At 39.6% G+C, this 57,671-nt stretch carries 50 protein-coding genes (2 of these 50 cut by a window edge); 26 read left to right on the forward strand and 24 right to left on the reverse strand.

Annotated elements, in window-relative coordinates:
* The 5 genes from J5X92_RS10495 to J5X92_RS10515 all read left to right on the forward strand — a co-directional run.
* Nucleotides 1–17: the 3' end of a CDC27 family protein gene (locus tag J5X92_RS10495; protein WP_208805700.1), read on the forward strand. Its footprint begins 2,515 nt before the window's first position; the window shows 17 of its 2,532 coding nt (coding positions 2,516–2,532); its start codon lies beyond the left edge, outside the window; its stop codon occupies nt 15–17.
* Between the two features lie 101 nt (nt 18–118).
* Nucleotides 119–937, forward strand: a complete 819-nt coding sequence (locus J5X92_RS10500) for a PEP-CTERM/exosortase system-associated acyltransferase (RefSeq protein WP_208805701.1) — start codon at nt 119–121, stop codon at nt 935–937.
* Complete coding sequence (locus J5X92_RS10505; protein WP_208805702.1) at nt 934–2,562, forward strand: FAD-binding protein; 1,629 nt, start codon at nt 934–936, stop codon at nt 2,560–2,562. Before J5X92_RS10500 ends, J5X92_RS10505 begins: the two co-directional genes overlap by 4 nt.
* 189 nt (nt 2,563–2,751) lie before the next feature.
* Complete coding sequence (locus J5X92_RS10510; protein ID WP_208805703.1) at nt 2,752–3,798, forward strand: PEP-CTERM sorting domain-containing protein; 1,047 nt, start codon at nt 2,752–2,754, stop codon at nt 3,796–3,798.
* A gap of 217 nt (nt 3,799–4,015) precedes the next feature.
* Nucleotides 4,016–5,077, forward strand: coding sequence for a GNAT family N-acetyltransferase (locus J5X92_RS10515; RefSeq protein WP_208805704.1), 1,062 nt, complete (start codon nt 4,016–4,018; stop codon nt 5,075–5,077).
* Here the strand turns inward: J5X92_RS10515 and J5X92_RS10520 are convergent.
* Entirely contained in the window at nt 5,074–5,655 is a 582-nt protein-coding gene (locus J5X92_RS10520; protein WP_208805705.1) for an acyltransferase, read from the reverse strand. The genes J5X92_RS10515 and J5X92_RS10520 overlap by 4 nt on opposite strands.
* A complete protein-coding gene (locus J5X92_RS10525; RefSeq protein WP_208805706.1) occupies nt 5,652–6,851 on the reverse strand; it encodes a TIGR03087 family PEP-CTERM/XrtA system glycosyltransferase in 1,200 nt (399 codons plus the stop codon). The genes J5X92_RS10520 and J5X92_RS10525 overlap by 4 nt, the downstream gene beginning before the upstream one ends.
* Before the next feature lie 187 nt (nt 6,852–7,038).
* Here J5X92_RS10525 and J5X92_RS10530 point away from each other — a divergent pair, with 187 nt between their 5' ends.
* The 13 genes from J5X92_RS10530 to J5X92_RS10590 all read left to right on the forward strand — a co-directional run bounded on the left by J5X92_RS10530 (nt 7,039) and on the right by J5X92_RS10590 (nt 23,241).
* The gene (locus tag J5X92_RS10530; RefSeq protein ID WP_208805707.1) at nt 7,039–9,600 is read left to right on the forward strand and encodes a hypothetical protein; all 2,562 of its coding nucleotides are present in this window, start codon (nt 7,039–7,041) and stop codon (nt 9,598–9,600) included.
* Nucleotides 9,597–10,562 carry a glycosyltransferase family A protein gene (locus J5X92_RS10535; RefSeq protein WP_208805708.1) on the forward strand — a complete coding sequence of 322 codons (966 nt, stop codon included), beginning with the start codon at nt 9,597–9,599 and terminating at the stop codon, nt 10,560–10,562. Before J5X92_RS10530 ends, J5X92_RS10535 begins: the two co-directional genes overlap by 4 nt.
* Nucleotides 10,563–10,565: 3 nt before the next feature.
* A complete protein-coding gene (locus J5X92_RS10540; RefSeq protein WP_208805709.1) occupies nt 10,566–11,657 on the forward strand; it encodes a glycosyltransferase in 1,092 nt (363 codons plus the stop codon).
* Nucleotides 11,658–11,667: 10 nt separating this feature from the next.
* Nucleotides 11,668–12,687, forward strand: a complete 1,020-nt coding sequence (locus J5X92_RS10545; protein WP_208805710.1) for a polysaccharide deacetylase family protein — start codon at nt 11,668–11,670, stop codon at nt 12,685–12,687.
* On the forward strand, nt 12,687–13,757 hold the full coding sequence (locus J5X92_RS10550; protein WP_208805711.1) for a GNAT family N-acetyltransferase: 1,071 nt from the start codon (nt 12,687–12,689) through the stop codon (nt 13,755–13,757). The genes J5X92_RS10545 and J5X92_RS10550 overlap by 1 nt, the downstream gene beginning before the upstream one ends.
* 11 nt (nt 13,758–13,768) lie before the next feature.
* Entirely contained in the window at nt 13,769–15,649 is a 1,881-nt protein-coding gene (gene asnB, locus J5X92_RS10555) for an asparagine synthase (glutamine-hydrolyzing) (protein WP_208805712.1), read from the forward strand.
* Complete coding sequence (locus J5X92_RS10560) at nt 15,630–16,709, forward strand: acyltransferase (RefSeq protein ID WP_244360613.1); 1,080 nt, start codon at nt 15,630–15,632, stop codon at nt 16,707–16,709. The genes asnB and J5X92_RS10560 overlap by 20 nt, the downstream gene beginning before the upstream one ends.
* Complete coding sequence (locus tag J5X92_RS10565; protein WP_208805713.1) at nt 16,702–17,814, forward strand: glycosyltransferase; 1,113 nt, start codon at nt 16,702–16,704, stop codon at nt 17,812–17,814. The genes J5X92_RS10560 and J5X92_RS10565 overlap by 8 nt, the downstream gene beginning before the upstream one ends.
* Complete coding sequence (locus tag J5X92_RS10570; protein ID WP_208805714.1) at nt 17,807–19,105, forward strand: O-antigen ligase family protein; 1,299 nt, start codon at nt 17,807–17,809, stop codon at nt 19,103–19,105. The genes J5X92_RS10565 and J5X92_RS10570 overlap by 8 nt, the downstream gene beginning before the upstream one ends.
* Nucleotides 19,095–19,955, forward strand: coding sequence for a glycosyltransferase (locus tag J5X92_RS10575; RefSeq protein WP_208805715.1), 861 nt, complete (start codon nt 19,095–19,097; stop codon nt 19,953–19,955). Before J5X92_RS10570 ends, J5X92_RS10575 begins: the two co-directional genes overlap by 11 nt.
* A gap of 7 nt (nt 19,956–19,962) precedes the next feature.
* Nucleotides 19,963–20,805 (forward strand): sulfotransferase, encoded by an 843-nt coding sequence (locus tag J5X92_RS10580; RefSeq protein ID WP_208805716.1) that lies wholly within the window; start codon nt 19,963–19,965, stop codon nt 20,803–20,805.
* On the forward strand, nt 20,805–22,277 hold the full coding sequence (locus J5X92_RS10585) for an oligosaccharide flippase family protein (protein ID WP_208805717.1): 1,473 nt from the start codon (nt 20,805–20,807) through the stop codon (nt 22,275–22,277). The genes J5X92_RS10580 and J5X92_RS10585 overlap by 1 nt, the downstream gene beginning before the upstream one ends.
* 88 nt (nt 22,278–22,365) lie before the next feature.
* Entirely contained in the window at nt 22,366–23,241 is an 876-nt protein-coding gene (locus J5X92_RS10590; protein ID WP_208805718.1) for a hypothetical protein, read from the forward strand.
* An 18-nt stretch (nt 23,242–23,259) separates the two neighbouring features.
* Here J5X92_RS10590 and J5X92_RS10595 read toward each other — a convergent pair whose 3' ends face one another.
* From J5X92_RS10595 to J5X92_RS10605, 3 genes are read right to left on the reverse strand one after another with little or no spacing between them, the layout of a single operon-like run.
* Nucleotides 23,260–24,018 (reverse strand): sulfotransferase family 2 domain-containing protein, encoded by a 759-nt coding sequence (locus J5X92_RS10595; RefSeq protein WP_208805719.1) that lies wholly within the window; start codon nt 24,016–24,018, stop codon nt 23,260–23,262.
* A complete protein-coding gene (locus J5X92_RS10600) occupies nt 24,008–24,712 on the reverse strand; it encodes an SGNH/GDSL hydrolase family protein (protein WP_208805720.1) in 705 nt (234 codons plus the stop codon). The genes J5X92_RS10595 and J5X92_RS10600 overlap by 11 nt, the downstream gene beginning before the upstream one ends.
* Nucleotides 24,709–25,701: a glycosyltransferase family 2 protein gene (locus tag J5X92_RS10605; protein WP_208805721.1), complete on the reverse strand. Its 993-nt coding sequence runs from the start codon at nt 25,699–25,701 to the stop codon at nt 24,709–24,711. The genes J5X92_RS10600 and J5X92_RS10605 overlap by 4 nt, the downstream gene beginning before the upstream one ends.
* A gap of 99 nt (nt 25,702–25,800) precedes the next feature.
* Here J5X92_RS10605 and J5X92_RS10610 point away from each other — a divergent pair, with 99 nt between their 5' ends.
* On the forward strand, nt 25,801–26,922 hold the full coding sequence (locus J5X92_RS10610; protein ID WP_208805722.1) for a glycosyltransferase family 4 protein: 1,122 nt from the start codon (nt 25,801–25,803) through the stop codon (nt 26,920–26,922).
* Between the two features lie 36 nt (nt 26,923–26,958).
* Here the strand turns inward: J5X92_RS10610 and J5X92_RS10615 are convergent, their stop codons facing one another.
* Genes J5X92_RS10615 through J5X92_RS10630 form a run of 4 tightly spaced genes read right to left on the reverse strand, consistent with a single transcriptional unit; the run spans nt 26,959 to nt 30,932 of the window.
* Nucleotides 26,959–27,816: a hypothetical protein gene (locus J5X92_RS10615; protein WP_208805723.1), complete on the reverse strand. Its 858-nt coding sequence runs from the start codon at nt 27,814–27,816 to the stop codon at nt 26,959–26,961.
* Nucleotides 27,806–28,822 carry a glycosyltransferase family 2 protein gene (locus J5X92_RS10620; protein ID WP_208805724.1) on the reverse strand — a complete coding sequence of 339 codons (1,017 nt, stop codon included), beginning with the start codon at nt 28,820–28,822 and terminating at the stop codon, nt 27,806–27,808. The genes J5X92_RS10615 and J5X92_RS10620 overlap by 11 nt, the downstream gene beginning before the upstream one ends.
* On the reverse strand, nt 28,819–30,123 hold the full coding sequence (locus tag J5X92_RS10625) for a right-handed parallel beta-helix repeat-containing protein (RefSeq protein WP_208805725.1): 1,305 nt from the start codon (nt 30,121–30,123) through the stop codon (nt 28,819–28,821). Before J5X92_RS10625 ends, J5X92_RS10620 begins: the two co-directional genes overlap by 4 nt.
* On the reverse strand, nt 30,123–30,932 hold the full coding sequence (locus tag J5X92_RS10630; protein ID WP_208805726.1) for a hypothetical protein: 810 nt from the start codon (nt 30,930–30,932) through the stop codon (nt 30,123–30,125). Before J5X92_RS10630 ends, J5X92_RS10625 begins: the two co-directional genes overlap by 1 nt.
* Before the next feature lie 303 nt (nt 30,933–31,235).
* On the opposite strand from J5X92_RS10630, the gene J5X92_RS10635 reads away from it, so the two are divergent.
* Nucleotides 31,236–33,107, forward strand: a complete 1,872-nt coding sequence (locus J5X92_RS10635; RefSeq protein ID WP_208805727.1) for an acyltransferase family protein — start codon at nt 31,236–31,238, stop codon at nt 33,105–33,107.
* Here the strand turns inward: J5X92_RS10635 and J5X92_RS10640 are convergent.
* From J5X92_RS10640 to J5X92_RS10660, 5 genes are read right to left on the reverse strand one after another with little or no spacing between them, the layout of a single operon-like run.
* Nucleotides 33,104–33,694 carry a hypothetical protein gene (locus tag J5X92_RS10640; RefSeq protein WP_208805728.1) on the reverse strand — a complete coding sequence of 197 codons (591 nt, stop codon included), beginning with the start codon at nt 33,692–33,694 and terminating at the stop codon, nt 33,104–33,106. The two genes, J5X92_RS10635 and J5X92_RS10640, sit on opposite strands and share 4 nt — an antisense overlap.
* Before the next feature lie 4 nt (nt 33,695–33,698).
* Nucleotides 33,699–34,847, reverse strand: a complete 1,149-nt coding sequence (locus tag J5X92_RS10645) for a glycosyltransferase family 4 protein (protein WP_208805729.1) — start codon at nt 34,845–34,847, stop codon at nt 33,699–33,701.
* A gap of 10 nt (nt 34,848–34,857) precedes the next feature.
* Nucleotides 34,858–36,318, reverse strand: coding sequence for an exosortase A (gene xrtA / locus J5X92_RS10650; RefSeq protein WP_208805730.1), 1,461 nt, complete (start codon nt 36,316–36,318; stop codon nt 34,858–34,860).
* Between the two features lie 9 nt (nt 36,319–36,327).
* Nucleotides 36,328–37,182 carry an XrtA system polysaccharide deacetylase gene (locus J5X92_RS10655; RefSeq protein WP_208805731.1) on the reverse strand — a complete coding sequence of 285 codons (855 nt, stop codon included), beginning with the start codon at nt 37,180–37,182 and terminating at the stop codon, nt 36,328–36,330.
* 2 nt (nt 37,183–37,184) lie between these two features.
* Nucleotides 37,185–38,597 (reverse strand): TIGR03013 family XrtA/PEP-CTERM system glycosyltransferase, encoded by a 1,413-nt coding sequence (locus tag J5X92_RS10660; RefSeq protein ID WP_208805732.1) that lies wholly within the window; start codon nt 38,595–38,597, stop codon nt 37,185–37,187.
* Nucleotides 38,598–38,749: 152 nt separating this feature from the next.
* Here J5X92_RS10660 and J5X92_RS10665 point away from each other — a divergent pair, with 152 nt between their 5' ends.
* Genes J5X92_RS10665 through J5X92_RS10680 form a run of 4 tightly spaced genes read left to right on the forward strand, consistent with a single transcriptional unit; the run spans nt 38,750 to nt 43,530 of the window.
* Nucleotides 38,750–39,382 carry an XrtA/PEP-CTERM system exopolysaccharide export protein gene (locus J5X92_RS10665; protein WP_208805733.1) on the forward strand — a complete coding sequence of 211 codons (633 nt, stop codon included), beginning with the start codon at nt 38,750–38,752 and terminating at the stop codon, nt 39,380–39,382.
* A 29-nt stretch (nt 39,383–39,411) separates the two neighbouring features.
* Entirely contained in the window at nt 39,412–40,980 is a 1,569-nt protein-coding gene (locus tag J5X92_RS10670; RefSeq protein ID WP_208805734.1) for an XrtA system polysaccharide chain length determinant, read from the forward strand.
* On the forward strand, nt 40,980–41,885 hold the full coding sequence (locus J5X92_RS10675) for an XrtA-associated tyrosine autokinase (protein ID WP_208805735.1): 906 nt from the start codon (nt 40,980–40,982) through the stop codon (nt 41,883–41,885). The genes J5X92_RS10670 and J5X92_RS10675 overlap by 1 nt, the downstream gene beginning before the upstream one ends.
* The gene (locus tag J5X92_RS10680; protein ID WP_208805736.1) at nt 41,854–43,530 is read left to right on the forward strand and encodes a TIGR03016 family PEP-CTERM system-associated outer membrane protein; all 1,677 of its coding nucleotides are present in this window, start codon (nt 41,854–41,856) and stop codon (nt 43,528–43,530) included. Before J5X92_RS10675 ends, J5X92_RS10680 begins: the two co-directional genes overlap by 32 nt.
* 28 nt (nt 43,531–43,558) lie before the next feature.
* Here the strand turns inward: J5X92_RS10680 and J5X92_RS10685 are convergent, their stop codons facing one another.
* Nucleotides 43,559–44,632 carry an XrtA/PEP-CTERM system-associated ATPase gene (locus J5X92_RS10685; RefSeq protein ID WP_208805737.1) on the reverse strand — a complete coding sequence of 358 codons (1,074 nt, stop codon included), beginning with the start codon at nt 44,630–44,632 and terminating at the stop codon, nt 43,559–43,561.
* Between the two features lie 117 nt (nt 44,633–44,749).
* Entirely contained in the window at nt 44,750–46,180 is a 1,431-nt protein-coding gene (gene hldE / locus J5X92_RS10690; RefSeq protein ID WP_208805738.1) for a bifunctional D-glycero-beta-D-manno-heptose-7-phosphate kinase/D-glycero-beta-D-manno-heptose 1-phosphate adenylyltransferase HldE, read from the reverse strand.
* A gap of 58 nt (nt 46,181–46,238) precedes the next feature.
* On the opposite strand from hldE, the gene J5X92_RS10695 reads away from it, so the two are divergent.
* Nucleotides 46,239–46,580 (forward strand): GIY-YIG nuclease family protein, encoded by a 342-nt coding sequence (locus J5X92_RS10695; protein WP_348272394.1) that lies wholly within the window; start codon nt 46,239–46,241, stop codon nt 46,578–46,580.
* Nucleotides 46,581–46,632: 52 nt separating this feature from the next.
* Here J5X92_RS10695 and J5X92_RS10700 read toward each other — a convergent pair whose 3' ends face one another.
* Entirely contained in the window at nt 46,633–47,538 is a 906-nt protein-coding gene (locus J5X92_RS10700; protein ID WP_208805740.1) for a DUF350 domain-containing protein, read from the reverse strand.
* A 115-nt stretch (nt 47,539–47,653) separates the two neighbouring features.
* On the opposite strand from J5X92_RS10700, the gene glnE reads away from it, so the two are divergent.
* Nucleotides 47,654–50,545 (forward strand): bifunctional [glutamate--ammonia ligase]-adenylyl-L-tyrosine phosphorylase/[glutamate--ammonia-ligase] adenylyltransferase, encoded by a 2,892-nt coding sequence (gene glnE, locus J5X92_RS10705; protein WP_208805741.1) that lies wholly within the window; start codon nt 47,654–47,656, stop codon nt 50,543–50,545.
* Nucleotides 50,546–50,622: 77 nt separating this feature from the next.
* Here the strand turns inward: glnE and J5X92_RS10710 are convergent, their stop codons facing one another.
* The 7 genes from J5X92_RS10710 to J5X92_RS10740 all read right to left on the reverse strand — a co-directional run.
* Nucleotides 50,623–51,237, reverse strand: a complete 615-nt coding sequence (locus J5X92_RS10710) for a TcpQ domain-containing protein (RefSeq protein WP_013783196.1) — start codon at nt 51,235–51,237, stop codon at nt 50,623–50,625.
* 123 nt (nt 51,238–51,360) lie between these two features.
* Nucleotides 51,361–52,287, reverse strand: a complete 927-nt coding sequence (gene lpxL, locus J5X92_RS10715) for an LpxL/LpxP family Kdo(2)-lipid IV(A) lauroyl/palmitoleoyl acyltransferase (RefSeq protein ID WP_208805742.1) — start codon at nt 52,285–52,287, stop codon at nt 51,361–51,363.
* A gap of 186 nt (nt 52,288–52,473) precedes the next feature.
* Nucleotides 52,474–52,740 (reverse strand): DUF3081 family protein, encoded by a 267-nt coding sequence (locus tag J5X92_RS10720; RefSeq protein ID WP_013783194.1) that lies wholly within the window; start codon nt 52,738–52,740, stop codon nt 52,474–52,476.
* A 106-nt stretch (nt 52,741–52,846) separates the two neighbouring features.
* The gene (locus J5X92_RS10725) at nt 52,847–53,374 is read right to left on the reverse strand and encodes a hypothetical protein (RefSeq protein ID WP_244360615.1); all 528 of its coding nucleotides are present in this window, start codon (nt 53,372–53,374) and stop codon (nt 52,847–52,849) included.
* A 98-nt stretch (nt 53,375–53,472) separates the two neighbouring features.
* Complete coding sequence (locus tag J5X92_RS10730) at nt 53,473–54,660, reverse strand: hypothetical protein (RefSeq protein WP_208805743.1); 1,188 nt, start codon at nt 54,658–54,660, stop codon at nt 53,473–53,475.
* A gap of 3 nt (nt 54,661–54,663) precedes the next feature.
* On the reverse strand, nt 54,664–55,458 hold the full coding sequence (locus J5X92_RS10735; protein WP_208805744.1) for an outer membrane lipoprotein-sorting protein: 795 nt from the start codon (nt 55,456–55,458) through the stop codon (nt 54,664–54,666).
* A protein-coding gene (locus J5X92_RS10740; protein WP_208805745.1) for an MMPL family transporter crosses the window boundary here: on the reverse strand, nt 55,445–57,671 show its 3' portion. Its footprint extends 83 nt past the window's final position; only the last 2,227 of its 2,310 coding nucleotides appear in the window; its start codon lies beyond the right edge, outside the window; it ends in the stop codon at nt 55,445–55,447. Before J5X92_RS10740 ends, J5X92_RS10735 begins: the two co-directional genes overlap by 14 nt.

Below are 57,671 nucleotides of genomic sequence, written 5' to 3' on the forward strand. Positions count from 1 at the left end.
AAGTGACAACAAAATAAATCTAATAAGTGAGCCTTTGCCTCGCACATTATCAGTGTAGGTAAAAGCCTTTAATTTGTACTACGCTGATAAAAGCGAATGCCTAAAACAAGAGATTAAAATGCTCAAGCAATTGTTTAAGCGGATGGATAGAAACCCGCTCTTAAAAAATGTTTCAAAAGCAATACAGAATCGACTAGCTAACCGTGAAGTGGGCCGAATAGCGACACACTTCAAACAATATTTTCATACCACTATAGCTGTAACCGACGAAACCAGGAATAGATCATTTAATATTCGTCATGATGTTTATTGCAGAGAACTTAATTTCGAACCCGTCAGAAAAGATAGCTTAGAAAAAGACGAATTTGATAGCCATTCTATTCACTGCCTCGTGCAGCACAAACAGTCTAACCAATTCGCCGGTACAGTCCGGATGGTAATGTCTAACTCAAAATTGCAGAAGCTTCCAATAGAACAATTTTGTGACCATGCATTAGAACATGAGTATCTGCATCCGAAAAATTTTTCCCGAGATGAAATTTGTGAAATCTCCCGGCTTGCAGTTCCAGCTAAGTTTCGAAAACGTAAATCCGATAACTTTGCCGGTGCCGAAACTGGTGGTATAGACCAATCAGTCTTCTCAGACAAAGAACTTCGATGTTTTCCATTCATTGCCATAAGTCTATATTTTATGGCTGCGACAGTGACACAGCAACGGGGGATTAACCATATTTTCGTAATGATGGAGCCTAGGCTTGCTAGAAGCTTACGCTTTGTTGGTATACCTTTTACTCAAATAGGTAAAGTGACCGATTATCATGGAAAACGAGCGCCGTATCATATAGATCCCAAAGTTCTTTTCGAAACCCTGAGTCCTGGATTTAGAAAGTTAATGGATGTAATTGGAGATGAAATGAAAGAGCAACTTACTTCATGAAAACCTTGATCGAGCACTTAGAAAATCTAATTAGCAAAGAAAATGTTATAACATCTGGTGAGGTTTTCGAAGAATTTGCAACTAGTACGATGAAGGAAACAACAACCCCCTCTGCGATTTTATTCCCTCGAAATGAATTAGAAGTAACTCAAATCATCGAGCTTTTTAATAAAAAGAATGCCGATACCCCCGATGAAAAAGCAGTTTTATACCCATTAAGCAGCGGTAAAAATTGGGGATATACATCTTCAGAAGCTGGAATGGATAAAGCTTTTATATTGTCTTTAAAGAATTTAAATCAAATCTCCGAGTATAAAAAAGATACTGGCTCTGTTCGAATACAAGCTGGAGTAACCCAAAAGCAGCTCTACTCATTCTTGCAACGTCATGGAGCAAAACATTGGATGGATGCTACAGGTTCGTCTGAAGCATGTAGTGTTCTAGCTAACAGTCTTGAAAGGGGGTTTGGTCACACTCCCGCAGGAAACCATTTTGAGTTTATTAGTGAATTCGATATCGTTCTCGGTTCGGGTGAAAGAATATCCACAGGATTTCGTCAATTTTCAAAACCAGGGCAGACATTTTATAGCGAAAGTATTTATAAATGGGGTCTAGGGCCTTACATTGACGGGCTTTTTTCACAGTCCTCCATGGGTATTGTACTAAGTGCAACTTTGAAATTAATGCGTGCTCCGGAGTGCTATTTACCATTTTTTATATCATCAAAAGAGCCAGAAAGCTTAGGTGAATTAGTAGAATCTCTGAGAGGCTTACGGGAGAAAAGCATTGTTAAAAGTTGTGTTCATATCGCAAATTTTGACAAGTCTATTCAGGCAGCCCTCGATGAAACAGATTGGCCACTTTCGACAACCTTAATGACGGATAAGACGAAAGAGCGACATCGTAAAAAATATTTGTTAAATGAATGGACTGCATCGGGTGCCCTATATGGCACTAAGGAAGAAATAGCTGTATGGAAGCGGATAATTAAACGGTCACTTATTAATGGCAAATTTAAAGTTCGATTTATCAGTGAAAAGAAACTAGCTATGCTGAGATATATTGCTCCTGTTGCATCTAAGATATTTGACTTGAAAATCGATAAAACACTTGAAAAATTAGATGACTTGATAAAACTGAAGCGAGGACAACCTACAAATGCGTTTTTAAAAAGTGTCCACTTCAAAACTACAAGGCTTCCAAATGATAATAACTTTACCCTTTTAGAACGTAATTTTGTCGGGCTAATTTGGTTAGCACCTACCGCACCCGCTACGGGCGAACATGCTAAACAACTTTCCACGATAGTCACTCGATGTCTAAAACAATATAACATAGAAGCAGCTATCTCTATGACAATGCTAACTGACCAAGCTTTGGAGTGTGTTATTTCTCTAATTTATGATAGGCGTATAGATGGTAGTGACTTGACAGCAGAAGCCTGTCATTTAAACCTTCATACTGAACTACTAAACTCAGGGTACCTTACTTACAGAATGAACTCTTTGCAACAAAGGGACTTTGACCTATTTTACACCTCATCACTCACACCCACGCTAACTAAAGTCAAGGCATCGCTAGATCCTAATGGAGTGCTTGCTATCGGAAAGTACGGTATCCATTGAACTTGATGTCAGCTTTTTTAACGCTATTTAAAACCTTAGAGAGAAATTTTTTACAAGTAACTGTATTTGTTAGACAAAAATAACTGGCTCGATATATGCTACTCTTTAAAGTGATACTCGCTTTTACCGATAACTGGCCTTAGTACAAGCGATCAAGAACTTACATCTTCTAAAATGAGGGACATATTGATGAAATTATCTATGATTAAAAAGGGGTTGGCAGCGAGCGTACTGTTAACTGGTGCATCCTTTACTGCTAACGCTGGTGTTGTTGCAACATCGTATTTAGATGTTTCTTTATTTGGAATCGTTGCTTATGCAGATTTAAATAATGACGGTATAGTTTCATTCGACGATGCCGACAGACTTTCTGCTGAGCAGATTGCAGCATCGATTACTATCACTGGGGGAGATCGCTCTGTCTCAACTAGCACGGGCTTCAATGGTTCCGGACTAGCCAATACTGGTGTTTTTGCTGCCCCTAATAATGAGGCTGACGGTGTGTTTGATTGTACCGGGCCATCTTGTGCGACTATCGGCTTTTCTAACAACTCAGTCCAAAACAACTATACTGATGTAGCTCAATTACATAGCGATAGCCTTACCAATGGCTACAGTTACGCTATGGCCGATGCTCTAGTAGATGGAAGCGCCATATCTTCAAATGCCGATGGTTTCACGTATGCGGCTGCTTCTGTTGGTAGTGCTAGCAACCTTGCTTCAGCGAACTCAGATATTGCCGATGCACTTTTGAGCGAGCTTGACATTAGCATCAGTGGTCTTTCTGAACTTTATCTACAATTTGTATCTTTTTATTCGTTAGTTGTTGATGTTGCACAAACTGCTGATGTGGATGCAAATTCAACTCTGATTTCAAACGGTACTGCATCCGCGCTATTAACAACATCTATTGGTGCAGATGCAACTTCAGCGACTCCTGGAACTGTGCAAATTGATTTCGGCAGCGGATTTGGTTACGGCTCGATTCCAGGTCAAGACACCTATTCGAAAGATTTAGTAAGTGTCAGCGATAACTTTACAGGTAGTGATACGGGCGAATCTACATCTTCTGCATTTAGTGAAACAGGTTTTTTCCTTCTAAGTGAAGGGGACTATCAGGTTGATATTAATCAGATCTCTACTGCACGTGTTTCTCTAGTCTCTGCGCCAGCTCCTTTGGCTCTTTTCGGTCTAGGATTGATCGGCGCAGCATTTGCACGCCGTAGACGTAGCTAAGTTGCTTTAGCAACCCTATGCTATAAAGAGATAACGCCTTTCAATTATTTGAAAGGCGTTTTTTATGAAATCAATTAAATCCCCTTATTCCCTACCTTACTTGACTGCTAATTTTAGCCTTCTCTCTTTTTTATCTTAACTAATGAAGTAGTATACTTTAACTGCGAAATGAGCAAGCCGTTCTACGAACTTCTATTATTCTGTTGGAATATAACTATTGATTAAAATAAAAAAAATATCTCTAAGCACATTTAAAGAAGCTGAAACTTTATTGCTAGAGTGTTATCAGAACATAGAATATCAGACAATATTCTTAAGTATGCAATGGCAATTGTCTTGGCTCAAGAGTCTTGCTGTACTCCCAACTATTTGCCTTTTTGAGAACGAAAATAAGATTATCGGCTTTGCTTGGTTATCCGATAACCCCTTAAAAATCGTTAGTCGTTTTCATTACACATTATTGAACCAAACAGGTATTAAAGAAGCTGACCAAGTCTGGATAGAGTTCAACAATATTATTTGTTCAGAAGAGTACCTAGAAGGTTGTGTTCAGGCTTTGATGGAAACTCAGTTTACCGATACTAGCAATTTAAAGTTTTATATATCTATGTGTAAAGAGACCAGCCCATGGTTGAATTTTGCATCCAAATCTGGTTGCCCAATTGTAGTAGACAGAGTTGTAGGTTATAAAACCAAACTTGATTTTGACAGTTATACAGATGAAATAATAGATCGTTTTTCGAAAAATACGCGAAGTCAAATAAGGCGTTCAAACAAGGCAATTTTAAAAAATCATGGGAAGTTATTAATATCACAAGCTAATCAAAAAAACACAATGGCATTCTTTAGTAGTTTGGGTAATTTACATATTAAACGTTGGAATGAGTCCCCCGAAGGCAGTGGCTTTACTAATGAACAATTCTTGTCTCATCACACACACTTTCTTTCGCATTTTCCGGGCAAGGCTAACGTATTGAAAATTTCTGCTGGAGACCTAACTTTAGGGTATTGCTATACGTTTTTGGATAAAGAAACCGTTTACTTTTACTGCTCAGGAATAAATTACGATATTGAAACGAAACCAATAAAACCAGGTTACTCTATTCATTTCGAATTAATGAAGTATTATGCCAATAAAGGATTCAAATGGTACGACTTCATGGGAGGAGATAGTCGCTATAAACAGAGCCTCAGCACAAACAAATACTTTTTCAGTAATATATCGATTTATAAAAAGTCACTTTTAGGGAAGCTTCTCTATTTTTATAACTCTCGCTAACGTCTTTCGGAAATTACTTTAGCCGGATTACCACCTACAATAACGCCATCAGGTACATCATTTATAACTACTGCACCGGCTGCAACTACACTCCCTGCCCCCACGTTAGCCATAATAAGTGCGCAGTTACCAATCCAACAATTTTGACCAATAATTACTTTTGTAAATGAGCCGCCTTGATCCTTAATCGGTACATCCGGATCACTGAAATTATGTTGACCTTTGCCACTCATAATATGGACACCACTACCCACTAATGTGTTCTTGCCAATACAACATTTGCCAATGTTACACTGTGGACCAATATATACTCCCTCTCCTATTTCAGTATCTTGCTGAGAAAGTAATGTTCCAAAACTTATCATCGCATCAGGTGAGCAATAGGTAAGTGCTACGCGATAAAAGCCTGCTCTTAAATAACTTCCTGTTTTACCTGGCAGAATTGAAAGAAATTGACTAAAAGAAGACGTTAATTGGTCTTGATTTAAAGCGTGAGCTAATATTTTAAATGTGACTGAAAAAGGCAGCATCGCTAGAAAACAACATACAAAAAAAAGGGTTTTAATTATAGTTTTCATAGCGAACTCAGCGTTGTTTCTAGCGGCTTCAATTGTTGGTCCCAACTGTATTCAGCCCTTATAGCCTCAAAGGCTAATGTTGCTTTGCCTGCCGCTTCCGTTTTATTTTCGATAGTGTCGATACACGCTTTTGCAAATGCATCTTCATTATTTTCTATCCACATGGACAATGGGCTAGCGAAAGCAATTCCTTCAGCCCCCATTGCAGTGGTAACGATAGGTAACCTACAAGCAGCAGCCTGAAGTACTTTATTCTGTACACCTCTGGCTAACCGAAATGGTGCTACAAATGTATCAGCTTTGTGAAAGAATGGCAGAATATTGTCTACAAACCCTGTCACATCAACACCGTCAAAACTAGTTAAAGCATTTACCTCAGCGATAGGGTTCATACCAGCAATGGTAAAAGTGGCATTCGGAAAGTGAGAAATAATTTTAGGCCAGCATGATTTAACAAACCACACAACGGCGTCGACATTGGGCTTGTAATCCATAACGCCAGTAAACAAAAAATTCGGATTGGCGTTATTAGGAGGGACAGGAGCTGGATAGAAAGCATCAAAATCTAGCCCATTACCAAGTACCTTAACAGGATTGACATCACTCACTTGCCGACGAAATAGTGAAACCTCTTCGTCTGCTATTAAATAAGTTTGTAGGAACTCAGCGCATGCTTGTTTCTCTAATTGTTGTATCTTGTTACTTTCTCGCTGATATATGAACCGCATAGGCCATTTAGTAGAAGTGGTGTACTGTCTCCACTTATCAGAATCAACATCCATAAAATCCATTAAAATATGGCAATTTGTAGTGCCATATTCTGTCGATTCAAAAATGTAATAACCCAAACTCGAGGCAGTTAATAAAACCACATCGCAGTGACTTGCTAAACGTTGATTTAATGCGTTCTGCAACGATTTACTGTAAAAAGCGCCAACACTTATCGATTGGCCTTTTAATAATGCCCATGCATAGCGGCGCGCTTTAGAAGCTAATTTACATGCGGTGACATGAATATTTAGATGCGACTTGAGCGCGCTTACATGTTTTTCATCTTCTTCCGATTCAATTAATGTTAGTACTTCTACCTGATAGCCAAGCTGAATCAGCCGTTCTATTTGGTGGTATGTTCTTAACTTTTCGCCTTTATTAGGGGGGAAAGGGACACGCTGCGCTACCACGCAAATTTTCAACATCTATGCCATCCAAGCTTATTTAAGAGATTTAATCCTAACTCCATATTACGTTGTACACTTTTCATCGTCAAAGGGAGTTAATATAGATTAGGGCTACCCAATACCGTCATAGATTGGCATACTAAGTACAATATTGTGGAGTAATGCTGCGCTTACCCATTCATGGAAGAAGTAAAAGAAAGAAGTAATGACGCAAACCGTATTTTCAATTCATTTCCCTAAAAATAACCAAGCATCTGTAGGGCATTTTGTTACAGGTATTCCTTGTCCAAAAGGGAGATGGCCTGCTACTGCGCCTTTAAAACTACACTGCAATACGAACAATTTAGAAAATACGACTATCCGAGCCACTTCTTTGTGGCCCGATGGGTCGATGAAGTGGCTACATGTAGAAGGACTTGTGGGCAAACCGTATGCCAACGACGATATAAATGATGACTTAGCAGCTAATATAGATGTGCAGTTAACGCTTGCTGAACAGCCTCCCACTACCTTAACCAATCCGGTTTTAAAAGAAAAAAATAAACTTTCAATCAGAACCAATAATGGCAAGTGTATTGAAGTAGACAGCAGCCAGTTGTTAGCATTTCATGAAACTTCTTTGGGAGATACGCAATTTTATCTCTTAGAAGAGGATGTGTCTCATTGTCATATACAGAGCTTTTCGTACACTTTAAATAGTAATCATCTAGGGTATCAAGCAGTTAAAATAACCCAAACTGCACACCTTGAACTTGCATGCGACAAAAACCTAGATGTAGAAATATCGGCTACCGTTTTTCTAAATAATGGATATATCACAGGGGAAGTCACGATTAAAAACCCCAGTGCCGCATCACATCCAAATGGCCAATGGGATTTAGGTGACCCTAACTCTATCCATATTAAAGAACTTGGGTTAGCAGTTAATGCCGCTGGCTCATCAGTATCTTTTTTAGTTGATAATATTACTTACTCGGTTGAAGCTGACAAACCACTGTCAATTTATCAAGCATCAAGCGGCCATGAGAATTGGCAAAGTCTTGTCCACGTTAATGCGGACAATAAACTACCCTCTTCTTTTAAAGGGTTTAAGTTAATGTCGGGTGAAAAGGTTCTTACCAACGGCGCGCAAGCGCAGCCGGTTTTGCACCTTGAAAATGAGCAAAGCTCTTACTACCTCGAAGTCAGTCGATTTTGGGAGAACTTCCCATCGTCTTTCACTGCGATTAGCAGTAAATCAGAAATAAGTTTATTAGCTTCTCGCTATGGTGACCCCGAAGAGCTTCAACCCGGAGAGCAAAAAACACGTCATTTTTCACTGGCCGATGAAATGGTGGCTCAAGCTAGTATCGTTATGTGTCCCGAGTGGATAAGAAGTACACGCACCCTACCTTTCCTAACGGATAACAGTTCGTCATTGAACAACATGATCCAAAGTGGTGTTCAAGGCCCTTCATCATTCTTTCAAAAAAGGCTGGATATTGACGAATTTGGCTGGCGTCACATTGGCGAACTCTATGCCGATCACGAAAAAGCAGAATCTCCTGACGTTGAGTTTTTTGTGTCTCATTACAATAACCAGTACGATCCAATTTATGGCATGCTTTGCCAATGGCTAGTAACCGGAAACAAAAAGTGGTTTGAATTAGCCGATGATTTAGCTAAGCACGTTGCTGATATCGATGTTTACCATACTCATGATGATAAGCCAGAATACAGTGGCGGGTTGTTTTGGCATACTGACCATTATGTTCAAGCTTACACCGCGACTCATCGAACCTATTCAAAACACCAACCTACTGGTGTATATGACGATCATGCTGGTGGTGGTGGCCCTGGAGGACAGCATTGCTATACCAATGGATTAACACTCCACTACTTAATGACGGGGTACTTACCTTCAAAAAGTGCCGTGTTATCTATTACAAATTGGGTAAGAAATTACTATGAAGGTGACGGCACCCTACTAAGCGCTTTACTAGCACTGAAAAACAGTGCGGTGCCTGGGGTAAAAAATGTCAAAACTGGAAAATACCCGCTAGACCGGGGTACCGGAAACTATATTCAAGCGTTAATGGATAGATATGAATTACTAGCCGATATTAGTGACATTCACCGAGTATCAACCATCATTCAAAATACCGTATCTCCATCCGATAGTTTATCCGAACGAAACTTTGAAGATGTTGAAAATACATGGTTTTATACCGTTTTCTTACAAGCAGTTTGCCGGTTTATCTCGATAAAAGAAAGTTTATGTCAGCTCGATGAAGACCACTATTTTGCCGTTGCATCGTTATCCCACTACGCCAAGTGGATGATGCAAAATGAGTATGCGTATTTAGATAAGCCGGATATTTTAGAATTCCCCAACCAAACCTGGAGCGGACAAGATTTACGAAAGCTTTGTGTCTTAAATTTTGCATCTAATTACCTGCCTGATTCTCAAGCCCAACAAGCGTTAAAAAAAGTAACCGAATTAGAGCAGCAAATAACTGAACGACTATCTAACAGTAGCGAGTCATCAACGACCCGTTTGTTATGCTTGATGATGCAAAACTCAAACTATGCGAGCTACCTCAGTGCTGCTGCTCCTATGCGCAGCGCTAATAATATACCGACAACTGATAAGATAAAATTCGATGCCAGCAATAATGGCATTTTGTCTCACATTCTTTCACATATAAAAAGCTTCTCAGTTTCAAATGAGCGAAGACAATTTGTTAGGCGCTTTCCGCAGTTCCAAAAATGGTTAGGTAGGCCATGAGTATTCTTACTAGCTTTATCATTCCACACAAGGGCCGTGAAGCTATGCTTATTGATACTATCAATAGTATCGCTAAACAAACGGTTTTCAGAGACAGTTATGAGGTTATCGTTGTCAGTCAAAATACATCAGCTTCCCAAAGGCTCTCTGCTCTTGGGGAGAAGTTAAATTTATCTATAATTTACAACGCTGAAAATAAAACCATCTCACATTCAAGAAACTTGGGTGCCAAACACGCAAAAGGAAATTTTCTAGCATTTTTAGACGCTGATGTAGCACTATCCCCAAATTGGCTTGAAACTGTGAAGGCAAAGCTAGAATCTGATGGTTCCTCAGCCTTAGTTAGCGCTATGCAGATAAACAGTAACGATGCGCCGCCTTTAGAGCGTATTCGAACGGCGTTGAGTAATGCTGATTTAGATACCGAAGTCAGCTTTCTTCCAGGCCGAAACCTGTTTTTATCAAAAGAAACCTTTTACGAAGCGGGACAATTTCCAGAACATCTATTAACGTGCGAGGATTACTACTTTACCGACAAGGTAAATCAAATAGGTAATTTGTATTACACTTCAAAAGCTCATTACGTTCATTTAGGTGAAGACAAAGCCTTTATTCCTATGTGGAAAAAAGAAATTTGGCGAGGGCAGTCAAATTTAGCATCACTTAAAGGCAGAGATATCCCACTACGAGAACTCCCTAGTTTTATTGTGCCGTTTGCCGTTACTGGCGGCGTTATATTATTTTTCTTAACGTTAATTTTTTCACAAACCGCATTTGCGACTCTATTTGCTTTAGGTTCGTTCATTCCATTATTAGCCTATACAGCAAGACTAAAAAAACTAACTGGCAAACAAGTGAGTGTGGGATATTGCTTACTATTTTACAGCCTTTACTTTCCTGCAAGGGCTATTGGAACATTATTAGGAGTACGCGGCACGGTTAATACCAGTTCGCATAAGTAGATTATGAAAATATTGCAGTTTATATGCTCCACAGGTTTCTACGGTGCAGAGCGTTGGGTATTGGCGCTGTCAAAGCACTTACCAGACAATGTAACAAGTGAATTGGCCGTTACGCTTGAACCCGGAACCGAAGAGCTTGAACTTGTGAAGCAGTTTGCACCTATCGGTAACACTCACTATATCCCAATGAAAGGGCGTTTCGATTTCTCTGCCGTCACTAAATTAGCTGAGTTAATTAAACAGCAAGGTATCGATGTCATCCACACACATGGTTATAAGTCAGATATTCTGGGTGTTTTAGCGGCAAGGAAAGCAGGTATCCCCTGCGTTGTAACGCCTCATGGCTTCGAAAACGCCGCAGATTTCAAGCTTCGCCTCTTCATCTGGTTAGGCTGCCAGTCGATGCGTTTTGCAGATAAAGTCGTTCCCTTGTCGAAGCAGCTAATGGTAGATGTTCAAAAATTCAATATTAAGCAAGATAGGTTAGCTTATATTCAAAATGGAGTAGACCTTTCTGAAGTAGAGGAAGTTCGCCTTACCAAAGCGCCAAAATCAAGCAATGTTAAAACCATTGGCTTTGTTGGGCAAATGATTAGCCGAAAGAACATGAAAGCCATTCTTGATTGTTTTGATACCTTGTATAAGAAACGACAAGATATAGAATTAGTTTTGCTAGGGGACGGTGAAGATCGACCTGAATTAGAACGCTATACTGCCACTTTGAACAGTAAAGACGCAGTTAAATTTTTAGGCTTTAGAAACGACCGATTACAGTTATTACGTGATTTTGATTTATTTGTGATGACATCAACGCTAGAGGGTATTCCTCGCTGCTTGATGGAAGCATGCGCGATGGAAATCCCAGTGTCTGCTTATGATATTGCTGGTATTGACCAACTAATCACGCATAATAAGTCAGGACTACTAGCACCATTGCACGATAGTCAACAATTGCAGCAAGATTGGGAAAAGCTATTAGACGACGTTGACTACGCAAAAGCGCTTGCCGCTAATGCAAAAACCTTCGTTGAAGAAAACTTTTCAGCGAAGCGAATGGCCGATGAATACCTGCATTTATTTAAGCAATTAGTGTAAGAGAAAGCGAATGCCTAAACAGGATGTTTTATTTGTTTTAACTATCGACACAGAAGAAGAGTGGCTGTGGGATGACGAGTTTCCTCAGCACGATTGCTCGGTTAAGAATGTAGCTAAACTTCCTGACTTTCAAACATTTTGTGCATCGCTAGGCATTCGTCCCACTTATTTTGTAGATTACGCTGTTGCTAATGACACTACTGGCAGCAAGATTTTAAGCCAATTCGCAAAAGAAAATGCTGCAGAGATAGGGGCCCACTTGCATCCTTGGTGCAACCCGCCCTATTTTGGTAAAACAACTGAAGCAGAATCTCATGTTATCAACCTTCCGATAGAACAAGTTGAACAAAAGCTAGATGCATTGACAGATATTATCTACCACAATATTGGTGTCCATCCTCAATCCTTTAGAAGTGGGCGGTGGGGAATCAATGGACAAACCCTTTCGCTGTTAGCATCTAAGGGCTATAAGGTTGATTCAAGTGTTTACCCCTTTTATAAAAACGACTTTTTTAGTTGTTTAGGTGCGCCAGGCTCCCCCTACTTTCCTAGTTTTGAAAATGCACTGTCCCCAAGTAGTCAACGTTCGCTGTTAGAGCTACCAGTAAGCGCCGGTTTCAATATTAAAAACTTTAAACTGGGTGAAAACATTCACGATACCCTATCCCAGCCTCCGTTTAGTTGGATTAAATCTATCGGCGTTCTTTGGCACAGCAAACTCTTGAGGAAGATTTATTTAAGCCCTGAATTAACTAAAAGTGAAGATATGACCACACTTGTAGACCAGTGTTTAGCTAAACAACATCCGGTTATACACATGTACCTTCATAGCTCTAGTTTAATAGATGGTGCGACTGGGCTTTTAAATGTTGAAGATGCATTCACTCGTATTTGCAAGCGAATAGAAAACCTAGTCAGCCATTTAGAAACAAAAGCAAACGTTCGGTTTTGCACAATTTCAGAGGCCAAAGTGTTACTAAGTAATTTGCCGACAAAAGATTCAGTTATCAAGTTAAAGGAGGTGAGTTAATGACTCCCCCCCCAACACTTTCTTTTCAGCTTGCTACTATTAGTCAGCAAGATGAATGGGACAGATATGTAAGTACTCACGAACAAGCGACTGCTTACCATAAATTTGCTTGGCTACTTGCGGTTAAAAACGCATATGGGCACGCTATAAGTGGTGTAATTGCTCGAGAAACTCAAACTAATGAAGTTGTAGGGGTTTTTCCTGCAATTTTGATGAAAACCCCAATTATTGGTCGTCAACTTTGTAGCCTTCCCTATTGCGATGTAGGCTACCCAGTTGCCGATAGCTCTGAAGTTGTTAGTGAAATGCAGCGCTTTTTAGAAAGTCAGCAAATTAAGCACAACAGCCAAAACTTCGAAATTCGTGATGTAGCAGAAACGCCGTCTGAGAAAACACATTTACAACACAAAAAAGTAAGAATGTTGCTGCCGTTACCACAAAGCAGCGAGGTTTTACTAGCGAGCTTTAAATCAAAATTAAGAAGCCAAGTTCGTAAAGCTGAAAAAAACGGTTTAGAAGTTAAACTTGGTTGTAGTCAACAGCTAGTAGCTGATTTTTATGGCGTTTACACTCGTAATATGCGAGACCTAGGCTCGCCAGTACACGCAAAAAAATGGTTTGAACAGATAGTGGAGGCATATGCCGATTCATCTATTATTTCTGTTATTTATAAGGGTGATACGCCAATTGGGGCTGGCTTAGTTATAAAAAATGGTAAACACGCCTCTATTCCTTGGGCTTCTACCCTAAGGGAGTTTAACCCCCTAGCACCGAACATGATGCTTTACTGGTCGCTATTGGCGCACTGTGCTGATAGCGGTATCACTGAGTTTGATTTTGGGCGCTCTACCTTCGAAGAAGGTACATACCGATTTAAAAAGCAATGGGGCGCTACGCCACAGTTATTAAATTGGAAAAAGCTCGATAAGAATAATCAATACGTCAGAGAAAAAGAACATAATCAAGCCCCTTCAAAATTACGGCCATTAATAGAAAATATTTGGAGAAAATTACCACTGGGGTTAACCATAACAACTGGGTCGGTAATTCGCCCTTATATTAGCTTGTAGGAAATACATTAATGTGCGGCATTGCAGGATTTAGCCTATTTGATTATCAAGAAGGCAATACAACCACGTTGGAAGCGATGGGGCAGGCTATTTATCATAGAGGACCGGATGCTAGCGGTACCTACTTAGATGAAAAAATAGGGCTATGCCATCGACGCCTCAGTATCCTGGATTTAACGGAAGCAGGCAATCAGCCTATGTATTCTGCCGATGGTAATCTTGTTATTGTATTTAACGGCGAAATTTACAATTTTCTAGAGCTTAGAGCCGAGCTTGAACAACAAGGTGTTAGTTTTAAAAGCCATACCGATACAGAAGTTATACTTGCACTGTATGCGCGCGAAGGCGTTCAGTGTTTAGAAAAACTTAATGGCATGTTTGCTTTTGCACTTTGGGATATCACTAAGCAAGAGCTTTTTATCGCTCGTGATCGGTTAGGCAAAAAACCCCTTTATTACTATTCACAAGACGGACGATTCGCTTTTGGCTCAGAAATAAAAGCAATTTTAGCACTGGATAATATTCCCAGAGAAGTAAGACTAGATGCGGCTTACGATTTCTTTGCTTATCAATACGTTCCCGACCCAAAGAGTATATTTAAACATATTCACAAGCTTCCCCCAGCCCATTATATGTTGTTGAATAAAGATGGGTTTACAGTACATGAATATTGGGATTTGAGTTTCAAAAATACTTCGCATCAAAGTGAAGAAGCCCATAAGACCCAGCTTAAATCTTTATTGGAAAAAGTGACTAAGCAGCGCATGGTAAGTGACGTACCATTGGGTGCGTTTTTAAGTGGCGGCGTAGATAGCTCTGGTGTTGTCGCTATGATGGCTGAAGCAAGCGACAGCCCAGTGAAAACTTGTACCATCGGCTTTGATGATAAAGCGTTTAACGAGGCCGATTTTGCTCGAGAGATAGCCGAAAAATACAAAACAGAGCATCATGAGTACACGGTTCACCAAAATGTAGCCGAACGCTTAGAGCACATTGTTAGCTTTTTCGACGAACCTTTTGCAGACCCTTCATTAGTACCTACTTTTTTCGTTTCTGAACTAGCCCGAAAAGCGGTAACGGTAGCATTAGCTGGTGATGGCGGTGATGAGATGTTTGCCGGATACGAAAAATACACTACCGACGATATAGAGAATAAGTTAAGAAGTAAATTTCCTGAGGCTTTAAGAAAGAATCTTTTCCCTACCCTAGCACATGTAGCAGGCATACTGCCTGGCTCTGTAGGCAGAAAAGGTAAGTCTTTACTTAACAGTTTGGCACACGACCCTGCTATGGGTTTTTACATTACCAATAGCATGATGACTGACGAGATGTGGAGCAATTTAGTAAAACCAGATGTTGCAGCGCAACTGAAAAACTATCACCCAAGCCAATATACTATCGATGCCTATAACAAGGCTGATGGCCCTGACCACTTAAGTAAGATTTTATATACCGATATTAAAACTTACATGACAGGCGATATATTAGTTAAAGTAGATAGAATGAGCATGGCGCATTCCCTCGAGGTTCGTGCCCCTATTCTTGACTACCAAGTAGCGGAATTTGCTGCATCCGTTCCATCTAATCAAAAATTCCGAGATGGCGAAAAGAAATACTTACTAAAGGAAGTGTTTAAGCCCTTTATTCCTGATTCCCTACTATACAGAAAAAAAATGGGCTTTAGCACGCCGCTTGATGAATGGTTCAGGGGTGAGTTAAAAACAACTACTGAAGTCAAGCTTTTGAAGTCAAATGCCGGGCTGCATTCAGTGTTTGATGAAACTAAAATATTAAGCATTTGGAATGAACATCAATCTAATACAAAAGACCATGGCATAGTGCTGTGGAGCATGTTGATGTTCGAAATGTGGTATGAAAAATATGCAGCGTAACTTCGCCCTCGATTGTTTTCGGGCCCTAGCAATAATGATGGTGTTTACAGGCCACACTATAAATAGCTTGGGTTCTCCATTAGCCTTAGCCCCATTACAATTTGGTGGAACGGGTGTTGACTTGTTTTTTGTACTCTCTGGTTGGCTTATCGGTAATCAACTATTGATTGAAAAAAAGAAGTACGGTGATATCGATATTAAGCGTTTTTGGAGTCGACGATGGATGCGAACACTACCGGCTTATTACGCGGTATTGAGCGCAACAATTTTACAACAATACCTCACTAAAGAAGATTTTAGCTTTCCATGGGCGCATCTATTTTTTTTACAGAATTATCAAACAGATTTAGATTTGTTCTATGTAAGTTGGTCATTGTCTGTGGAGGAGCAATTTTACTTATTAATTGCCCCGTTAATCGCCATTACATTTAAGTTCAATAAGACGTCACAAACTATCGTGCTCATTTTACTTCTAATAAGTCCTTCTATATTTCGCCTTACAGAATGGTATGACTCTTTAAACGAAACTCATGTGAGGCTTGATTGTTGCGCTATGGGTGTACTACTCGCGTACTGTAAGCACTATCACTTCGAATTATGGGAGAAATTTTCACGGGAAATTCACCTCATTTTTCCAATCGCCATTGCTGCTTATATCTTGTTCTATTTGGCAAGGTATTTTCCCGATTTGGGTATCCGCGACCCTAGTAAGCTTGGCCTAGCTCTAATTTTTGGCGTTTGGATCATATGGGCTGATAGAACCAGCTTTCATAATAAAGGATTGGCCCGGTCCGTCATAATGCACATCTCAACTCGCTCCTATGCTATGTATTTATTGCATGTTGACGCTTTGGTTATTACGAAAAAATTAATTGCAAACAACCATGTTGTTATTTATTACTTCGTCGCTCTAGCTATTACCTTAATACTGTCTGAAGTTCTCTACCGCGCAATAGAAGTTCCGATTATGAGTGCAAGAAAGAATTTCAAGTTTTCTATGTCTAGAAGTAATTTAGATAGAAAAAAAAGCGCCTGTAAGGAAGTCGTAAAGCATGGTTAATATTTTACACGTAACATATGACATGCGCATTGGTGGCACTGAAATGGTTATCAAGAATATCGTTGAAGGATGCGATGATACTCAATACCGCATGTCTATATACTGCATTGAATCTCCGCTAGGTCCGTGGGGAGAAGACATGAAGAAAGCCGGTTTAAAGATCGTAAATGCTAAGCGTAAAGCCGGTTTTGACCTAAGTCTTATAAAATCACTTAGGCAATATATCATCAAACATAAAATTGATATTGTTCATTGCCATCAATACACTCCTTGGGTTTATGGTGCTTTTGGCGCTGCATTTACGAAAGCAAGAGTATTATTTACTGAGCATGGTCGATTTTATCCTGATTCAACTTCGTGGAAAAGAAAGATCATAAACCCAATTTTGACATTGCTTTCATCGAACATCACTGCAATATCGAAAGCCACTAAACAAGCTCTAACTGACTTCGAATATATACCCGAGAAGAAAATACAGGTAATTTACAATGGAATAGCTCCTGTAAATGAAACAGACAAACTGCGAAATGAACTCCGTCAGTCCCTATCTATTGATGAAGGCACTATTTTACTCGGCACCGTCGCGCGTTTTGACCCAATTAAAAATCATACTATGATGATTGAAGCATTTGATTTGGTTAAACAAAAATTTAAGAATGTTAAGCTGGTGATAATTGGAGACGGAGAAGAGCGAGCAAATATTGAAAGTTTAATTGATACATTGAGCTTAAACAATGACGTCATTTTAACTGGATACAAACAAGACGCGGCACGCTATATACAAGCAATGGACTTATTTCTTCTATCGTCACTGAGTGAAGGGACATCAATGACACTTCTTGAATCGTTATCGTTAGGGGTACCGTGCATAGTTACAGATGCTGGGGGAAATGCTGAAATTATAAAACACAAAGAAGTTGGATTAGTTACGTTAAATAATGACAAAAAATCCTTTTCAGAGGCCATATTAGTTATTCTTTCGTCCCCCTCAATGTATCAACTAATGAAAAACAATTGCCGGCCTTATTTTAACGAAAATTTTCATGCAAATAGAATGAATAATCAGTATAGCCTTGCTTACGACAAGCTAAAAAATCATGGTTAAAATACTTACGATATTGGCACTTCTTTTTACAACTACAATGTTAGTTAGTGCCCCTTACCTATCTGCATTAAGTTACACCATGGTTTCAGTGATGCAACCACAGTACATATGGTTCTGGAGCTTTGAAGGTATCCCTCTGTTCAAAATCACAGCCGGACTATCTATTTTAGCGTGGATCATTCAGGCTGCTAAGGGAGAAATTAACTGGGCAGTCTATGGCTCAGGCCAATACAAAGCCTTAGCTTTATTAGTACTTGTTATGCACCTTTCAAATTTATTTAGCCCCTTCAATAGCTACTTTGCTGGCACTAGTGCCGAAATAGTGTTGGGGACAATGCGTACAATTTTTATCATGTATACAGTTGTATTAGGGCTTATCCAGAACAAAAAAGCGTTGGTCACCTTTTGCTATACAATGCTTGCTATTGCTGCGTATTACACTTATTGGACAAATAAAGCTTATTTTGAACAAGACTGGAATATGTTTAAAGGAGGGCGTTTTTCAGGGTTACCCAGCGGTCCCTATCGAGACGAAAATGCTTTTTCTATTCTTTTAGTCATACTAATGCACTTTATACTTTTTGGAATTCTCTATTTCAAAGATAAAAGAATAAAAGTCGGTTTAATTATCCTTATCCCCTTTTTATGGCATGCTCTGATCCTTTGTGCATCGCGCGGCGCGCTGCTAAGCGCTGGGGTATCAACGTTATTTGCGACAACCATTATTCGTTCTAAACAACTAAACATCATCCTTTTGATTGCTTTCGCTGGTGCTATTATTTGGCAGGGGGGTAACTTACTCAATAGAACTACAGCAACGGTAAGCAAGGCTGAGCATAGTGAAGAGCCTATTAATCCGAGGTTAGCCTCATGGAAAGTAGGAGCGAAGCTTACGCAGCAGTATCCTCTCTTAGGTGTGGGTCCTCAGAGGTTCCAAATTGCATCTCGGGTAAATTTCCCTGGAGAGTCTCCCCATGTTGCCCACAACACGCTGTTAAATTTTTCAGCAAACACGGGCGTTATTGCTGGCTTCATTTATCTTTACTTTTTCTTCAAGTCCTTCGCTAATTTTCGTTACGTAAAAGCACACACCAAACCGGATAGTATTTATGCCTATATCAACAATGCGAGTATGTGCGGGTTAATGGGTTTTTATGTGGGAGCAATATTTCTTGACCTTATTATATTTGAACCCTTTTACTTTATTATTCTTCTGATTAGCGTAAATTACTTTCAAGTGAAAAATCTAAATAAGGTTGCTGATAAAAAGGCGAGATCCAATGAAATATAATATAACGATGTTTGCCTATAACGAATCTAGCAATATAATAGATTCCATTAAATCAGTATGGGCCAATACAGACTCTCAGCTTGGTACGTTTCATTTAATTGCGAATGGCTGCACAGACGATACCGTTTCACAGTCTCAACGAATAAAAAAAGAACTATCATTCGAGAAGCTAAATATCACAGAATTAACTATTGGCGACAAATGTAACGCGTGGAATTATTACATGCATGAATTAGCAGATGATTCCGACGTTCACTTTTTTGTTGATGCGGACGTTTCTTTTTCAGAGCACTGCTTCCCAAATATGTCAGCGCACCTTTTAAAAACTCAGGAAGAAACTGTAGCAATAGCAGGCCTGCCATTGTCAGGTAGAAATATTAATTTCTACAGAAGCTTAGTGGTAGACAGAAGTTGTTTTTTTGGGAATTTATACGGACTAAAACTCTCGTTTATATCTAGAATCAGAAACTCTTCGTTTAAATTACCTACTGGACTAAACTGGATTGATAGCTTCCTTACTAAGGCGGTTAACACTAACTTAGATTTTAAACCTCGAAACTTGCCTAACCGCGTCACATATTTAGAGGACACGGGATATAGGTTTGAAAGCCTTTCTCCTTTCAAAATTGGTGACCTCAAGTTATATAAAAACAGAATCGCACGGTATGAGCTTGGAAAAATGCAGGAGTATTATTTAGATAGTACTGATGTATTATATTGGCCAAAAGACATGAACGAAATTAATTTGAAAATTCAAGCCAACTTTCAGTCGCTTGCAAGCTCGTTACCTCTACATAAGAGAATATTGGCTAAACAACGTCTTCAAAAACTTTTAGCAAAAATGAAATGAAATTACTATGAAAGAGAATCTCCAGCCCCCTTCCTTCATTGGAATTGGCGCTCAAAGAGCCGGCACTAGCTGGCTATATAATTGTCTTAGAGATCATCCCGAAATCTATATGCCTCAAAAGGAAGTTCACTTTTTTGATATTCACTATGAAAAGGGTATTGAATGGTACTTTGACCTTTTCTACCCCCTAAGCAAGGGTATTCGGTCTGGGGAAATTACTCCTGACTACATGTTTGATGAACAAGCGATATTGCGTCTCAAAAAACATGCCCCAGATACAAAGCTAATTGTAATTTTGCGTTCTCCACTTGATCGTGCTTATTCAGCCTACAATCTTTTTCGATCTCACGGTCGATATTCAGATATTGATTTTGACCAAGCCGTCACTAAAGACCCATTTATTCTTGAGCAAAGCCTTTATTCACCTCAAATTGAGCGAATATTTAACTTATTTCCTCGAGAAAATATACATATATGCTTTTATGAAGACATCGCAAGTTCACCCAATTTGTTTTTTAAAAACGTTTGCAATTTTCTAAACATTGACGGTAATTTCGTTCCTGACACCCTCAAAGTAAGAAAGAACAGTTCAGCATTTTCGAGTCAACAACGTGTATTTAACATTCCCAAAATACAAAAAAATATTGAGGACTCAATTTTAGGCCGGCCATTTAAAAAGCTAAAAAAAACTAAGGCCTTTTCTGTCTTGAAAGAAAAAATCATATCATTCGATAATAAAAAGAAAACAATACCAACACTCTCCAAAGATAAGCTATTACTCATTGAAAATGATATAGCCCGTTTGGAAACTATACTAAACATATCTTTAAATAGATGGCGCCAACTTTAATGAGCACAGTGAAAAAAGGCTTATTTAGCAGCGCATTACTTGTAGCAGAGTCTATTTCCAAAAAGATGATTGGCGTTATAAGTACGTTAATACTCGCCCGTGTGCTTGTACCAGAAGACTTTGGCCTAGTCGCTATAGCGACACTTTATTTGGGTTTGTTAGATGTTTTGACAAACACCGGGTCAATGCAATATCTACTTCGCTCAGATAAACTTGACGAAGAGACTGTGAATACATCTTGGACAATCAACCTTATCTTAAAAGGTATACTCTCAGTTGTTATGGTGGTCAGCGCCCCATTTGTCTCACAATACTATGAAGATAGTCGCCTAACCCCGATATTGTATGTCTTATCTTGCCTAATCATTGTCCGCTGTTTAAATAACCCTGGCGTTGCATTTTTAAGAAGGGAACAAAATTATAAATCACTTGTCAAGCTAAGTATTATTGCCAAGTTTTTTTCTGTCGGCGTTGCTGTAAGCATTGCGTTGACCTTTGAATCTTATTGGGCGTTAATTCTGGGTCAATGCGCAAATGGGCTTATGATGGTCATCGGTTCATACTTCATACATGATCATAGACCGAGCCTAACACTCGCTAACGCAAAGGAACAATGGAGCTTTTCAGGTTGGATGATACCTCAATCTGTTCTTGGCTACTTTCGAACACAGTTAGATACCATCATGGTAAGTAGCACATTTGGAAAAGAAGCATTAGGCTCTTATCATATAATGAAGTACCTAGCTTTTATTCCAAGCTCGCAAATATTACTCCCCGCCACACAACCTTTGTTAGTTGAATTAAATAAAACAAAGAACGACGCTAACGCATTTTCTAGGCAATTTAATATAAGTTTTGTCGTTACTATGATACTTGCATTACCCATAACGGGTTTAATGGTTAGCCAACATGAACTTATTACTTTAGTTTTTCTCGGGAATAAATGGATAGATTACTCTCAGTTACTAGCTTACTTTAGCTTACTTATTCCAGCAGTAGCGATGCTGAATCAAGGACGAAGAGTCTTAGTCGTTTATGGCAAGACAAAGCAAATGCTGTATTATGAAATTCTCTCATTTACTTTACTCTATGGTAGTCTTTTTTCTATTGGAATGGACGATCTTTTGTTTTTTAGTCTTATAAGGGTTGGAATAGAAAATGCCCTATGTCTTTTGTTTTTAGCATTCATTGCGCTAACCTATACTGGATTTAAGAACACTCTAATACTTTTATTTGTGTGCATTCCGTTGATTCTAGCAACTATACTCGCGTCTTTAGCGACTAGTTACCTCAATGTGGGCTCTGGCTTCATTTTATTTGACTTAATAGTGACTGGTTTAATTTTCGTTATTGTCTTCTTCGCCTTATTGTTAGTTTTTCATTACAGCTTTATGAGGCGAACTGTAGAGTGGAAATACATTGAATCGCTTGCCAACCGTAGTTTAGGAGTAATACTCCAGCGGTTTCAATAACAGTACGAGTCACAATTTTTTTGCTCTTTGTTCTCGATCTTGATAGCTCTCGGGAAACATAATATCTATATACATTTGGTGAACAATAATGATTTCAGGTACATGGATAATTTTTTGCGTATACTCTAGAGAGCGAATATTAAACAATAAAACAGCGCTAATTTCTCTTTTACAGAGCTTTAAAGACGCTGGAGTTACTAAGATTTTATTTGTTGATAATGCGCAGAATAAAGAGGAATTGAGGTTTCGTGAACTAGTTTCTACTCAAGATGCTTACTTAATCATGGGCTCTAACAAAAATGCAGAGTTTTCTGCATGGTTGGAGGGAATGAGTTTCATAAAGAATAAGTGTCCCAAAGATGAAATCAATTTTATCCTGATGAACGATACAATCTATAGTAACTATAAATTGTATGACTTGAAAAAATTAAACTTTATAAACCATATTATTCAGCATCAGCAGAAAGGTTCAAGGCTTTCTATCATTGGTGATGAAACACGACTAGCATTCGCTTCAAAATGCTTGAACTATGAGTACAATAGTTTCATATGCACAGCATTATTTTACATAACTTATGAAGCGAGTAATTACTTCGAGTCATCTTGTAACACTGCTTTCGAAAATTGGCCAAACAAATTACACACAGATTTTGAATCTTTTGAAATTTTAAGAAATTATTTTAATGAACCTGCGGCCTACGGAGTAGGTAGATGGTTATTTACCACCGGATGGCATTCGGCCTCGCCTTATGAAGATTTTGACAAAAACTTGTTGCGTCTTAAAATTACTGCGATCGTTTGCGAACACTATTTTTCCGCTTCTATCACAAATAATGGAGGAACATTAGTAGATAGTAATATTAAACGTAAGTTATCATTAATCGAAACGTTAAAGTTATATATAGCCCTTCCTCAGGCGCTTAGAGTCCGACTCCTAAAGAAAAAGCTTAAACTCAGTTCATAATTGCAATCCCGATTGCCCTTATAACTCCAAAGACCTGACCATAGTTTTAGGTCCGTTGAAGTCGTAATTAAATAACTCAATATCCCTTTTATATACCTCATTCACAATAGCCATGGTTTTCTCATCATAATAACTACGGTAATTCGATCTTGATACAGAGTTTCTTTTCTCTAATTTAGCTTCGACTCCCATTCTTTTCGCTATCGTTGCGAAGTCTTCCTCAATGTTTTCGAAATATCCGATAAAGTCTACAGATACTCGTTCGAACTTATCTATTATATAGGTATGCTGTGATTTAAAATGATGGTGTTTATTGATGTTTTCCGTACATAACCAATTGCAAACAAAATCATGAAAATCACGATAACCTGATAGTTCTTTATCGTAAAACTCTTGATCCCACTTATTAAAACCACCTTTTTCTAAAAAGGTATAAGCTGAAACTACTCTATCCCATGGGTTTCTAACAAAAGTAAATTTAAAGTACGTGCTAAACAACTTTGGCTCGAAAACATTTATATATTCATCCAAGGAGGTATGACCTCCAGCAAGGTTACCAAATAATGCCTTATTAACGGCAATTCCTGCGCACTTTGGTATATGGACAAAAATACTTTTAGTTTCGTCAAACGGTTTATATGACGACCATTCGCTTGTTTCTCTCTTTCTTAGCGCTTGAATGTTATCAAAGTGTACTCTTCTATTTAATTTAAAATCCCACCAACGTAGATTTAAGTAAATCCAAGTTGGGATGTATTGTATTAGTTTATTTCTCATGAAAAATCTCGGCTAAATGAGGCACTAATAAACTAACATATTGTTTTTCTTCATAATGATGATCATTAGGATCCGAATTCAATAATACTTTATTAACCACACCATCACTTCCAAGTGATTCAGGATCTAAGTCAATAAAATGATAGTTGTTTTCAAAGCAATACCGTTTAATCGCGCTATTAAATTTTAATGTTAATAAGGTACGTTCAATTTGAGAAGTCGTAACCTCTTTTCTTGCGGAGGCAACATCGCCCCAATCTTGTTCATCAGTGATAGTTGGAAGGGGGGCACTTACTACCACCGTTTTCTCTTTACCTTCATGTTTCTGTATAAAGGTTCTATAGTTTTCTATACAAGTTGAAAGCATTTCGTCTATAGATATTTGGTACTTTTCTGCGCGATACCAAAGCACAAAGCCGGTGTCGACTTCACCTAGTTGGATAATAGTGGCCTCGGGATGAACCTTCTTATATGAACGTTCAAATATAGGCAACGCCTGGGTTTGTGAGTTCGGGTTTGTCAGGCCTGATATTGTTGCACCTCCAACCGTTTCGACTAACAGTAGGTGTTTTGGTGAAAAAAACCTTTGCAGCTCTGGCTTAGAAAAAACCTCTGTATGAGAGTCTCCTAAAACAAGCACTTTTTTTTTGCTAAGCAAAACAGCCTTTAGTTTTTCTATTCGACCATATTTCATTTTGACATTGCTCCCTTAATTATGGTTATCAAGAGAGTCTTCCAGTATTTAAATCGATATGGCCAATACTTAATTCCTGTCAGCATCGATTTAATAGCCGCGGTATGTTGGCTATTCTCACGTTGCAAGCTATAACCTAACTTCCAAACATAGTCTTCCGATAGGCGCATTTTTAAGGCATTTCGTTCTCGTCGAGTAAGAGTTAGATAATCAAACGTCGATTCGTAACTGTCAATCAACATTTGCATCGCTCGTATTCGCTTTTCAATATTTTTCTCGTTTAGATTCGTATCTGAAGTATTACCATCATGAACGCAATAGTTTACGGTAACTTCATCAATGAATGCCGCAGTAAATTTAGCTTTAAGCAGTTGCAAAATAAATAGGCGATCTTCACCTACCCTAAAATTAGGTAGCATAATTTCATCAAAAATATGCCTTCTAAAAATTGCATTTTGTAAGCCACTATCTATACCTTCTTTAATCTGACATATAGCAGCTTTGTCATTTTGCAAAAAAAACACATTACCAACACACTCTGAAACACAGGAAAAAAGCGGGTTTTGCAAACCATCTGTGTAGAAAGTGGAAGGCCATAAAACATCGCCGGTACTTAAATCTATACGTCGACAAGAAAAATATAACCAATCGAGTTGTTCATGCATTTCAAAAGTATCAATAGCTAAACTTAAATGGTTACTTTCCCATACATCATCACTATCGAAAAATGCTATAAATTTGCCCTTAGCTAATTTTATACCTTCATTGCGTGCTTGTGCTGGGCCTGAATTTTGTTGTTTGATATAAGTTACCAAAAAGGAATATTTCGACTGTAATTCAACAACTAATTTATCTGTATCGTCAGTACTACCATCGTCAACGATAATTAACTCCCAATCTTTAAAGGTCTGTGACGATAAGGATTTAAATGCATCAGGAAGAAAGTGAGCTCGGTTATAGGTAGGAAGGATGATACTTACAGCTTTCATTTTTTTGTTTCTCTTGCATAGTCCATATGCATGAACTTCCCAATTGAGTAATTAAGTGTTGATGTGTTCATACTTTACTGTAATCCTATGAAAAACTAAATGAATATTAAACAGTCAACAAGTATGAAAACCATTTTTTTCGCTCATAGCGTCAATGTAATCGGCGGAGCAGAACGCGTTACTTTGTCCGTACTTAACTGTTTGAAAGAAAAGTATCACTGCGTTTTTCTTTCGCCTGAGGGTAATAACTTAGGAAAAGAAGCAAGTACGTCGGGCGCAACTTTTGAGCCAATTAAAGCTCTTCAGCCCGAGTTAAGTAAGCCTATCCAAAGTGCTTTACAGTTAATCCAGTATTATCGTATTTTTAAGCGCCATAAACCATCACTAGTGTACACTGGTGATCTTCTTGCTCTTAGAAGCTTACAACCGATATGCAAATTTCTTTCTATACCATTGGTTTGTCATGTTCACTACCCATATGAAGAAGGCTTCATGAAGTGGGCATTAAAGAAACGATACTCTCCAGCGGCTTTTATATTTTGTAGTCATGAACTAAAAGAGAAACTTTCAGTTACTCTCAATAAATTATGCCCTACATCACACATGCATGTTATACACAATGGGGTTAATACTACACAATTCCCTGCACTACCCGCTCCAAAAAACCTTATTCCACATATTGGCATTATAGCTAATCTTCAATTTAGAAAAGGTCATGACGACTTTCTGAAAATGGCTCAAATATTGACTCAAAAAGGGGTTGATGCACACTATGACATTATCGGTGGAGATATATTGCAAGAGCCTAGAGAGACGTACTTGAAAGAGTTGGCTGATGATTTAGAGGTTTCAGATAGAGTTACATTTCATGGACAACTATCTAACGTTAAATCGGCACTTACAAAATTAGATATTTATGTGTGCGCATCGCACGAAGAAGCATTCCCAATATCGCTATTAGAGGCAATGTCAGCTCAAAAAAGCATTGTATCTACAAATGTAAACGGTATTCCAGAAATGCTCAAACATGGCTATACCGCCTTACTAAGTGATAAAGAAGACCCACTAACCTTATCTAAAAACGTAGAACTTTTATTAAATGATTCTGAGCTCAGCGCTCGGTTAAGAAATAATTGTAGGAAAGAAGCGGTAACTAGATTTGATATTTCTCTGTTTGAAGCAAATATCAGTCAAATTTTAGAAGAACTAGTTATCGATTAGAAATTAAACTTCAGGGCCCTAAAGGCTTTTCAAACGTTATTTATGTTTTAAACCTTTGTAGGGATTACCATAAACCAATACTTGTAACTTCCACATCACGTTAACTAAAAGTTTGTTGTTAAAGCTGCAACTAAGTGTCTGAGCAATGAAATTGTGCAATGTAAGGATCCGATGGTGATGAAATGGTTCTTTGGCAACCCCACCGTTTGATCGCACCCGTGATGCTCTGATGTTTATCATTTTCACTTTCTGAGATTTGAGAGCATATTTAAGTAATTTTTCACTATGTAAACAACTTTGAGTTTCAGAACAATATTGCGATATAGCTCTGTACCTCTGACCATATGCTTTAATGGCGCCTGTATCTACTGCGACAGCAAATCTATCATTCAAACCATCCCAGTGTTGCCAATTCGGTACGTAAATAACATTTTTATTATCGATAGCGTCCTTGTAAGTGCGTGAGAAGCTATCGTGATATTTCAAATCGGGTCGGGCAAATACTACTATGTTCGGATCCCATTCTAATGCTTTCGCCGTAACCGAGTTTAGTGAATACAACTGGTGGTATAAATTTCTTAGCGAATTAAAGCCATCGCCGAAACCATCACCATATCTAGAAACTTGAACAAAATCAGAATGGGCTAAAAATTCATCGGGTTGATCAATGGTTACTTGGTCAAGATTAAGTAACTTATATTCATTTTCATCAAGCTTACAACACTCACCGCTCCGAGGATTTACAATACACCTCTGATCGAAGAAATGAGCATAAAGCCTTACTTCACCAAGCTTTCTAGCCGGATTAACAACATGCGTATTAATATTTTGTAGAGTATGCTTCAGTGAGCGAGTAATACCAAAAAAACATACAGCAATTCGTTTATTTTCCATAATAGAGTCCAAATTTGCTTAAGAAGAGTTTTAGCTTCGCTTTACGTAATGCTTTCAGAATGTGAGCATCATTTGGCAACAGCTTCAATGCCTTCTTGTAATACTCTATAGCAACTAAAAATTTATTTTGAGGTTCAAAAGTTTCATATCCTAAGTGCCAAGCATAGCATTTAGCCAAATTACTCTTAACGTACTCTTCTTGCTTATACGTTAACTTTAATTCAGCTAGAACAAGCTCCCAATAGAGCGCAAAAGCCCCATGCACGCGTTCCATTCTATTAGGACTATGTACACCTGATACATTTGTCAGGTTATCATCATGGGCCCAATAAATAGCGTGGTACTCACTGATGTGACAAACACCTATATTCTTAGCACACAGTTCTAAATTATGCATAATATCGACAGCAGCATTGAGTTTTTCATTCCAGCGTACTGATTTCATCAACTCTGCTTTCCCTACCATACATTGAGTCGTAACCACTCTACCTCTTAACTGCTTATCGAAAATTTCTTCCTCCGCAAAGAGGTAGCCTTCATCAAGTTTGCTATAGGAAATTTTAGTCACATCAAGTTTGTCGTAATTAAAAACCTCTTCTGTTCCTTCATACTTCCTTAGAGGATCAGCAGTCATGAGGTCTATCTTGTCAGCGTATTTTTCTAAATAACGTACCATGGTTTCTAAATGAACATTAATCCACTCGTCATCACTGTCTTGATAAGCAATATACTTACCAGTCGCATAATCTAAGCCTGTATTTCTGGCACCACTTGGACCTTTGCAGTGAACGTTATCTATACATTTAACACGAGTATCATCACCGCACAGAGAATCAATTTTAACTTTAGTGTCGTCGGTGCTGGCATCATCGATTAAGAGTAATTCCCAGTGTCGATAAGTTTGATTTAACACTGTATTGAGAACCCGATCTACAAGATTTTCTCGGTTAAAAATAGGAATTATTATAGAAACTAATGGGTTTTCGCCACAATGTAACTCTGTCATTTCTCTTCTTCTTCTATTATAGGCGCTTTTATTTCATCTATACCAAGATTGTTCATAATTTGGTTATATTTTACTATAAATTCTTCTTTCGATAGGGTTTCACTATTATTAGATAGTTCAGCTGTACCACCATTCCTAGAAGTAATCGTCTTGTTTGTTTTATTTCCTCTAATTTTAACTAACTTACTTTCTTTAAAACGATATTCTATTGCGCGAGGATAATCATGCTCTACATAAATAGTATTATCTTTTATAACCGTACCCTCGCTGGCCTCAAGAACAATCCCCACATCTCCGAATGGATCTCCATTTTTTGCATGGAAAATCACGTTATTTTCAATCACGCCGCCTCTACTAGAAAACTCAACCGTTTGAGAATGATTTTTAAGGGGCATTCCAAAACCTATCGCGCGATCGTTATCGATAAAAAGGTTATTGCGAATGATATTATTCTCAGAATTAACCCAAAAATGAACAGCATGCTGAGCAATGTGTTTACTTGGGCTAGCAATATCTCGAAATACGTTGTTCTCTACAATCCACCCTTTCGCACCTAAAGCATCTATACCTCCAGTATAGAAATTGTAAGCGAGCCCTTGGGTATACTGAAAAACCGAATTTGTCACTTTCCCTTCATAAGAGAAATTATCAGCTTTGGACTTACGGTTATAACTAACCTTTAAAAATTGCTCATATGCATCTTCTAAGATCATATTATTGACGGTTGCATAGCTTGCGTTATCTTCTGCAGCAATTTGAATTAAGTGATTTGGCGAGTCTGATAACGTTATGCCATCAATAGTAAAGTTGTTCGCAGACACTCGAATCAATACACCTTCACGCCCAGAGGCAAATACACCTCGGCCTTTTATTCGGACATCGTATGGGGAGCCCGTTTCTGATGTAATGAATATTCCTGGCTGTCGAATATATACCGTTCTATCTATGTCATATGTGCCCGGTGCTAGAATAATAGCTGTATTCCCTCCATTCTCATGAGCATCCTTAACAGCAGCGACGAAGCTAGTTCCAGTTTCATTAACGCGTATGACCTTATAATTACTTGGGATTTTGCTGCTTGGTGCCAAGAATTTTTTTACTACACGGGTTTTGATTGCATCTGGTTGTTGAATGGCTTTTTCCTCAAGCCCACTAACCTCTGAAATTTTGGACGTTATTTGGAATACGGATAAGTCTGTTATGAGTAAAAATAGGACGCCACCCACCCCTCCGTAAAATAAAAGGAAGCCAGTTCCGTACAAAACGCCGTCCGTCATTTTTATTAGTATATACTTCAACATTACTTATAAACCTTTTTATCATTTTTTAAAACAAAGCATACAACTAGTAGAAAAAATATAGGCAGAAACCAAATGGCAACATAGCTTGCTTTTTCAAAGTAATACTTCTTAGTAATAAAATGTTGAGCACCATTCCAATAGGTAATCTTCTCACGTATCCCGGCAATGACCACTCCTTCACCGTTACCATTGAATCCATAAGCATTATAGATTTTTTCAAGTTCATCTGGATTTTCACGATAAAACTGTCCTCCTTTGCTAAGCACAACGCCAAAGTCAGGATCAAGCAACTGTTTATCCCCGTCGAAGTTAGCTTCAACCATAACGTGGCCGGGAACTGTGACAATTTTATTATCAATGTTGTTTTCAGTTAGTTTTTGGGATAGTAGCATTGATGCATCTCCACAAATGCCAATACCTCTTTCAATCGATTTTTCTGTAGAAACAAAGTGATAACGCTCATACTCTGGGATTCCAGACCATTTTCCCATAGCATAAAGAATATAGTTTTCCCATGCAGGAACCGTTTGATTGAATTCCTCAGGAGCATATTTTTCCCAATGTAAATGAGCCATTCCCGACGCAACGACCTTAGTCGCCCTTTCCGCGTAGGATTTATTACTCTCACCCTCGAGCTTAAATAACTGATAAATAAAGTCGCTCTTAGAAATTAATACATCGTTATTTTTAAATCGCAAATTATCAGTGGTTAAATCACCTAGGTCTAAAGTTTGTGTTAACCCATAAATATTAAGACCCAAAAGGAATAATGCAAAAACACTAAGATATAGCAATAAAATATTTTTCATGAAAAAAAGTACGTTAAGTTGTAAGATTATCTTAATGGTTTAAACGCTAACTTTAAAGCTTATCGATTGATATAGCTAACCGGTAAATAGAAAAAGGCTAACAGCGTTATATTAGCCTTGGTTTATTGACTATTGATCAATATACTTTTGCGTGAATTTTTCGCATTAAAGTCATTCGCATTGTATTTGAACTATCAATTACTCCATTGGAAATTTAGCTAGTTTTATGAGTTTTCTAGGTATCAGCTTACTATTAGTATACGACACAATTAAGTGTCAGATAATGAGAAAAAGGACTTCTCGATGAGTTTGAATTTTCGCTATGATATTAATGTGTTGCGCGCGTTTGCTGTTATTTCCGTCGTCCTTTTTCATTTTAATCAACAATGGCTACCCAGTGGCTTTATCGGTGTAGATATTTTTTTCGTCATATCTGGCTACCTCATGACGGCAATTATTTTGGGGAAAATTAAAGAAGGTAACTTTTCTATTTCTGCATTTTACTTAGCCAGGGCCCGCAGAATAATACCCGCCTTAGCAGTACTTTGCATATTTTTACTCGTGATGGGATGGTTCAGTTTTTACAACATAGAATACAAAACTCTCTCTAAACATGTTTATTCTAGTCTAGGTTTTTTTTCAAATATCACTTATTGGCAGGAGTCTGGATATTTCTCAGCACATGCACACGAAAACTGGCTACTGCACACTTGGTCACTTTCCGTTGAATGGCAGTTTTATTTAATTTACCCCTTGATCATCGTGTTATTAGTAAAATTGTCTTCATTACGGTTAACTAAATTATGTATTACGATATCCCTATTAGTTAGCTTTTTATTAAGTGTATACGCCTCTCGGACATGGCCTGACGCAGCATACTTCCTGCTTCCAACTAGAGCATGGCAAATGCTCTTTGGCGCACTGGCATTCATATATCCTATAAATTTAAATAGGAGGTTGAAGCATTGCACTCTGATGACTGGTTTTACATTGATTGGGATTTCGTTATTGGTTATAAACAACGAGCTAGCTTGGCCATCATATTATGCCCTATTGCCTGTGTTGGGCGTATATTTGATTATTTTATCCTCTTGCCAAAATATTATATTTTTCAAAAGCTATATTTTGAACCAAATTGGTAAATGGTCATACTCCATCTACCTTTGGCATTGGCCAATAGTGGTTTACCTTAATAATAGAGAGCATGAAATTGACCACTTACCAATATTGATTGGTATATCCCTATCAATTCTGTTGGGCTTTCTATCGTTTAACCTGATTGAAAAGAATACCCGCTCATATTCATTTTTGCTGCCTACAGGCTTAGCCGTAACATTATCAATTGTGATATATAGCCTCAATGGAATAAGCCACCCAATTAGACCTATCTCGGAACTACCCGCAAATAGTTTTATTGCTAAATATAAGGCAATGAATAAGGAAAAAGATGGGCCTACAAAAGATTGTAATGTTAGTAAAAATATTTCAAGTAGTGGGGTCATTTCTCTTTCACCCTACTGCATAGACCCAGTCAACTCGGGCGGAATATTTTTGTGGGGAGATTCACATTTAGCCGCAATTGCAGTGGGTTTAAGAGAAAAGCTTGAATCAAAAACGACTATTCATCAAGTAACGTCATCTGGTTGCTACCCTAGCTTTACACAAAAGTTAGGAACTGCCAGTAAACTAAGAGCCGCTTGCGATAAGGCAAATGAACTGGCGAAAGCAAGTATTGCAAAGATAAAACCTGATATTGTCTTGATAGCCATGAAAGATAAACATGAAAAAATGGATTGGAAAAATACGCTACAAATATTGAAAGATAATGGTGTAGAGCAAATAATTGTTTTAGGTCCAGTTCCTCAATGGTATCCCTCTCTTCCTATTATTTACGCAAAGAATGGAGAATTTAAGGATACACTGACTTCAAATAAATTGGATGGTTCTATTCTTAAAACAAATATTAAATTGAGTAAATTGATGGAAGGGTATCCTGATATTACCTATATTTCCTTAATTGATAAGTTATGTGAAACAAAGCGTTCTCCTATCAAATGCACAGTGAAATTTAACGGGGAATTAATCAGTTTTGATTATGGACACTTAACCAAACCGGCATCAATAAGTATTTTTGAACAGTATGTAAACCCAGCATTGATAAAAATAAATCTTTAAAACAAGAAGTTATTGCTAAGAAAGCGTTTAAATTTGCTTTTGAAAGACTGAGAATTGACATTGTATTTAATAGATAATTCTTCCAACGCAGCCTCTTTGTCTCCACAAGCACCGATATCATCAAAAAATTGATCAAAACCTTCTTTAATATTATCGACTTCTATCGTTATTGACCTTTTATCGGAAATAAATGAAAGTATTGATTCTTCACAAAACTGTGTATAAGACCTACAAATGTCAATTCGTTCAAGGTGAGAAATTTTAGGCCGCATCAATATTCCATGACCAAAGGCCTTCACAATAGATTCTCTTAACCCCCAGCGCAGTTCATAACTATGAGCAATTTTATCTAAGTCTTTCTTTAGGTAAACAAAATAAGTTTCGCCTTTAGAATAGCTTTCAATAAGAGGTAAAAACCAAACTAACCGATTGTCTACTTCAATGTGATTATTTGGGTAAGTCATGCGCTGAGGAAAAAGCATCTGTGCATTAGATTCATGAGCGCAGCTATAATTATCAATATATACACATGCTCGAGCAAAGGTCGTTGAAGCGGCTCTGCCAGCGGACAAAACAAATATATTCATTTTTTTAGCCTATGATGCGTTTAAACTTAGAAACGTGATGTCCCCAGCCAAATTTCATGTGAATGTCTTCATGTAGTGCAGTGGGGTCTAATATTCGCGAATGCACTTCATTTATGCTTTTTGCCAAACCAATAGCAACATTACTGACCGAACTACAATTGATAATAAAACCCGTCTTGCCTTCTAGTAAGGCCTCTTTTGTTCCTCCTGAATCACCTGCCACTACAAATTTACCACATGCTTGAGCTTCTAATAAAACCATACCAAATCCTTCGATATCGTTACCAATAGTCCTATTAGGTAGCACGAATAAATCACACTGCTGATAACACTTTGTCATAAGGTTATCGTCAGCATCAGTCAGGATATCAACATTTTCTGACAAGTTATTATCACTAACTAAAGTTTTAAGTTCTTCTAGTGCTTCGCCTTTCCCAACAATTGCATAGTGTAAATTTTCGTTGTTTTCTAGCAATTGAGGCAATGCTTTTATAAGCATATCTTGCCCTTTTCGCATTTGAAGTCTACCAACGGTAAGCAGAACAAATTTTCTTTCCCATCCCATCTTTGCTCTAAACGTATTATCTACAGGAGAAGGCTTAAAACGTTCCGTGTCCACACCCGGGTGTAATACGTCACACTTATCTAAGCTACTGAATCCTAGAGATTGGACTAAACTCGCACTATTGTGGCTGTTGCATATTAAGTTTATGGCGTTTTTGCAAACCTGTCGTACGAGCCAGCTTTGCTCCCTACTTGTGGCAGCAGTTTCAACATCTTCGCCGTGTATAAAACACCGGTAAGATATGCCTGAAAACATGTGTAACAACCATGCCGTCACCCCTTCATGAATTACACGTCCACAGTGAATTTCTTCAATATCATGCTTTTTAATAAGCTTCCTAATTGCCCAAAAGCTTTTCCAGTAAAACTTTAAGCCTAAGGAACTTCTTAACCCCCACTCCCGAGATACAAGTGAAAGCCTAATAATGTTTAAATTATGAAGTTTGTCGAAAGACTCACTTCCTTCAACATTATGTGTAGCAATAAAAACCTTATCAGTAGGTAGACGGGAATATAGCTCCCAGAACCAACGGCCGCTACCACCGTTAATTGGAGGAAAATTCTCTGTTAGTAGAAGTGTTTTTTTCATAAGATTCTTATCAGTTACATTTTGAAGGCAATGAACAACTTAACTTTTCAACTTGTGCTGCCATATCCGAATTAACAGGTAAAGATACTACATGAATCACACCAGTATTATTCCCACCTTTCATAACTGTAAATGTTTGGTATAGTTTTGCCTTTACTGGGCTTCCAAATATGAACTCACCTATTTGAAACCAGTAAGCAACTTTTCTCTCTTCTCCCGCTGGAGAAATTATAATTCTAACTGAAACTTCAACTCCAGAAGCTAGTTTAACTGGTGCCTCATTTCTGACTAGTGACCAACTTTTTTCGTCGTAAAGTTTATTTAAGTCTGAAACCAGTTCATTATCTATTTCGTCGAACCAAGCTTGGTAGTATTGAGCGTCACACCTATTGGGATTACCGATATACTGCATTAATGTTGTCGAAGGTTTATTGAAATTAGGTGACCACTCAAACCCGCTATTACAGTCTAATTCGCCTACATCTTGCAAGAAAGGAATACCTTGCTTCATTTCAGTAGGCTTCGTTATGTACACAGAAATCCAATAGAGCCACACCACCGTGGCAATCAAAATAGTATAAATAACCCATAACCGAGTCGCTGAATATTGGCTAGTATTTTCAATAACGTTTGGTTTATGAGCGCTGTCGTTTTCTGACTTCTCTCTTAGCAATTCTCCTAGGCCAAGTAGGCAGCAAATGACAAAAGCAAAAAAGAACCAACCATAAATAATATGATCTGCACCTGCGGCGTGCTCCATATCACTCCAATAGGCCACGAGAATAATCCCATATACTCTGACGATATTTGCCAGAACCGGAAGGAATATTGAAATAAGTGTAAACAGGATTCGCTTTTGAGATGACTTAAAATTTAGATACGCATAGAGGCTTCCAATGACCAAACTAGCAATAAAAAAGCTTACACCTGAGCATGCTTCAGCGACAAGAAACCTTCCTTGGGGAATTTCAATATAAAGTCCAGTTCTAAAAAGTGGAATTCCTGACAATTTTAAAAGATATACAGAGCCATCAGCGGTGATCTGCTGTAGATAAGGGATTAACTGTTCCCCTATTGGAACGCTAAACATGATAAAGCAAAGGGGGAAAAATATTTGCCATGCCGCACGATGCCCTATGACGCTCCAGATTAGAAGCGGGAACAAAGAGAATGTAGCGAGGTGTAATAGAAGTTGAATATCACCAGCAAATCCAGCGACATAGACTAGCAACGCGGGTAAAATTAGTACTACTGGTAATAAAGCAGGGTTAATAGGCTGAGAAAGTAAATCTCTGCGTTTCAAGTATATGAGATAAAGCGATCCAGGTAAAACAAAGAAGCCATGATTGAAGATTTCATTGCTATACCAAATTTTTGCAGCTGTATAAATTCCGGTAAAACAAATCGTTAGCCACAATACAAAAACCAAGAATAGGTTAAGCCACAACTTCCTTCGTTCGTCCCTAAACATCGGAGTACCTCATATCCTCGAACTGCTATCTAAATCGTATGCTTGCAACATAGTGCCCCAATTATAGTCCTTCAACAATTGTTCTACTTTACTTTCCATACGAGAAAGATTTATATAATGTCTAAATTTTGATTTCCATGGAGCTCTCGTCAACCGAGGTTGCTTTTCATCAATTTCCCAAGGGTGGAAATAAAAGCTATACGGCTCGCTCTCATCCTTCATATACTTGAAAATTCGACGTCTAGATAGCCAGTAAGGATAGAGTCTGAAATATCCTCCTCCACCAATCCCTACATTTTCATTATTTTTCCTAATAGTGGGAATAGGAACTTCCACTAGCCCGCTATCATTAATATACTTAAACCTTGGCCAAGAAGGCACACCATATAAATCATGTTTTATAGGGTAAGTACTAGATGAATAGGTAAAGCCCAAATCTCTTATAATCTCATAAGCCCATACATTATTTTCATTTATAGAAAAGCTTGGTGCTCTGTAACCTTTAAGTACAACACCACCTATGTCTTCTAAGATTTGCTTACTTTGTTGAACATCATCTTTAAACTCTTGAGGCGTCATAGTAGTCACTCGCCTATGAGCTAAGCCGTGACTTGCCAATTCATGCCCTTCATTGACAATACGCTTGATTACATCAGGACATCGTTGTGCTACCCAGCCTAAAGTAAAAAATGTTGACTTCACATCATGCTTTGCAAACAAATCAAGTAATCGGTGAGTGTTATCACCAACTCTTAAGCTTATGCCGTCCCAATCCTTTTTATCCACTACACCTTCAAATGCTGACACTTGAAAGTAATCTTCTACATCAACAGTCATCGCATTTAAGCGATTATCGAGTTTCATCGTTAGCGCCCCTTACCAAACAATACAACTTCGACTGTCCGAATGAGAATTAATATATCTAATAATAAACTTTGATGCTTTACGTAATAGAGGTCAAATTTCAGCTTTTCCATTGAATCTTCTACACTCGCACCGTAAGGGTAATTAAGCTGTGCCCAGCCTGCTAAGCCTGGTTTAACATTGTGCCTCTGGTTGTAGTAAGGTACTTCTTTCACAAGCTGCTCAACAAACTGAGGCCGCTCTGGACGAGGCCCAATGAATGACATTTCACCTCTAAAAACATTTAGTAATTGCGGGAGCTCATCAACCCGATATTTTCTGATAAAATGACCAATACGAGTCACTCTGTCATCATTTTTACTCGCCCACTTAGCACCGTCTTTTTCTGCATCAGGTCTCATGCTCCGGAATTTGAGAATCTTAAATAGCTTCCCATTCAATCCAACTCGCTCTTGCTTATATAGTACAGAAACACCTGTACGCTTACCGTCATCGCAATAGATGATTAGTGCTGTAGCCAACATGATAGGCCAAACAAATACAAAAATTATTAACGCTAAAATCATGTTCAAACTGTAGTCTAGGGCGTCCCGCAAATAATTTTGGCTTTGAAAACCATTGGAATATATCACCCAACTGGGATACATGAGATTAACAACAATCTGACCAGTTTCTCTTTCCATAAAATCAAGCAACTCAGTTACTTCAATTCCCCTTAATCGACAATCAAACAGTACTTCTACTGGTAAAGTTCCTCTTCGCTGGTCACAAGCGATAACAATTTCTTCAATATCATTATCGTTGATAAATTGTTGGAAATTTTCATCAATTTTAACATGAACTATATTTTCTCGGCGAATACCTTCTTCGCGATTATCTCCCGGAACTGGAATAAAGCCAATTAAATCAAATCCAATTCTATCGACATCCCTTCTCATTCTTTTTTCAATTATCGAAGCTCTCTCTCCCGCTCCTAGAACCAGTATTCTTACTTTGCCTAAACCCAGCAATCCCAACCTATTGGTAAAATATCTAAATATGACGAGAGTAATAATAATTGAACAAACCGAAGCTGGAAGAAAGTAAGCATCCATGACCAAATCGTCAAACAGAGCTCTACTCAACACTTCCACCAAAAAATAACTGAGCCCAACACTTACAAAGATTCGCCTGATAATCCCCCTAAATGTTTCTCGAAGTTTTGCTTCGTAGAGCCCGACCGACAGAGAGCAAACTAAAATGGCAAATGTTAACAGTCCAATATTAATAACCAGTTTTTCAACGGCAACGCTAGGCGACATACCCACTTGAGTAAGAATAAAATGAGATATATATCCCATATATGCTATGAGAAGCGCTTCTGTAACAACTAATATATTAGAGCGCTTATTTTGCTTTCGACTATTTATTGCCACTCACGGCTCCCTTTAAAAACTAACGCCTTTTGTAACATCATAAATGGATTTTTTCTAATAGACTAGATTTGATGTTGGCATTATAGTGACAATTACCGTAGGGTAAACATAAGAACGCTTAAATTAACCATATGAGTGTAGGATGATCTCTTATGTACCGCTTTAAAAGCTTAATCACAATTTGCACTACATTACTAATACTCTCAATGGCAGGATGTAGTAATCAGCCCTCCTTACCACAGGCTACAACTCGCCCTTCACTAACCACCGATGTCAACGACTATCACTATCTAATAGGTCCTGGAGATTCCTTAACCATCTTTGTATGGAGGAATCCAGAAGTATCGGGACAATTTGTAGTTCGACCTGACGGAAAAGTGACGACATCTTTGGTGGAAGATATTGACGTGGCAGGGAGAACTCCAACTATGCTTGCTAGAGAGATTGAAGAACAACTTTCTAAGTTCATCAATAACCCTCGAGTAACTGTTAGCGTGAATAATTTTTCCGGCCCACTCAGTGAACAAGTTCGAGTCATAGGCGAGGCTACAAATCCAAGTGCTGTTAGTTTCACTGAGCATATGACTCTGCTCGATTTAATGATCGCCGTCGGAGGTTTAACTGAATTTGCTAATGGTAATGATGCTAAGCTAGTTCGAGTTATTGAAGGACAACAAAAAACGTATCGTATTGAGATTGATGATTTAATTAAAGATGGCGATATTTCGAAAAATGTAGACATGCTGCCTGGAGATATAATAATCATTCCAGAAGCTTGGTTCTAGTTCTAGTAGTAAACGGAACAAATAATTATATGCAGGACTTACAACAAACTTTGACACAAGTACTTGATTTCGTTAAAGGTATTTGGATCAAAAAACGTTACGTGATGATTTTCTCGTGGTTAATTTGCCCTATCGGTTTTTTGTATGTGTATTCGCTACCAGATGTTTTTTCATCCAAAGCACAAGTATTTGTTGATACACGCTCTGTTCTTCAACCTCTTTTGCGCGGCTTAGCAATTCAGACAAATCCAGATCAAGAAATAAAGATGATGGCGAGAACTCTGCTAAGCCGAAGTAATGTTGAAAAGATTGCTAGAGAAAGTGACTTAGATCTTATCACTGATAGTGAGTCTTCTTTCGATGCACTCGTTACTGGCTTGTCGAACCAGATAAAGCTTTCCTCGACAGGTCGCGACAATATATACAACATTTCATTTTCTAACAAAGATGCGCTAGTAGCTCAAAGGGTCGTTCAAGAAACCTTAGATCTTTTTGTTGAAGGAGCGCTTGGCAATAATAGAAAAGATACTGATACTGCAGGGCGATTCTTGAGTGAGCAAATTGCCGATTACGAAGCTCGCTTAGGTGAAGCCGAACAAAGAGTAGCCAATTTCAAGATACAGTATAATGATATATTACCGTTAGCAGGTACCTATTTCGCCAACCTTCAAAGCTTTAAAACAGAACTTGAAACAACTCGCCTTCAAATTCGCCAAACTCGTCAGCAATCCGACTCATTGAATAACCAAATGTCTGGGAAAAATTCCTTTGATAGTTTCGGTATTACAAACCAAGACGAGCCAATTCTCCGAACTCGTTATGATGCTCGAATAATTGCTCTCGAGGAAGAACTTGATAGATTAACTCTTCGCTTTACCGAACTTCATCCTGACGTTATAGAAACAAAAAATTTGTTGGATAGCCTTGAAGGCGCGCGTAAAAGAGAAATTGAAGCGTTTTTAAATCAAGAAGGAAACGATAGTAGCCTTCCTTTAAGTGAACTAAACAGAGAGATTAAATTAGAAGTTAGCCGACTTGAAAGCCAAATTGCTTCATTGAAGGTTAAAGAAGGTGACCTTGTAAGTAAAATTGCCGAGTTAGAGTCTAAGGTAGACCTCATACCTCAAATTGAGGCTGAGTCTTCAGCGCTTAACCGCGATTACGATATTACGAAAAGGAAATATGAGGAGTTACTTTCTCGAAGAGAATCAGCGGACTTATCAAGAAGAGCAGATGTTTCTGCCGAGGATTTACAATTTAGAATCATAGAACCTCCTCTCTTGCCTAAAAGGCCATCTGGACCAAATCGTCTCATTCTATATACCGCAGTCCTTATAGTAGGATTTGTTACCGGTATTGGCGTGGCGTTTTTGGTTAGTCAGCTCACCCCAATTTTACTTCGTCCAAAACAGTTACTGCAGATTTCTGACTTTCCAATTTGGGGGACCGTCACACATTTGGATATTTCAAATATAAATAAGAAAAATCGCGTGCGACTAGCCCTATTTTTACTTTCATCTGGAACAATAGTTACTATGTATGCTGCACTTGTTACTGCAGACTTTATGAATATTCAGCTTTTTGAAGGGCTTCTATAATGCGAAACACAATTGAAAAAGCTCTTCAAAAGCAAAAAGAAGCCAAAAATGTATCTCGTACCACAAAATCCGAAAAGCAAGTAGTTGACAACGATAGTTATCATTCCGATGACCCGAAAGGTATGGATAGCACTTTTAATAGAAATCCCTCTCCTCCAAACACCTTGTCGGAATTTACAATTGATTTGCAACGACTGAGTGAAAAAGGTCACATTTCTGTTCTAGGCGAGAGAAAGCAAATTAATGAGGAATATCGGGAAATAAAAAGAAAGTTGCTAGCAAATGCTTTTGGCTCACTAGCAAAAACTTTACACAACCCAAACATCATTATGGTTTCAAGCAGTCGTCCTTCTGAAGGAAAAACTTTTACTGCTACCAATCTTGCGCTAAGTATCGCAGCTGAGCAAGATAAAACAGTTTTACTAGTAGACGCTGACGTATTGAAGCCCAATGTTCTCAATACCCTCGGCTTAGAACGAAGAAAGGGGCTAATGGAATATTTGACGGGCGATGTCGAGGATATATCGGAAGTTTTATATCCAACTAATATTGACAAACTGAAAATAATACCCGCTGGAAAATCGCATCATTTATCGACAGAAATGCTTGCAAGCCAAAAGATGCATGAGACAGTAGACGAATTTGCAAATCGGTACCCCGATCGTGTAGTGATTTTTGATACCCCCCCTCTGATAGGTATCAATGAAAGTGCAATTTTAGCTAATTTCGCTGGCCAAGCCGTTATTGTAGTTGAAGAAGGAAAAGCTAAGCTTGCTGATGTAAAGATGTCAGTAGAACGATTAAACCCCGAAATGGCTATTGGATTTGTGGTAAATAAATCCATACATCATGACACCGACGGAAGCGGATATTATGGATATTACTATTCTGAGCGCAAAGATTAATACATTGCTTTCAGTAAGAAACAAAAGGTCCTTACTTTTTGTACCTATATTTACCGCCGTTTCACCGACTGCATTGGCGCAGTTTGATTTAACTGGCTCCGTCAACGCAGATGTTATCGAACAGAATATCAGGAGTGAAGAAAGTGGCGTGCTATCCCTCACTACACTTACGGTGACACCTTCCGTCTATGCTTCATATCGAAGCAAAACAATCCGGGGGTTATGGGCTGGAACACTAACTCACGTAGATCGCGAAAATGACACCGCTGGTCAAACGCAAAACTATGCAGAATACACTTATTCAGCACAGTGGACTCCATTTGAAAGGCTACTTGATTTTCAAGCATCTGGCGCCCTAACGTATCGAAATACTGATTCTACCAACTATTTATTATCAGATTTTATTACCAATTCAGACAGTTTGGCAAAAACGCGTAGCAATACTTTAAGAGCAAACGTGTTAGTTGAGCAAAATAACTGGGTTAACCTACAAGGTACCGCTTCGTATTCAGATGTATCCTCAGAATCTTCCGTCACAATTGGTGATACCGCGCTTGACAACGACTCCTATCAAATTAATGGTAGTGTAACCAATGGTGAATACGCTCGGTATTTGATTTGGGAACTAGATGGCGCATATCAAAATACTGCTAATAACAATTCAAGTGATAGCGACTTTGTAACGAGAAGCGCTAATGGATTTGCTGATATACGAATGAGCAATAGTTGGGCGATAAGGGTAACTGCAAGACACGAAGCAAATCAAATCGAAGGAAGATTAGACTCCGCTACGGCGAAGCGTGAATACAACTCATATGGCGCGGGTATCACTTATAGACAGAATGAAAATAGATACATTTCTGTTACACTAAACCAGAGCGACTCAGATGAGTCAGAGAATAGTAGTGAGTCTTTTGTTGGGTTAGATCTTAAGTGGGCATTATCATCCAGAACACAAATAAACGGTAACTATGGTAGAAGGTTTTACGGGGAGTCCGCGTCGGCCAGCATTGAGTATAACTCCAAACATTTCAGATCATCGCTTTCATACGGTGAGGAAGTTACGAATACTTCTCGGCTATTAGCCAACCCTGAAAACTTAGGAGTATTTGTATGCCCAGTTGGTTCAACAACTATTTCAAACTGCTTCCAGCCAGACAGTCTCTCTTATACTCCCAGTATTGATGAACAATTTGTTCAATTAAGCTCTTTAAATATTGAATTTGATGATAGCGTTATTCTACAAAAGCGAACTAACCTGCAAGTGGGTTACGACTTTTCGCGAGTCATATGGGCATTTACTTGGCTTTTTTCCGAAAATGATTATTTAGATCAGAATAGATTACAACGGACTCTTTCGCTTGGAAGCTCTCTATCTTATCAAATTGGTTCTTACACTAGTTTAAACTCAGAAATTAACTTCGCAAAAATTGACGGTCAATCAGATGACAATTCACTAGATGGTTCATCGGATAACTGGAATGCATTGATCGGACTATCAAGAACTATTGGGAACAATTTAGAGACCAGCTTATCTATAACCTACTTGGACAAAAGCGGCGACTTGTCGAACGGAAACAGTTTGTTTGGCAGCGATTACACCGATAGGCGAATAACGCTTTCAGTTACCTATACCTATCAATAATATTATGGAGTCTCAGTAAAACAATTTTTTACTGGGACTCTTTTTTATCGTCTGCTTTTAGGCGAACGTAGGTTTTAAATTTTTTCTTCATAAGTTTGTCAATATATTGCGTTAGCTTAACCTTATGGCCAATCGCGTCATCTAAAGCATCAACCAACTCTACGAGCATGTCTAAATAGTATTGCGTATCTTGAACTTCATTCCCTGCAGGCGTCATCAATGGTCTACTAGGGTGATAGCGTCCATCATGTGGCACCTCTAAATTTTCGCTACCCACCCCACTCTCAGGCTCAAACATTTCAGCTTTAACTTCATCTATTACCTCACTTACCGCCTCTTCATCAAAGCTTTTAAGCTCCTCTAAAAAGCCAAACAGCATGATGCGATCCATAAGCGTATTTATTTTACGGGGCACACCACGGGTAAACTGATAAATGCGCTCATAGGCCCCTTCTGAAAATAAATCTTCGCCGTTCCAGCCTGCGTGATGCAAGCGATATTCAATATACTCTTTGCACTCATCTAACGTGAGCGGCGCTAAATGGCATGAAGCCACTATACGCTGCCTGAACTGCTCCATATTGGGTGCTCGTAAAATAGGTTGCAGCTCTTCTTGCCCTAATAAAAAGCTTTGTATTAACGGCTTACCATTAAGCTGAAAGTTAGACAGCATGCGCAGTTCTTCAATAGACTCTAACGGTAAGTTCTGCGCTTCATCAACAAGCAGCAATGCGCGGCGGCCTTGGGTGCTTAGGTCGTATAAGAACACCTCAAGCATCTTTAAAATTTCAGCTTTGCTTCTTCCGTCAGTGTTGATATCAAACTTTGACGCCACCATTTTTACCAACTCATCAGGCGACAGTTTGGGGGTGACTATTTGAGCCGCAAAAATATCGTCTTGAATTTCAGCCAGTAAACTATTCGCGACGGTGGTTTTCCCTGTACCAATATCACCTGTGATAACAATAAACCCTTCCGCCTGCGACAACCCATACTGAAGGTATGACATGGCGCGTTTGTGCCACTTACTGGCAAAAAAGAAGCCTGGGTCTGGTGTTAACTGAAAAGGTTTAGCGTTAAGTCCATAGTAACTTTCGTACATGCTGATATCCGTTTGAAAAAACTGCTCATTTTGCTAGCTCACCGGTTAACGGGTGCGGCTAGCAAACGACTACATTTTACATTTACTGAAACAAAAATTGAGGTAACGACGAAAACCCTAGGTTAACTTGTTTCGTGTTATACGCTCAATGATCCCGGTGGTAGAAACGCCATCTTCAAACGTTAACACTTGCACCTCGCCGCCGTTGGCAATCACTTCTTTTCCACCAGCGATTTCATCAATTTGATAATCACCGCCTTTCACCAATATATCTGGCAATAACGAGGCAATTAATCGCTGTGGCGTATCTTCAGTGAAGGGCACTACCCAATCAACCGCACTTAAGCCTGCTAGTACTGCCATTCGGCGATTAGTGTTGTTCACAGGCCTTCCAGGGCCTTTGAGTTTGGTCACTGATGCATCGGTGTTTACTGCGACAATAAGCCGGTCACCTAACTGCGCGGCTTCTTCTAAATAAGCCACATGGCCAGAATGGAGAATATCGAAACAACCGTTCGTCATTACAATACGTTCGCCCCTAGCTTTCGCCGCAGCCATCGCCATCTCAAGCTGACCTTCGGTCATCACACCGCCATCGAGATGCACAGATTGTTCACCTAAGGCTAGCGCTAACTCGGTATTGGTAACGGTAGACGTACCTAATTTCCCAACCACCACACTGGCCGCTAAGTTGGCCAATACACAAGCCGCTTGCAGGGGGAGTTTGCTTGCGAGCGCCACGGCTAGCGTTGATACCACAGTATCGCCGGCACCCGTTACGTCATAAACTTCTTTGGCCTTTGCAGGTAAATGAAACTCTGCATTGTTTCCTTCGAACAAGGTCATCCCTTGTTCAGAGCGGGTTAGCAGTAGCGCATCCAAATTGAGGTCAGTTTTAACCTGCTGTGCATTTGATACTAATGATTTCTCAGAAGTAGACTCACCTACCACATGGTTTAGTTCTTCCATGTTCGGTGTGATAAGCGTAGCGTTAGCGTACTTTTTAAAGTCACTGCCTTTAGGGTCGACAATAACGCGCTTACCTTTTGCTTTAGCTGCTTGAATTAGCGCTTGGGGGTTGCTTAAGCACCCTTTGGCGTAGTCAGATAATATAACAATATCAACATCATCAAGGGCGCCATCGAACGCGCTTTCTAGTTCAGATTTATCTGAATCAGCAAAGCTCTTTTCAAAATCTAAGCGAAGCAATTGCTGATTACGGCTCATCACCCGAAGTTTGGTTATTGTGTCTTGACCTTCAACGGAGAAAAACTGGCAATTAATATCAAAGGACTCTAAGCGCTCACGTAGAAGTTTGGCATTTTCATCGTTACCGCACATACCGAGTAAGGTGACTTTAGCGCCAAGGGTAGCGACGTTCACAGCCACGTTTGCCGCGCCGCCTGGGCGGTCTTCAGATGACTGAACATTCACTACAGGTACAGGGGCTTCAGGGGAAATACGACCTGTGCCACCACTCCAATAGCGGTCTAACATTAGGTCACCTACAATAAGCACTTTCGCTTTACTAAAATCTGGTAAAATCATTGATGAGACAACTTTATCGAAGTATTTCAAATTGCCAATGAGTATAACAGCCAACAACGTGAATACCCACCAGCAGCCTTCAACTTGGTATCTTTATCTTATAGAAAATAAACTGGGGCAATTATACACGGGCATTACCACTTCGCCGGCCCGAAGAATATCTCAGCATAGAGGTGAAATTGTTGGTGGCGCGCGTGCTTTAAAGGGAAAAGGCCCGCTTCAATTTAGGGCCATTTTCTTAATTGGAGATAGGTCGACAGCCTCGAAAGTTGAATACAAGGTAAAGCAACTTTCTAAAGAGAAAAAACAGGCTATCGTCAAACAGAAGGTTTTGCCTGAAAGCCTATGTATCGCCCTATGCGACAACAGCCAGTACATTTGCCCTTCTAATTATCAGTAGTATTTATTTTGGTCATAGCTGTCAACGTTACGCTGACAGCTTAAAAACTACTTTAACCGCCCAGTACTCCATTTATCACCATGGCAGTACCGATACTTAACGTAAAGCCTAGTGAAGCTACGCCAACATTATGTTGCTGGTCGACTTCTTGTCTAAAGTTCATACCAAACATGATCACTTTTTTATTAATAAGCACTAATATATGCAATGCAATAGCTAACGCTACACTTACCACTAACCAGCCAGTTACGTTACTTACATAACCTGAAGGGTTATAAATTAGTAAGTTTTTCGCTGCTGAAACAATCATAGCGGTGCCTAGTAAATTGCCCGAGTGTTCTATGGCTAACGCCAACTGACCTTTTCGAAGCGCGCCTTGAAAGGAGTCGTTTTGGTTATCTTTTGCATAGCGTACTTCTAAAATACGGGTCATCACCAGTAACATGGTAAGTACGACAGAGAATCCCGTCACGATGGCAATAATGGCATTCATGTCACTACCGTCTACCCATACCATAATATTCTTAAGCACAATGGCACTTGCCACTAAGCTTGCAGCATCTACCAGTGCAACACTTACACTGCGCTCTGAAATCATAGCGTGGGTATCTACACGATTAAGTACTAACTTGTCATGGGCAAAACGACCAAACTTTACTAGCAGAATACCAACAATACCGAATGTCACCATACCTGTAGCAGCTTCACTGTAACCCTGGCCGATATGACGACCTACCACCGAACTAAGCACGATACAAAGCGACAACATGCCACCGGCTATACTAATACCAAAAGCAAAATTATCTTTAATACCAAGCTCTTCGGTCACTGAGTTCTTTCTCATAAGCCCAGTCAACCACTTCATAACCACCAACAGTGCTAGGGCGATACTTACATCGATGGCAAGGTAAATCCATAAGTCAGAACCTAGCGGCACGAGTTTAATTAAAGCATCCACGTAATATTACTCCTTTGACCTAAACACAACCTTAGGGTGGTTACGCCCCAAAAACTGTGACAGACTCTTTTTATCTCAATGTTTTGAAATATTTATTATTGTCGAAGCCAGTATTATGCCAACAGACAACACAATTACCATGAGCAATGCACAACAAGCTAACGAAACCTGGGAAAAGCTTTCAGATAATGAGCGCGTTATTAGTGACTTAGCCCATCATCAAAATGATCTCACTACCCTATTCGGCCGCTCGTTATTTTTTGCAGAGACTTGCCTTCAACACCCAGAGTGGGTTGGCGCTATGCTAAATGAATCGATTCCTGAAGAGCCGCATACCTTTTACAATTATGCTGTTGCGCAAAAACTGGAAGATATTCAATCCGAAGACGAGCTGCTTCGTACACTTCGCCACTGTCGCCATTATCATATGGCGGCGATTACGTTACGCGATGGGCTTAATAAGCAAACTATTACACAATCGTTAAGGCAGGTTTCGGCGTTAGCCGATGTGTTAATTACGTCAGCTTACCAATGGCTTTACACCATGCTAAGTGACAAACATGGTGTGCCTTGTGGTGAAAATGGCCCTATTCACATGTACATATTGGGCATGGGGAAATTAGGCGGCCGCGAACTTAACTTTTCATCAGATATCGATTTGATTTTTGCCTATCCCGAAAAAGGCATGACAAACGGTGAAAAGAAACCGATAGAAAATCAGCAATTTTTTACCCGCCTAGCGCAAAAGTTGATTCAAGCACTCAACAAAGTGACCACCGACGGGCAGGTATACCGGGTTGACATGCGTTTACGACCATTCGGTGAGTCGGGGCCTTTGGTGATGCACTTCGACGCCATGGAAGATTATTACCAAGAGCAAGGCCGTCACTGGGAGCGTTTTGCTATGGTGAAAGCGCGGGTGATCAATAATGATGATTCTACTGATGTAGCTTCGCTAAACGGTATACTTAAGCCCTTTACCTTCAGGCGCTACCTAGACTTCACCACTATTGATGCCCTTAGAAGCATGAAGCACCTTATTGCTACGGAAATTAGACGTAGGCGTTTGAGTAATAATATTAAGCTTGGTGCTGGTGGTATTCGTGAGGTTGAATTTTTCGCACAAAGCTTTCAGCTTATTCATGGTGGTAGAGAGCCTGAGTTACAAAGTAAGTCGCTACTTAATACCCTTGATAAGCTTGCCGAGTTTGAAGTCGTAGAGCCTGATGTGACTGAGCAACTACGGACAGACTATTTATTTCTTCGTAAGATTGAGCACACGCTTCAGCAATGCCAAGACCGACAAACTCAAACACTGCCTGATAGTGAGTGGGAGAAAAACGCATTAATTGCCGTGCTTGGTTTCAGTTCATATGATGAATTTATGGCAAAACTGCAAAACACCATGTCTAGAATACATGGGCACTTCAATGAATTAGTTGAAGAAGCACAAGATACTCATACTAGCGAAGATACCTTATTTGACGCATGCCGCGATGCTTGGCAACTTTCCCTCGATAAAGAAGAATTTAGCATCACGCTAACCCCTTTTATTAGCGTAGACGAAGCGCAAGGTATTTGTACCCAGTTACAAGATTTCAAAACTAATCAGCGCGGATATCGGATGGGTCAAAAAGGCGAAGACACGCTAAATAAACTCATCCCGGAAATATTGTATGTGCTGATTAAATTCGATCCCAATAAAGCAAACAATGTACTAAAACGAATCTTCGGCGTGATAGATGCGATCACCGGCAGGACAACCTATTTAGATTTATTACTGGAAAACCCCAATGTTCTGCAACAGTTGGTAAAACTGTGTGACAGGAGTGAGTGGATAGCGAATGAAATCAAACGCTTCCCGCTGCTGTTAGATGAACTGCTCACCCCGCTCTATTTGCAGCAGCAAAATTCAGATATTACCACCAGCAAATACGAATATGCGCAAGAGTTACGGCAAACTATGCTACGGGTCGAACACGACGATATGGAGCTTGCTATGGACACGTGGCGACAGTTTAAGCTTTGTCAGCAGCTGCGCATTGCAGCCAGTGATATCAGTGGCTCGCTACCCATAGTGAATGTAAGCGATAAACTTACCGTATTAGCGGAAGTCTTGCTCGAGCAAGTTATTGAAGCAGCGTGGCACCAAGTTTCAGCGCGCTTTGGCGTGCCGAGTCATCTAAACGATGGTGAGCTGGGCTTTGCGGTTGTTGGGTATGGCAAGCTTGGTGGCTACGAGCTTGGTTATGGCTCTGATCTTGACCTTGTGTTTTTGCACAACGCGCCTCGCCAGTCCGCTACCAATGGGGCTAAGTCTATTGAAGCCCAGCAATTTTACATCAAACTTGCTCAGCGTATTATGCACTTACTGAATACCAAAACCTTGTTTGGTCAGTTGTATGAAACCGACTTACGCTTGCGGCCATCTGGTAATGCGGGCCTACTTTGTTGTCACATTGATGGATTTGAGCGCTACCAACAAGAAGAGGCGTGGACATGGGAACATCAAGCGCTAGTGAGAGCCCGCGGTATCTGTGGTGATATATCGCTGCTTAGTGCGTTTAATACTGTGCGTCACAACATTCTGTCTATTCAAAGAGACCAGGCTACGCTATCTACTGAAGTGAGTGAAATGCGCGCAAAAATGCGCAAACATTTACTCTCTACCAGCAATCAAAAAGTCGATTTGAAACAATGTGTGGGAGGTATAGCAGATATTGAATTTATGACTCAATACTGGGTATTAGCACATGCGAATAAGATTGAGAGCTTGACTGAATTTTCAGATAATTTGCGTTTACTAGATGCGACCCATAACGCAGGCATTATTGATGAAAAACAATCTCACGCGCTACAACAAGCCTACCTTGCGCTAAGAGAACAATATCATCACCTGACCCTTGCAGACACTAAGTATGCAGAACAAACCGAGCATTTGAGCCAAATGAGAGAAACGGTAAGTGAATATTGGCAGGCGTTATTTGGCAGTGCTGCCGACAGCTGACCCAATAGTAATGCTAGCATTGATGGCAGTAATGATAATAAAGGTGAGCAGTAGCTCTCCTTTGATTTAACTAATAATCAGCGAACTAGAGTACATCGGGTAGATAAAAACTCGGTCTCTTCAGCGGTCACTACCAAAGAACGTTGCTCAGGGCAAAGATAGGCATTTACCTGTCCTTCGAAACTACTGTCGATAGCGCTAGCAATTTTTGCCAACGACCCAGCTACCGTGTTATCCAACTGAAACTGATGTTTGATTATGAAGTCTTGCTCTAAATTCCATATCAGCTGCATGCCTTCCGCTTGCGCAAAAGTAGAGATGGCCTCTCGCAATGTACTCCCTTCTTTGAAGGTGCGGAATTTTTGCTCGCCGGTCCAGCTAGTGTCTACCGTCGTATTCAGGCTAGACATGCTTTCAAGTTTGCTATCGAGTTGGGGGTCAACGCCGCCAGTTTCTATAACAAAATTTCCCTGCTCTTCCTTAACTGGATCGGTGGAAGACATTCTGAATTCGCGGTAAAACTCGCTCAATCCCTTAGCCACCGACTTTTCTTCAGCGGGTTTACCGGCAGGAACGTCATCACTGTTATTTTGTTGCAAATATATCATCACACCAGCAATCACTATCAATACGAATGCCAGCGCTACGTGACGCGCCCAAAATAATGTATTTGAATAAACCTTTTTAGCCATGACTTTATTAATGCTTCCAATAACTTAAACCCAAGATACAGCTTACCTCGCTTTTACCTTGCACACAAAAAACGCCCTACATTGGTAATTGTACACCTAACGGTATAATAGGTAACTGCTCCGTTAGTACAACGACGGTGTGTCTTTACTGGGTCTGGTTTTGAAACGCTTGTGCATCCATAAGTAACTTTCAGGCTGTTCTTTAATTGCCTTGTCGATATGCGTGTTCAATTCCGTTAATGCAGCAATATCCTCCATTTCCCCTAAATGGGTCAATGGAGGGTATATTTTAATTTTATAACCTTTCGCAGTGTACTGAGACGTTATCATCATAGGCACACTGGTAGAACGACGAATAAACATCAACGTGGCTGTGGTGGTCGCGGTTTCAGCAACTCCCCCAAAAGGGACGAATACGCTTTGCTTTGGTCCGTAGTCTTGGTCGGGAAGGTATAGGCACAGTTCTTTGTCCTCCAATGCCATTAACAAGGCCTTTGCATTACGCTTATCAATCATGTACTTATTTGAGCGATTACGACCATGGTACTGTAAATAATCGACCAGCGGATTATTATGCTTTCTATAGAAGGCGATACTGGGGTGGAAGTACCCAATTCCCCTACATGCAAATTCAAGGTTCATGTTGTGCAGTGCCATCCCAAACACACCTTTGCCGCTAGCTATGGCAGCTTCAACATGCTGAGCCCCTTCAATTTCTATGGCTTTTTTTACTCGCCAATCAGGCCACCACCACCCCATAGCGGTTTCAAATAAGGCCATTCCGGTTCTTCGTACGTTCTCTTTTAATAGCGCTTGCACTTCTGACTCTGACAACGACGGGTTCCAAAGTTCAAGATTTCGCTTTGCCACGCGAACGCGCTTAGGGACAATTTTCGCAATCAGTTTACCTGCACCACCGCCAATAAATCGTATGACAGGAAGAGGGAGCCAAGTGATGATGTAAAGAAGAAATACTCCTAGCCATACAGGCCAAAATTTTGGAGTAAGAAAAGACAGTTTGAATTTAGGAGCCTTAATTGCCGCAGCCAACGCACTCTATTCCTAACAAATTAAGAGGAGCGCTATTGTAGCAGACCAAATTAAAGTCGAAAGTGCGTTGGTGGAATAATTCGACACGACTGCCGTAGGATTTTGTTTTCAATGCGCCACCCACTGATTTACCAATCTCGCTAAAGTGAAATTTTTAAAGAAGGTTGCCCTCCCCAATCAGCCTATTTAGTTAGCACCGTACTCTTTATCAATCTGTTTCAGCTTTTTCTCAAAAGTATGAAAGTGGTCGTTAGTTTCATAATCAAAGTGATATTGATTATGGAACCCAAATTGCAATTTGCAGTTTTTATCTTCGATAAATAACGTGTAGCCATCTAGGTCGGTGTACGCAACAATGCCATTTAGGTGGTATTGATCTTCTTTCTTATCACCGTTGGTTCGGATTTTTTCAAACACCTGCAATAGAAATTTACTGTCTAATTCGTTTTTCATAAATGGCTCCTTAGTTTTTGACTAGCCACTCTTTTTACGCTGAATAATAGCGTTTGGATTACACCGCTATATTTGTATGTATTTAGTCGCCCTACCTTTTTGGCCATTAAAAATTGTAGCGAAAGCCCAAAGACACTAAATGCGTTGAGAGGTTGTCTTCGCCGCCTAGATAAATGTATTCAAGTCGCACCATAGATTTTAGACCAACATAATAATCAAATCCAAGGCCAGCAATACCTGCCACCACACCCTCATCAAATGAGCATGCATCACCAGAAAACTCTGAATTTCCACAGTAGCGCGTACTTGCAATATCAACGTTAGCAACCCCTAACTTATAAAACAGTTCCCCATACTGACTGTTTGCTTTTCCGAGCACTGCAAGGTAAAGCGCGTCACCCGTAAGCTCGGTGTCATTGTCGCTATCGTTAGTTAAATTAAGGTACCCCACTTCTGTATACCACTGCCTATGGATTTGGCGCCCGAAAGCAACACTATAAATTAGCCCGCTATTTTCGACATCTTTGAACTCAAAATCACTAAACCCCACTGACGCAATACCGTAGTTGGTAGAAGCACTGTGTGCGTTAAATATAAAAAAAAGCGCCATAAAAACAACAACAAACTGCTTCATTAAAACCTCAAGTTAGAACCACAAAAGAATAACCCATTATTAAATAGCTAGGGTTAAAAGTGTAAGTGTTAAATTTAAATCAGAAATAACGCCTTGTACTAAAAAAAGTACTCAAGGGTAAATTGAAGATGATCATCTCTTCTTAGGAAATAAAAAGTATCGTTAGTATCATCACTTGAAAAGAAATAGCCATCCAGTTTCCATCGCCAATGAGGTGAAATGCGACTGGACGCTTCAATAAATGCACTAGAGGTACTCGATTCATCTAAATCTTGAACGTACCCCATTAACACTTCTGTTCCGTCAATGTCGTTGAATATAAACCGCAAGCCCACCATAAGGTCGTTTTGACCTAAAGCAAAAAAGTTATCTTTGCGCTCATCAAACTGATATTCACTTAATACGCCAAGGCCATATTGCGTGTCGAAGATACCTTGTGTGGTGTACTCGAAACCTGTGACTACCGCAGCAAAATCTTCCGACTGCCCTTCTCGATATATCGACTCAAATTTAAGTAACCATGCCCCGTAAACATTCAGTAAATCAACGCCTACTTGGTTGATTTGTGCGTAATAGGGAAGAATTTCTGGCTGACCTTCGTCATTCACGATGGTAACAAGTTCTGGCTCTCGGCTTGTACCTGAAAAGTAAGATAGCCCCACTTCCCAATCACTGATACTTGCTTGCCACCTCAGCGCATAATCAACATGGCTTTGCTCACCATCTGACTCGTACAAGGCATCTCCTACAGCAAGGGGTGGTCGCAGACGGCCATCAGTACTTTCGAAGGTACGCTCTCTAAAATAGGGCAACACAAATACTGAAAACGTGCCGAAATCACTAAAGTAGGAAGCGTTAACCATTGGCTGACCAAGCTTATCTTCGCCATCTACCGCTTCAATTGCATCGGTTTGATTGACAATATCAACAAGGTGAATAGACTCGGTTTGCCCCCAGAATACTTTCCCAATTCCTACTTTAGTTTCCCATGTGTCTGCCACATGCATCCACTGCAGTTCTCGAACATCGAAATGGGTTCTTTCCTCGTCGTGTTGGTCAGCCCTGAAAAAGGGCTTAAACAGCAAACTGTCTTCTCCATCATTCCACTCGGTATAGGTTTCGGGGCTGAAAAAGACAGAACCGTAAGTTCGTTCTTGCCGTTCGTACAGGGCGTCTTGCAAAAAATAGCGCAACTCTCCACCCGCGGAGCCTGTCACTTCCGTATTGGCCAACAAAGAAAATGAAGCCGTAATACTTGATACCAATAAAGCAATAGATTTAATCACGAATTACCGGGCTCTTTTTAAACTGTTCTTATCAAAATCTGATTCTGACAAGTCGGTATCAAATATTAAGCTTTCTGTAATTAGCGACGTAGACTTACGTGTTTGTACGTTCGTCATCTCACTACGGGTAGCTCGCCAGTACTTCTCTTTGTAAAGCTCGTAATCTTTTAGCTCAAGTACCTTAAGTAGCGCCCCTTTCTTATCGTAAAATTCAACTTTGTGTACACGATAGTGAGACTTATCAATCCATACTTTTTGTAACGTGTAACCCGAATAGTCATACTGAGGAGTTTGCTCTAATACAAAGCACGCTTCGCCATTGATCGTCTCGTCACCTACATAGGTGTAAGAAAATTTTTCTACTTCGAACGATGTCATGTCTTCAAAAGCAAATTCACTGCCGACAAAAGGCCCACTTTTATTTTTTGACGCTATACGCTTTACCCGTTTTAAAGCAGGAAGAAATATCCACTGTTCATCAGCATCAAAAACATGGGAGAAACTCAAGAATGCGGTTCCTTTTACATCTCTAGGGGATTGGAAAACCGTTAGCGCTTTATCACCGTCATCGGTCAACTCCATCGATTTCAAGTTAAGTTTGCGTGTTGCCTCTTGGCCTTGCGCATTACGCAGGACCATTAAAATTTTGGCCTCTGAGTTATTCCACCCGCGATCTCTCGCTTTTCGCTCCTGCGCTATCTCTAGTCCTTTTGCGCTAGGCTCACTCTCGGCGGCAACGCTATTCAATGCGCTGATAAATATAAATGACGCCAGTAAAACAAGGCTAATGTATTTCACTATTCTTCTCCGGTAACGGGGTTTCATCTTTATCCAACCACATTAATAACGCGGGTAGGAATATAAGGTCAACGGCCAAAGCCGCGACGATAATAATAATGGTTAGAATACCCATATGCGCATTCAGCATGAAGTTTGAAGACGCTAGCACACCAAAACCGACTGTCAGTACTATTGTGGTAGTGGTCAGTGCCATTCCAACCGTATTAAATGCATAGAGCACACTTTCTTTAACCGATTTACGTGTTAGCCTCGCCGACTGATACTTCGACAAGAAGTGCACTGTATCGTCAACGATAATGCCCATGGTCATACTGATGACCACCGACAGCGCCATATTAATTTGGCCTGAGATTAACCCCCAAACACCAAAGCCAATAGCGGCCGGTAGCAAATTAGTAAACAAGCTTACTAACCCGAGTCGCCACGAACGTAACGCGAAAAAAATCAAAACAGAAATAAGGACTAAGGCATAAATAGAGCCCTTTACCATACTTTCCATATTTCGATCGCCAATATGCGCGAACATTAAAGGCGGACTGGCGGCTTCCAGGCGGTTGTCGCTGCCAAGACTTTTAAAATATGCTTTAGCATCAGACTCTAATGCGGTTAAATCTTTACTGCCTAAATTATCAATAACGGCGATAATTCTCATTGCTGATTTATCAATATCTAACTGATTGCTTAAGTCTAGACCAAATGGCAGCGACATTTCGTACAACAATACATACTGCGAGGCCAGCTCTCCATCTTCTGGTAACCGGTAATAGGCATCGTCATCACCATGCATATTTTTATTTAAGCGTTTTAATGTATCGGCAAAGGACAGCACATGATGAACTTCTTCTTTATCACGAAGCCATTTAGTGAGCAATTCTACTCGTGCCAAAAAGTCAGGCTCCGTGGCACCATAAGGGGTATCTGAATAGATAACGAAGTCGATGTTAGACATACCACCAAGCTTCTCTTCATTGATTTCCACCGCTTGGCCAAACGTACTTCTATCGTCGAAGTACTTCACCGCAACATCATTTAATTCGTTATTGGTAGCAAAAACACTGATCCCCACAATCACTAATGCACAGATAGGTAAAAGCGCTCGGTAATTCGACGTGACTTTATTTCCCAATCTCTCGAAGACTTTGTTACTTTTTGTCGCCTTTACTTTCAATGGTTTTAATAGTAATAAAGCTGGCAGGAACCAAAGTGATAATACACAGGCGAGCATTACCCCAAATGCGGTCATGTTACCCAAATCAGACAAGACGGGAACGGCAGAAAAGTTCAGCATTAAAAAGCCAATAGCTGTGGTAACACTGGTGATAATAATAGGCTTGGTATTAATTCTTAAACTTTCACTTATCGCATTAGCGTTAGTGAGGCCGCGACCAAGAAAGTACTGTACACCCACGATGATGTGGATACAGTCAGCCACTGCCAGTGTCGTTATCATAGTGGGTGCATTTACCGTAGCGGTACTTAGAAACATGCCCAGCCAGCCAGATACCCCAATGGAAGTGGCGATAGATACAATAACCACTAATAATGTAGCGAGAGCTGCAAACACCGAACGGACAATCACGCCTATCATCACAATGATAAGGAAAAACATAAGTGGAATGAGCGTGCTGGCATCTTGCTGCGCAGCCACCGCGAAAGCATCGTTCATTACAACCATTCCGGTGAGATAGATAGTGTGACCGGGGTATTTTTCCTCTAACTGCTGTTTTAGCGCAGTGGCAGCAGTTGCAATTTCAATCACCTCTTTCGTTTGGTCACCGTCGGGCAATTGAATGGTAGTGTTCACTACCAACACATCTCCAGGGTATGATACTAACCTTCCGGTTAGTTCAGGGGTACTATCTAGTACATCCTTAATATTTGTTATTTCAGAATTCGAGAGCGAACCCGTGGTAATTAAGTCCTCTACAATAAGGTCGTCATCTTCGGCGTAGGTGTATTGGAAATTAGATATGGATTCTACGCGGGTAGAAAGAGGGAGTTGCCATGCAGATTCTGTAAGCTCAACAACTAAAGATAAGGTAGACGGTTTAAACACATTAGCGTCGTCTGGCACCACCATAAAAGCGACATTTTCGCTCTTATTAAATATGTTCTGCATTTCTTCAAAGGCAAGACGCTGCGGATTATTAAGCTCAAAAAATACTTTGTAGTCGCCTCGAAAGTATAAACTTTTTGCGCCGACTACTGCC

It is taken from the genome of Alteromonas sp. K632G (assembly GCF_017653625.1).
GTDB classification, from domain to species: Bacteria; Pseudomonadota; Gammaproteobacteria; order Enterobacterales; family Alteromonadaceae; genus Alteromonas; species Alteromonas naphthalenivorans.

Bases quoted from the DNA above. Each gene is read 5' to 3' on its own strand.
- J5X92_RS10615 (WP_208805723.1), bottom strand. From the start codon at position 27,816: ATGGAAAATAAACGAATTGCTGTATGTTTTTTTGGTATTACTCGCTCA.
- J5X92_RS10635 (WP_208805727.1), top strand. From the start codon at position 31,236: ATGAGTTTGAATTTTCGCTATGATATTAATGTGTTGCGCGCGTTTGCT.
- J5X92_RS10535 (WP_208805708.1), top strand. From the start codon at position 9,597: ATGAGTATTCTTACTAGCTTTATCATTCCACACAAGGGCCGTGAAGCT.
- J5X92_RS10720 (WP_013783194.1), bottom strand. From the start codon at position 52,740: ATGAAAAACGAATTAGACAGTAAATTTCTATTGCAGGTGTTTGAAAAA.
- J5X92_RS10680 (WP_208805736.1), top strand. From the start codon at position 41,854: ATGGATATTACTATTCTGAGCGCAAAGATTAATACATTGCTTTCAGTA.
- J5X92_RS10655 (WP_208805731.1), bottom strand. From the start codon at position 37,182: ATGAAACTCGATAATCGCTTAAATGCGATGACTGTTGATGTAGAAGAT.
- J5X92_RS10525 (WP_208805706.1), bottom strand. From the start codon at position 6,851: ATGTTGAAAATTTGCGTGGTAGCGCAGCGTGTCCCTTTCCCCCCTAAT.
- J5X92_RS10560 (WP_244360613.1), top strand. From the start codon at position 15,630: ATGAAAAATATGCAGCGTAACTTCGCCCTCGATTGTTTTCGGGCCCTA.
- J5X92_RS10625 (WP_208805725.1), bottom strand. From the start codon at position 30,123: ATGTTGAAGTATATACTAATAAAAATGACGGACGGCGTTTTGTACGGA.
- J5X92_RS10575 (WP_208805715.1), top strand. From the start codon at position 19,095: ATGAAATATAATATAACGATGTTTGCCTATAACGAATCTAGCAATATA.
- hldE (WP_208805738.1), bottom strand. From the start codon at position 46,180: ATGATTTTACCAGATTTTAGTAAAGCGAAAGTGCTTATTGTAGGTGAC.
- J5X92_RS10565 (WP_208805713.1), top strand. From the start codon at position 16,702: ATGGTTAATATTTTACACGTAACATATGACATGCGCATTGGTGGCACT.
- J5X92_RS10640 (WP_208805728.1), bottom strand. From the start codon at position 33,694: ATGAATATATTTGTTTTGTCCGCTGGCAGAGCCGCTTCAACGACCTTT.
- J5X92_RS10545 (WP_208805710.1), top strand. From the start codon at position 11,668: ATGCCTAAACAGGATGTTTTATTTGTTTTAACTATCGACACAGAAGAA.
- J5X92_RS10530 (WP_208805707.1), top strand. From the start codon at position 7,039: ATGACGCAAACCGTATTTTCAATTCATTTCCCTAAAAATAACCAAGCA.
- J5X92_RS10710 (WP_013783196.1), bottom strand. From the start codon at position 51,237: ATGGCTAAAAAGGTTTATTCAAATACATTATTTTGGGCGCGTCACGTA.
- J5X92_RS10675 (WP_208805735.1), top strand. From the start codon at position 40,980: ATGCGAAACACAATTGAAAAAGCTCTTCAAAAGCAAAAAGAAGCCAAA.
- J5X92_RS10600 (WP_208805720.1), bottom strand. From the start codon at position 24,712: ATGAAATATGGTCGAATAGAAAAACTAAAGGCTGTTTTGCTTAGCAAA.
- asnB (WP_208805712.1), top strand. From the start codon at position 13,769: ATGTGCGGCATTGCAGGATTTAGCCTATTTGATTATCAAGAAGGCAAT.
- J5X92_RS10610 (WP_208805722.1), top strand. From the start codon at position 25,801: ATGAATATTAAACAGTCAACAAGTATGAAAACCATTTTTTTCGCTCAT.
- J5X92_RS10585 (WP_208805717.1), top strand. From the start codon at position 20,805: ATGAGCACAGTGAAAAAAGGCTTATTTAGCAGCGCATTACTTGTAGCA.
- J5X92_RS10685 (WP_208805737.1), bottom strand. From the start codon at position 44,632: ATGTACGAAAGTTACTATGGACTTAACGCTAAACCTTTTCAGTTAACA.
- J5X92_RS10645 (WP_208805729.1), bottom strand. From the start codon at position 34,847: ATGAAAAAAACACTTCTACTAACAGAGAATTTTCCTCCAATTAACGGT.
- J5X92_RS10595 (WP_208805719.1), bottom strand. From the start codon at position 24,018: ATGAGAAATAAACTAATACAATACATCCCAACTTGGATTTACTTAAAT.
- J5X92_RS10630 (WP_208805726.1), bottom strand. From the start codon at position 30,932: ATGAAAAATATTTTATTGCTATATCTTAGTGTTTTTGCATTATTCCTT.
- J5X92_RS10670 (WP_208805734.1), top strand. From the start codon at position 39,412: ATGCAGGACTTACAACAAACTTTGACACAAGTACTTGATTTCGTTAAA.
- J5X92_RS10605 (WP_208805721.1), bottom strand. From the start codon at position 25,701: ATGAAAGCTGTAAGTATCATCCTTCCTACCTATAACCGAGCTCACTTT.
- J5X92_RS10500 (WP_208805701.1), top strand. From the start codon at position 119: ATGCTCAAGCAATTGTTTAAGCGGATGGATAGAAACCCGCTCTTAAAA.
- J5X92_RS10580 (WP_208805716.1), top strand. From the start codon at position 19,963: ATGAAAGAGAATCTCCAGCCCCCTTCCTTCATTGGAATTGGCGCTCAA.
- J5X92_RS10550 (WP_208805711.1), top strand. From the start codon at position 12,687: ATGACTCCCCCCCCAACACTTTCTTTTCAGCTTGCTACTATTAGTCAG.
- glnE (WP_208805741.1), top strand. From the start codon at position 47,654: ATGCCAACAGACAACACAATTACCATGAGCAATGCACAACAAGCTAAC.
- J5X92_RS10520 (WP_208805705.1), bottom strand. From the start codon at position 5,655: ATGAAAACTATAATTAAAACCCTTTTTTTTGTATGTTGTTTTCTAGCG.
- J5X92_RS10725 (WP_244360615.1), bottom strand. From the start codon at position 53,374: ATGAAGCAGTTTGTTGTTGTTTTTATGGCGCTTTTTTTTATATTTAAC.
- J5X92_RS10505 (WP_208805702.1), top strand. From the start codon at position 934: ATGAAAACCTTGATCGAGCACTTAGAAAATCTAATTAGCAAAGAAAAT.
- J5X92_RS10620 (WP_208805724.1), bottom strand. From the start codon at position 28,822: ATGACAGAGTTACATTGTGGCGAAAACCCATTAGTTTCTATAATAATT.
- J5X92_RS10570 (WP_208805714.1), top strand. From the start codon at position 17,807: ATGGTTAAAATACTTACGATATTGGCACTTCTTTTTACAACTACAATG.
- J5X92_RS10540 (WP_208805709.1), top strand. From the start codon at position 10,566: ATGAAAATATTGCAGTTTATATGCTCCACAGGTTTCTACGGTGCAGAG.
- J5X92_RS10665 (WP_208805733.1), top strand. From the start codon at position 38,750: ATGTACCGCTTTAAAAGCTTAATCACAATTTGCACTACATTACTAATA.
- J5X92_RS10590 (WP_208805718.1), top strand. From the start codon at position 22,366: ATGATTTCAGGTACATGGATAATTTTTTGCGTATACTCTAGAGAGCGA.
- xrtA (WP_208805730.1), bottom strand. From the start codon at position 36,318: ATGTTTAGGGACGAACGAAGGAAGTTGTGGCTTAACCTATTCTTGGTT.
- J5X92_RS10510 (WP_208805703.1), top strand. From the start codon at position 2,752: ATGAAATTATCTATGATTAAAAAGGGGTTGGCAGCGAGCGTACTGTTA.